The 55,443-nt window shown below is 66.9% G+C and carries 53 protein-coding genes and 1 other RNA gene (1 of these 54 running past the window's edge); 43 read left to right on the forward strand and 11 right to left on the reverse strand.

What is annotated here, in order from left to right; translation table 11 throughout:
* The 7 genes from mlaD to hisD form a co-directional block, all read left to right on the forward strand.
* Positions 1-340 carry the 3' portion of an outer membrane lipid asymmetry maintenance protein MlaD gene (mlaD, locus tag AC5W54_RS02735; RefSeq protein WP_495960531.1) on the forward strand. Its footprint begins 125 nt before the window's first position, so the window shows 340 of its 465 coding nt (coding positions 126-465); its start codon lies off the left edge, out of view; the stop codon is at positions 338-340.
* Between the two features lie 50 nt (positions 341-390).
* Complete coding sequence (locus AC5W54_RS02740; RefSeq protein ID WP_495960693.1) at positions 391-1,044, forward strand: MlaC/ttg2D family ABC transporter substrate-binding protein; 654 nt, start codon at positions 391-393, stop codon at positions 1,042-1,044.
* Positions 1,041-1,373, forward strand: coding sequence for an STAS domain-containing protein (locus AC5W54_RS02745; RefSeq protein WP_495960532.1), 333 nt, complete (start codon positions 1,041-1,043; stop codon positions 1,371-1,373). Before AC5W54_RS02740 ends, AC5W54_RS02745 begins: the two co-directional genes overlap by 4 nt.
* Positions 1,374-1,519: 146 nt before the next feature.
* Positions 1,520-1,774, forward strand: a complete 255-nt coding sequence (locus AC5W54_RS02750; protein ID WP_495960533.1) for a BolA family protein — start codon at positions 1,520-1,522, stop codon at positions 1,772-1,774.
* Between the two features lie 13 nt (positions 1,775-1,787).
* Complete coding sequence (gene murA / locus AC5W54_RS02755; protein ID WP_495960534.1) at positions 1,788-3,050, forward strand: UDP-N-acetylglucosamine 1-carboxyvinyltransferase; 1,263 nt, start codon at positions 1,788-1,790, stop codon at positions 3,048-3,050.
* Positions 3,051-3,084: 34 nt separating this feature from the next.
* A complete protein-coding gene (hisG, locus tag AC5W54_RS02760) occupies positions 3,085-3,747 on the forward strand; it encodes an ATP phosphoribosyltransferase (protein ID WP_495960535.1) in 663 nt (220 codons plus the stop codon).
* 17 nt (positions 3,748-3,764) lie between these two features.
* Positions 3,765-5,081: a histidinol dehydrogenase gene (gene hisD, locus AC5W54_RS02765; RefSeq protein WP_495960536.1), complete on the forward strand. Its 1,317-nt coding sequence runs from the start codon at positions 3,765-3,767 to the stop codon at positions 5,079-5,081.
* A 69-nt stretch (positions 5,082-5,150) separates the two neighbouring features.
* Here hisD and AC5W54_RS02770 read toward each other — a convergent pair whose 3' ends face one another.
* A complete protein-coding gene (locus AC5W54_RS02770; RefSeq protein WP_495960537.1) occupies positions 5,151-5,993 on the reverse strand; it encodes an IclR family transcriptional regulator in 843 nt (280 codons plus the stop codon).
* A gap of 221 nt (positions 5,994-6,214) precedes the next feature.
* Between AC5W54_RS02770 and AC5W54_RS02775 the strand changes: the two genes are divergently transcribed.
* The 4 genes from AC5W54_RS02775 to AC5W54_RS02790 all read left to right on the forward strand — a co-directional run bounded on the left by AC5W54_RS02775 (position 6,215) and on the right by AC5W54_RS02790 (position 12,124).
* Positions 6,215-7,600, forward strand: a complete 1,386-nt coding sequence (locus AC5W54_RS02775) for an FAD-dependent oxidoreductase (protein ID WP_495960538.1) — start codon at positions 6,215-6,217, stop codon at positions 7,598-7,600.
* 190 nt (positions 7,601-7,790) lie between these two features.
* Entirely contained in the window at positions 7,791-9,704 is a 1,914-nt protein-coding gene (locus tag AC5W54_RS02780; protein ID WP_495960539.1) for a TRAP transporter permease, read from the forward strand.
* A 35-nt stretch (positions 9,705-9,739) separates the two neighbouring features.
* On the forward strand, positions 9,740-10,759 hold the full coding sequence (locus AC5W54_RS02785; RefSeq protein WP_495960540.1) for a TAXI family TRAP transporter solute-binding subunit: 1,020 nt from the start codon (positions 9,740-9,742) through the stop codon (positions 10,757-10,759).
* Between the two features lie 81 nt (positions 10,760-10,840).
* Complete coding sequence (locus AC5W54_RS02790) at positions 10,841-12,124, forward strand: MFS transporter (protein WP_495960541.1); 1,284 nt, start codon at positions 10,841-10,843, stop codon at positions 12,122-12,124.
* Positions 12,125-12,199: 75 nt separating this feature from the next.
* Here AC5W54_RS02790 and AC5W54_RS02795 read toward each other — a convergent pair whose 3' ends face one another.
* On the reverse strand, positions 12,200-13,423 hold the full coding sequence (locus AC5W54_RS02795; RefSeq protein ID WP_495960542.1) for a Do family serine endopeptidase: 1,224 nt from the start codon (positions 13,421-13,423) through the stop codon (positions 12,200-12,202).
* Positions 13,424-13,525: 102 nt separating this feature from the next.
* On the opposite strand from AC5W54_RS02795, the gene AC5W54_RS02800 reads away from it, so the two are divergent.
* The gene (locus AC5W54_RS02800; RefSeq protein WP_495960543.1) at positions 13,526-14,284 is read left to right on the forward strand and encodes a Nif3-like dinuclear metal center hexameric protein; all 759 of its coding nucleotides are present in this window, start codon (positions 13,526-13,528) and stop codon (positions 14,282-14,284) included.
* A 46-nt stretch (positions 14,285-14,330) separates the two neighbouring features.
* On the opposite strand, the gene AC5W54_RS02805 is transcribed toward AC5W54_RS02800, so the two are convergent.
* Positions 14,331-14,771 (reverse strand): Z-ring associated ZapG family protein, encoded by a 441-nt coding sequence (locus AC5W54_RS02805; protein WP_495960544.1) that lies wholly within the window; start codon positions 14,769-14,771, stop codon positions 14,331-14,333.
* Between the two features lie 190 nt (positions 14,772-14,961).
* Here AC5W54_RS02805 and zapE point away from each other — a divergent pair, with 190 nt between their 5' ends.
* From zapE to AC5W54_RS02845, 8 genes are all read left to right on the forward strand, one after another.
* Complete coding sequence (gene zapE / locus AC5W54_RS02810; RefSeq protein ID WP_495960545.1) at positions 14,962-16,146, forward strand: cell division protein ZapE; 1,185 nt, start codon at positions 14,962-14,964, stop codon at positions 16,144-16,146.
* Positions 16,147-16,538: 392 nt separating this feature from the next.
* Complete coding sequence (gene rplM, locus AC5W54_RS02815) at positions 16,539-16,967, forward strand: 50S ribosomal protein L13 (protein WP_495960546.1); 429 nt, start codon at positions 16,539-16,541, stop codon at positions 16,965-16,967.
* A gap of 13 nt (positions 16,968-16,980) precedes the next feature.
* On the forward strand, positions 16,981-17,370 hold the full coding sequence (rpsI, locus tag AC5W54_RS02820; protein WP_495960547.1) for a 30S ribosomal protein S9: 390 nt from the start codon (positions 16,981-16,983) through the stop codon (positions 17,368-17,370).
* A 223-nt stretch (positions 17,371-17,593) separates the two neighbouring features.
* Entirely contained in the window at positions 17,594-18,184 is a 591-nt protein-coding gene (gene petA / locus AC5W54_RS02825; RefSeq protein ID WP_495960548.1) for a ubiquinol-cytochrome c reductase iron-sulfur subunit, read from the forward strand.
* Positions 18,184-19,443, forward strand: a complete 1,260-nt coding sequence (locus AC5W54_RS02830) for a cytochrome b (protein ID WP_495960549.1) — start codon at positions 18,184-18,186, stop codon at positions 19,441-19,443. The genes petA and AC5W54_RS02830 overlap by 1 nt, the downstream gene beginning before the upstream one ends.
* Positions 19,443-20,210, forward strand: coding sequence for a cytochrome c1 (locus AC5W54_RS02835; protein WP_495960550.1), 768 nt, complete (start codon positions 19,443-19,445; stop codon positions 20,208-20,210). Before AC5W54_RS02830 ends, AC5W54_RS02835 begins: the two co-directional genes overlap by 1 nt.
* A 145-nt stretch (positions 20,211-20,355) precedes the next feature.
* Entirely contained in the window at positions 20,356-20,982 is a 627-nt protein-coding gene (gene sspA / locus AC5W54_RS02840) for a stringent starvation protein SspA (RefSeq protein WP_495960551.1), read from the forward strand.
* A gap of 58 nt (positions 20,983-21,040) precedes the next feature.
* Positions 21,041-21,517, forward strand: a complete 477-nt coding sequence (locus AC5W54_RS02845; RefSeq protein ID WP_495960694.1) for a ClpXP protease specificity-enhancing factor — start codon at positions 21,041-21,043, stop codon at positions 21,515-21,517.
* Between the two features lie 111 nt (positions 21,518-21,628).
* Here AC5W54_RS02845 and AC5W54_RS02850 read toward each other — a convergent pair whose 3' ends face one another.
* Genes AC5W54_RS02850 through AC5W54_RS02865 form a run of 4 tightly spaced genes read right to left on the reverse strand, consistent with a single transcriptional unit; the run spans position 21,629 to position 25,052 of the window.
* Positions 21,629-22,207 (reverse strand): BON domain-containing protein, encoded by a 579-nt coding sequence (locus AC5W54_RS02850; RefSeq protein WP_495960552.1) that lies wholly within the window; start codon positions 22,205-22,207, stop codon positions 21,629-21,631.
* Positions 22,208-22,212: 5 nt separating this feature from the next.
* The gene (locus AC5W54_RS02855; protein ID WP_421417380.1) at positions 22,213-22,806 is read right to left on the reverse strand and encodes a phosphoheptose isomerase; all 594 of its coding nucleotides are present in this window, start codon (positions 22,804-22,806) and stop codon (positions 22,213-22,215) included.
* 54 nt (positions 22,807-22,860) lie between these two features.
* The gene (locus AC5W54_RS02860) at positions 22,861-23,229 is read right to left on the reverse strand and encodes a YraN family protein (protein WP_495960553.1); all 369 of its coding nucleotides are present in this window, start codon (positions 23,227-23,229) and stop codon (positions 22,861-22,863) included.
* On the reverse strand, positions 23,229-25,052 hold the full coding sequence (locus tag AC5W54_RS02865) for a penicillin-binding protein activator (RefSeq protein ID WP_495960554.1): 1,824 nt from the start codon (positions 25,050-25,052) through the stop codon (positions 23,229-23,231). The genes AC5W54_RS02860 and AC5W54_RS02865 overlap by 1 nt, the downstream gene beginning before the upstream one ends.
* 38 nt (positions 25,053-25,090) lie before the next feature.
* Between AC5W54_RS02865 and rsmI the strand changes: the two genes are divergently transcribed.
* From rsmI to lpxC, 17 genes are all read left to right on the forward strand, one after another.
* The gene (gene rsmI / locus AC5W54_RS02870; RefSeq protein WP_495960555.1) at positions 25,091-25,948 is read left to right on the forward strand and encodes a 16S rRNA (cytidine(1402)-2'-O)-methyltransferase; all 858 of its coding nucleotides are present in this window, start codon (positions 25,091-25,093) and stop codon (positions 25,946-25,948) included.
* Positions 25,949-25,980: 32 nt separating this feature from the next.
* Positions 25,981-26,346, forward strand: an RNA gene (rnpB, locus tag AC5W54_RS02875) — RNase P RNA component class A.
* Between the two features lie 51 nt (positions 26,347-26,397).
* Complete coding sequence (gene rsmH / locus AC5W54_RS02880; protein WP_495960556.1) at positions 26,398-27,354, forward strand: 16S rRNA (cytosine(1402)-N(4))-methyltransferase RsmH; 957 nt, start codon at positions 26,398-26,400, stop codon at positions 27,352-27,354.
* Between the two features lie 9 nt (positions 27,355-27,363).
* Positions 27,364-27,684, forward strand: coding sequence for a cell division protein FtsL (ftsL, locus tag AC5W54_RS02885; RefSeq protein WP_495960557.1), 321 nt, complete (start codon positions 27,364-27,366; stop codon positions 27,682-27,684).
* Positions 27,681-29,390 carry a peptidoglycan D,D-transpeptidase FtsI family protein gene (locus tag AC5W54_RS02890; RefSeq protein ID WP_495960558.1) on the forward strand — a complete coding sequence of 570 codons (1,710 nt, stop codon included), beginning with the start codon at positions 27,681-27,683 and terminating at the stop codon, positions 29,388-29,390. Before ftsL ends, AC5W54_RS02890 begins: the two co-directional genes overlap by 4 nt.
* Before the next feature lie 37 nt (positions 29,391-29,427).
* Positions 29,428-30,948 carry a UDP-N-acetylmuramoyl-L-alanyl-D-glutamate--2,6-diaminopimelate ligase gene (locus AC5W54_RS02895; protein WP_495960559.1) on the forward strand — a complete coding sequence of 507 codons (1,521 nt, stop codon included), beginning with the start codon at positions 29,428-29,430 and terminating at the stop codon, positions 30,946-30,948.
* A complete protein-coding gene (locus AC5W54_RS02900) occupies positions 30,945-32,324 on the forward strand; it encodes a UDP-N-acetylmuramoyl-tripeptide--D-alanyl-D-alanine ligase (protein WP_495960560.1) in 1,380 nt (459 codons plus the stop codon). Before AC5W54_RS02895 ends, AC5W54_RS02900 begins: the two co-directional genes overlap by 4 nt.
* 9 nt (positions 32,325-32,333) lie before the next feature.
* Positions 32,334-33,416 carry a phospho-N-acetylmuramoyl-pentapeptide-transferase gene (mraY, locus tag AC5W54_RS02905; RefSeq protein ID WP_495960561.1) on the forward strand — a complete coding sequence of 361 codons (1,083 nt, stop codon included), beginning with the start codon at positions 32,334-32,336 and terminating at the stop codon, positions 33,414-33,416.
* A gap of 57 nt (positions 33,417-33,473) precedes the next feature.
* On the forward strand, positions 33,474-34,850 hold the full coding sequence (murD, locus tag AC5W54_RS02910; protein ID WP_495960562.1) for a UDP-N-acetylmuramoyl-L-alanine--D-glutamate ligase: 1,377 nt from the start codon (positions 33,474-33,476) through the stop codon (positions 34,848-34,850).
* Positions 34,847-36,073, forward strand: coding sequence for a putative lipid II flippase FtsW (gene ftsW, locus AC5W54_RS02915; RefSeq protein ID WP_495960563.1), 1,227 nt, complete (start codon positions 34,847-34,849; stop codon positions 36,071-36,073). The genes murD and ftsW overlap by 4 nt, the downstream gene beginning before the upstream one ends.
* Positions 36,070-37,158, forward strand: coding sequence for an undecaprenyldiphospho-muramoylpentapeptide beta-N-acetylglucosaminyltransferase (murG, locus tag AC5W54_RS02920; protein ID WP_495960564.1), 1,089 nt, complete (start codon positions 36,070-36,072; stop codon positions 37,156-37,158). Before ftsW ends, murG begins: the two co-directional genes overlap by 4 nt.
* A gap of 58 nt (positions 37,159-37,216) precedes the next feature.
* On the forward strand, positions 37,217-38,629 hold the full coding sequence (murC, locus tag AC5W54_RS02925) for a UDP-N-acetylmuramate--L-alanine ligase (protein ID WP_495960565.1): 1,413 nt from the start codon (positions 37,217-37,219) through the stop codon (positions 38,627-38,629).
* Positions 38,626-39,555, forward strand: coding sequence for a D-alanine--D-alanine ligase (locus AC5W54_RS02930; protein WP_495960566.1), 930 nt, complete (start codon positions 38,626-38,628; stop codon positions 39,553-39,555). Before murC ends, AC5W54_RS02930 begins: the two co-directional genes overlap by 4 nt.
* A complete protein-coding gene (locus AC5W54_RS02935; RefSeq protein WP_495960567.1) occupies positions 39,552-40,277 on the forward strand; it encodes a cell division protein FtsQ/DivIB in 726 nt (241 codons plus the stop codon). The genes AC5W54_RS02930 and AC5W54_RS02935 overlap by 4 nt, the downstream gene beginning before the upstream one ends.
* A 198-nt stretch (positions 40,278-40,475) precedes the next feature.
* Entirely contained in the window at positions 40,476-41,765 is a 1,290-nt protein-coding gene (ftsA, locus tag AC5W54_RS02940) for a cell division protein FtsA (protein WP_495960568.1), read from the forward strand.
* A 34-nt stretch (positions 41,766-41,799) separates the two neighbouring features.
* Entirely contained in the window at positions 41,800-42,975 is a 1,176-nt protein-coding gene (gene ftsZ, locus AC5W54_RS02945) for a cell division protein FtsZ (RefSeq protein WP_495960569.1), read from the forward strand.
* A 111-nt stretch (positions 42,976-43,086) separates the two neighbouring features.
* Positions 43,087-43,998, forward strand: a complete 912-nt coding sequence (lpxC, locus tag AC5W54_RS02950) for a UDP-3-O-acyl-N-acetylglucosamine deacetylase (RefSeq protein ID WP_495960570.1) — start codon at positions 43,087-43,089, stop codon at positions 43,996-43,998.
* Between the two features lie 95 nt (positions 43,999-44,093).
* Here lpxC and AC5W54_RS02955 read toward each other — a convergent pair whose 3' ends face one another.
* A complete protein-coding gene (locus tag AC5W54_RS02955) occupies positions 44,094-44,552 on the reverse strand; it encodes a DUF721 domain-containing protein (RefSeq protein WP_495960571.1) in 459 nt (152 codons plus the stop codon).
* A 108-nt stretch (positions 44,553-44,660) separates the two neighbouring features.
* Between AC5W54_RS02955 and AC5W54_RS02960 the strand changes: the two genes are divergently transcribed.
* The 4 genes from AC5W54_RS02960 (at position 44,661) to AC5W54_RS02975 (ending at position 50,318) form a co-directional block, all read left to right on the forward strand.
* The gene (locus AC5W54_RS02960) at positions 44,661-45,029 is read left to right on the forward strand and encodes a hypothetical protein (protein WP_495960572.1); all 369 of its coding nucleotides are present in this window, start codon (positions 44,661-44,663) and stop codon (positions 45,027-45,029) included.
* Positions 45,030-45,096: 67 nt separating this feature from the next.
* Positions 45,097-47,838: a preprotein translocase subunit SecA gene (secA, locus tag AC5W54_RS02965; RefSeq protein WP_495960573.1), complete on the forward strand. Its 2,742-nt coding sequence runs from the start codon at positions 45,097-45,099 to the stop codon at positions 47,836-47,838.
* 215 nt (positions 47,839-48,053) lie between these two features.
* Positions 48,054-49,283, forward strand: coding sequence for a bifunctional glutamate N-acetyltransferase/amino-acid acetyltransferase ArgJ (gene argJ / locus AC5W54_RS02970; RefSeq protein WP_495960574.1), 1,230 nt, complete (start codon positions 48,054-48,056; stop codon positions 49,281-49,283).
* Positions 49,284-49,370: 87 nt separating this feature from the next.
* A complete protein-coding gene (locus tag AC5W54_RS02975) occupies positions 49,371-50,318 on the forward strand; it encodes a Nudix family hydrolase (protein ID WP_495960695.1) in 948 nt (315 codons plus the stop codon).
* Between the two features lie 276 nt (positions 50,319-50,594).
* Here AC5W54_RS02975 and AC5W54_RS02980 read toward each other — a convergent pair whose 3' ends face one another.
* Both AC5W54_RS02980 and AC5W54_RS02985 read right to left on the reverse strand, forming a co-directional pair.
* The gene (locus tag AC5W54_RS02980; RefSeq protein ID WP_495960575.1) at positions 50,595-51,497 is read right to left on the reverse strand and encodes a carbon-nitrogen hydrolase; all 903 of its coding nucleotides are present in this window, start codon (positions 51,495-51,497) and stop codon (positions 50,595-50,597) included.
* Positions 51,498-51,529: 32 nt separating this feature from the next.
* A complete protein-coding gene (locus tag AC5W54_RS02985; RefSeq protein ID WP_495960576.1) occupies positions 51,530-52,579 on the reverse strand; it encodes an agmatine deiminase family protein in 1,050 nt (349 codons plus the stop codon).
* Between the two features lie 151 nt (positions 52,580-52,730).
* On the opposite strand from AC5W54_RS02985, the gene AC5W54_RS02990 reads away from it, so the two are divergent.
* Both AC5W54_RS02990 and AC5W54_RS02995 read left to right on the forward strand, forming a co-directional pair.
* The gene (locus tag AC5W54_RS02990) at positions 52,731-53,972 is read left to right on the forward strand and encodes a lipoprotein-releasing ABC transporter permease subunit (RefSeq protein WP_495960577.1); all 1,242 of its coding nucleotides are present in this window, start codon (positions 52,731-52,733) and stop codon (positions 53,970-53,972) included.
* Between the two features lie 49 nt (positions 53,973-54,021).
* Positions 54,022-54,738: an ABC transporter ATP-binding protein gene (locus tag AC5W54_RS02995; RefSeq protein ID WP_495960578.1), complete on the forward strand. Its 717-nt coding sequence runs from the start codon at positions 54,022-54,024 to the stop codon at positions 54,736-54,738.
* A 58-nt stretch (positions 54,739-54,796) separates the two neighbouring features.
* On the opposite strand, the gene AC5W54_RS03000 is transcribed toward AC5W54_RS02995, so the two are convergent.
* Positions 54,797-55,339: a DUF2062 domain-containing protein gene (locus AC5W54_RS03000; protein ID WP_495960579.1), complete on the reverse strand. Its 543-nt coding sequence runs from the start codon at positions 55,337-55,339 to the stop codon at positions 54,797-54,799.
* Between the last annotated feature and the right edge of the window lie 104 nt (positions 55,340-55,443).

Here is a 55,443-nt window from a genome sequence, read left to right on the forward strand (position 1 = left end):
CCTCGAGGCCAATTTCGCCAATATCGGCAGCCTCAAGCCGCGGGCACGGGTCACCATGGCCGGGGTTACGGTGGGGCGGGTGGCGGCCATCCAGCTGGACACCGACTGGTACGATGCCCGGGTGGTCCTCGAGCTCGATGCCCAGTTGGAGGGGCGCCTGTCGCGGGACACCACGGCGGCGATCCTCACCTCCGGGCTGCTCGGCGAGCAGTACGTGGGGCTCTCGGTGGGCGGTGACCCCGAGACCCTGGCCGACGGCGACACCATTCGTGACACCCAGTCGGCGGTGGTGCTCGAAGAACTCATTCAGCAATTCGTGTCCAACATGGTCAGCGACTGAGCCGCGTCTGGCGCTGGTCGTTCACGGCATTCGTTCGAGGAGATGTAATGATGCCTTTCCTGCCTGTTTCCCTTCGCCTGGTGGTGCTCGGCTTCTGCCTGGCCCTCGTTTCCCTGTCGGCCCAGGCGGCACCCGAGCGCGCACCCGAACAGGTGATCCGCGACAGCATCGACGAGCTGATGGGACAGATCGAGGGGCGCCGCGACTATTTCGCCGACAATGTCGATGAGCTCAAGGCCCTGGTCGACGACAGCCTCGACGACATCGCCGACTTTCGCTATATCGGGGCAAGCGTCATGGGGCGCTACTTCCAGAATGCCAGTCCCCAGCAGCGTTCCCGCTTCGTCGGCACCTTCCGCCAGACACTGATCGACACCTACACCAGGGGGCTGGTGACCTTCGATTATCGGGAACTGCGGGTACTCAACGACCAGCGACCCCAGCGTCACGAGGACCAGGCCAGCGTGGCCATGGAGGTGGTGGCCGCCGACGGGACCGTCTACCCGGTCAGCTATTCGTTGCGCCTGAGCGACGGCCAGTGGAAGGTGGTCAACGTCATCGTCAATGGCATCAATCTCGGGCTGACCTTCCGCAACCAGTTCGATCAGGCCATGCGCGACCACGGCCGCGACTATGACGCCGTGATCGATAGCTGGGCACCGGAAATCGCTGTCGAGGAGCTCGAGGAGGGCGGTAGCGCATGAGCCTGCTGCTCGATCGCTCGGGCGTTCGCCTGGTCGCCGGCCCAGAGGGGCTGGCGGTGAGTGGCGAGGTAGGGTTCGATGTGGCCGCACTGCTGGCCGCCACGGGCAGTGACTGGCTCGCCGAACAGCCGGCCGGGACCCGGGTCGATTTCGACCTGTGTGGGGTGGCGGGCGTCAGCAGTGCGGCGCTCAGCGTGCTGCTGGAGTGGACCCGTCGCGCGCGCGGCGCCGGCCTAGAGGTGCGCGTCGTGAGGCTCTCGGCTGCGCTGACCCGCCTGACCCGTCTGGCCGGCCTCGATCGTCTGTTGCCGCTGGGCGAAGCCGCCTGAGCCTCGTGCCGTCGCCACCCGACGGGCGTAACCGGCATCGCCAAGTGCGGCACTTTTCTTTACCATGTCGGAATTCCCGATCCCTGCCACCGGTCGTCCCGCGACCGGTGGCCTCACATCTTCATGCATCACAGGAGTTCCCGTTCATGCAACCCAGTGAGGTCAAGGCACTGCTCGAGGCCCGCATCGACGACTGCGAGTTCCACATCCAGGGCGAAGGCTGCAACTTCCAGGTGGTAGCCGTGGGCGAGGTGTTCGACGGCCTGTCGCCAGTCAAGCGCCAGCAACTGATCTATGGCGCGCTCTCCGAGGAGATCGCCTCGGGTGAGCTGCATGCGGTGAGCATCAGGACCTATACGCCGGCGCAGTGGCAGAACGCGCCGGAAAACGCCAGCGCCTGACAGGCGAGCCTTCATGGACAAACTGATCATTACCGGCAATGGCCCTGCCGACGGCGAGGTCTGGGCCAGCGGTGCCAAGAATGCCGCCCTGCCGATCCTCTGCGCCACCCTGCTGGCCGACGAGCCGGTGACCATCGGCAACCTGCCACACCTGCAGGACATCACCACCACCCTGGAGCTGCTCGGCCACCTCGGCCTCGAGCCGGTGATGGGCGAGAAGATGACCATCCAGCTCGACGGTGCCCAGGTGCGTCACTGCGATGCACCCTACGAGCTGGTCAAGAAGATGCGCGCCTCGATCCTGGTGCTGGGACCGCTGCTGGCCCACTTCGGGCACGCCGATGTGTCCTTGCCCGGCGGTTGTGCCATCGGCTCGCGGCCGGTGGATCTGCACATCCGCGGCCTGGAGGCGATGGGTGCCGAGATCCGCGTCGAGGGTGGCTATATTCGCGCCCGGGTCGATGGTCGTCTCAAGGGCGCCACTGTCTTCTTCGACACCGTGACCGTGACCGGCACCGAGAACCTGCTGATGGCGGCAACCCTGGCCGAGGGCACCACGGTGCTGGAGAACGCCGCCCGGGAGCCGGAGGTGGTGGATCTGGCCGAGTGCCTGATCGCCATGGGCGCGAAGATTCGCGGCCACGGCAGCGACACCATCACCATCGAGGGGGTCGAGCGACTGCACGGCTGTTACCACGACGTCATGCCCGACAGGATCGAGACCGGCACCTTCCTGGTGGCCGCGGCGGTGACCCGCGGGCGGGTCAGGGTGCGCAAGACGCGTGCCGATATCCTCGAGGCGGTGCTGGCCAAGCTGGAGGAGGCGGGGGCCTCCATCACCAGCGGTGACGACTGGATCGAGGCGGACATGGGCGGGCGTCGGCCGCGGGCGGTGAACGTCCGCACCGCCCCCTATCCCGCCTTTCCCACCGACATGCAGGCGCAGTTCGTGGCGCTCAACGCGGTGGCCGAGGGGACGGGCCGGGTGGTGGAGACCATCTTCGAGAACCGCTTCATGCACGTCCAGGAGCTCAATCGCATGGGGGCGAAGATCGCCCTGGAGGGCAATACCGCGGTGATCACCGGGGTCGAGCGGCTCTCCGGCGCTCCCGTGATGGCCACCGACCTGCGTGCCTCCGCCTCGCTGGTGGTGGCGGCGATGATGGCCGACGGCGAGACCCTGGTCGATCGCATCTATCATATCGATCGCGGCTACGAGTGCATCGAAGAGAAGCTGCAGCTGCTGGGCGCCAATATCCGGCGGATTCCCGGCTAGTGACTCGACGCTGCTTCCCATTACAGGCGAGAGCATGAGCAAACAACTGATCCTGGCCCTCTCCAAGGGCCGCATTCTGGGCGAGACGCTGCCGCTGCTGGCCGACGCCGGCATCATGCCGGCCGAGGACCTGGGCGCCAGCCGCAAGCTGTTGTTCGATACCAACCTGGCCGACGTCAAGCTGGTGATCCTGCGCGCCACCGACGTCCCCACCTATGTGCAACTGGGGGCCGCCGACCTCGGCGTGGCGGGCAAGGATGTGCTGCTCGAGCATGGCGCCGAGGGGCTCTACGAGCCGCTCGACCTGGAGATCGCCCGGTGCCGGCTGATGACCGCCGGTCCCACCGGGGCCGAGCCGGCCAGGGCCCGCCGCCGGGTGGCCACCAAGTTCGTCAACGTCGCCCGCCGCTATTACGCCGAGCAGGGCATCCAGGCCGAGGTGATCAAGCTCTACGGCGCCATGGAGCTGGCACCGCTGATGAACCTGGCCGACGAGATCGTCGACATCGTCGACACCGGCAACACCCTGCGTGCCAACGGCATGGCCCCGCGCGAACTGATCGCCCCGATCAGCACCCGGCTGGTGGTCAACAAGGCCGCCATGACCATGAAGCACGCCCGGCTCAAGCCGTTGATCGAGCGCCTCGGCAACGCCGTGGCCACGCGTCGCGATAGCCGTACCGCCTCAACCCGATAGCCACGGGAGTCGCACCCATGACCAAGACCCTCGCCTCCGGCATCGCCCGCCTCGCCACCGGTGACGCCGACTTCGACGACCGCCTGGGCGCCCTGCTGGCCTGGGAGGGCGTTTCCGATGCCGGGGTGCAGCATCGCGTCGACGAGATCCTTGCCGCCGTTAAGGCCCGTGGAGACGCGGCGCTGGTCGAGGCCAGCAACCGTTTCGACCGCCTGTCGGTCGCCTCCATGGCCGAGCTGACCCTGGGGCCGGCGCGTCTCGAGCAGGCCTTCCATGGGCTGCCCGCCGAGCAGCGCGAGGCCCTGGCCGCCGCTGCCGAGCGCATCCGTCTCTACCACGAGCGCCAGAAGCCCGAGTCCTGGCACTACACCGAGGCCGACGGCACCGTGCTGGGTCAGCAGGTTTCCCCGCTGGATCGTGCCGGCATCTATGTGCCCGGCGGCAAGGCGGCCTACCCCTCCTCGGTGCTGATGAACGCGATCCCGGCCCACGTGGCCGGGGTGCGCGAGATCGTGATGGTGGTGCCGATGCCGGACGGCGTGCTCAACGAACTGGTGCTGGCGGCGGCCCACCTGGCCGGCGTCGACCATGTCTTCACCATCGGCGGAGCCCAGGCGGTGGCGGCGCTGGCCTACGGCACCGAGACGGTGCCACGGGTCGACAAGATCGTCGGGCCCGGCAATATCTATGTGGCCACGGCCAAGCGGGCGGTATTCGGCCAGGTGGGAATCGACATGATCGCCGGCCCCTCGGAGATCCTGGTGGTCTCCGACGCCGGCACCGCCCCCGATTGGCTGGCCATGGACCTGTTCTCCCAGGCCGAGCACGACGAGGACGCCCAGGCGATCCTGGTGAGCTGGGACGGCGCGCATCTCGATGCCGTCGAGGCAGCCATCGAGCGCTTGCTGCCCACCCTGGAGCGGGAAGCCATCGTGCGCGCGTCGCTGGCCGGTCGGGGGGCGCTGATCCAGTGCCGCGACCGGGCCGAGGCGGCCGAGTTGATCAATCGTATCGCCCCGGAGCACCTGGAGCTGTCGGTGGCCGATCCGGAAAGCTGGCTGCCCGAGGTGCGACATGCCGGTGCCATCTTCATGGGGCGCTATACCGCCGAGGCGCTGGGGGACTACTGCGCCGGGCCCAATCATGTCCTGCCCACCTCAGGCACGGCGCGCTTCTCCTCACCGCTGGGGGTCTACGACTTCCAGAAGCGCTCCTCGATCATTCACTGCTCGTCGCAGGGGGCCTCGGAGCTTGGCAGGGTTGCCTCGGTGCTGGCTCGGGGCGAGTCGCTGACCGCTCATGCGCGGTCGGCCGAGTACCGTATCAAGGGCTAGTGGCGCAGCATCGAGATGCAGGCAGACCTCGGCAGCCATGCTCCCGAGCGAGTCTCCACAATGGTGCGCCTAGCTACCACCCTCCACCCGAAGTCCCCGGGCAGTGCTTGCATGGCGCGGTGTCACGCTATGGCCAAGATAGCGGGAGATATCGGCGGCGGTGTTCAACACATTGTCCTTCAGCGTGCCGTGGAGGTCTGCCATGCACGGCAGCGATTCGTAATCCGAGACATTGATCGCGGCAATGGCGCGCCCGGATGCATCCCGTACCGGTGCCGCAACGCTGATGATGCCGTCACCGATGAATGATCCGGCGATATAGCCCCGTTGCCGTTCTTCTGCGAGACAGCGCTTCAATTCGTCCAGATCGCCAGGTCCATCCTGAGTCAAGGCATGGAAGTCGTAATTGGCATCATATAATTCGGCTAGTTCCTCATCCGACAGATCCAAGAGCATGGCCCTGCCGAGGGAAGAAAAATGGGCCGGGAGGCGGGAACCCACGCGGCGGTTGCTCGACAGGCGTTGGTGGGATGGAGCGCGATACACGTACAGGACATCGCATCCGTCCAGCAATCCCATATGGGTGCTGGCCCCCACCCTGTCTCTGAGGTCGTCGAGTAGCGGCCCCGCCACTTCGATCAGTTCCTGAGAGTGCAGGTAGTCGAAGCCCAGCGTCAACACCCGAGGGCCAAGGCTATAGGTCACCGAGTCTTTGCCACGCAGCAGGTAGCCTTCGGTCTCGAGGGTGTAAACCAGACGAAAGGCGGTTGCGCGGGGCAGGCCCAGTTCCCGGCCGATTTCCGCAACGCGCATGGTTGGCCGCGAGCGGCCGAATAGCCCTAGTACGGCGAGCCCCCGACGAAGCCCCGGCACGATGTAGTTCCGGTTGGCCCCGGCTGGCTTGTCATCCACGTTTGGTCTCTCCATCAGCATCTCGCTTCCAGCGCTAAGCATCGGGCAGCTGATCGCTTGAAGCAAGCACTGCCCAAAAGTGATCTGGTGTATTTGACAACTCCAGGATAGCCTACCATAGTTACGCATGAGAATCATCGTTACGTATATGAATCAAATGCTGAGCCTCGCTGGTCACGGTCAAGCCGTTGACGCCAGGGTCAGAACAGGAGAGCCAAGAGATGTCGAACAATCTGCCGAACATAACCGAACCCGCTCGCGAAATCCCGTGCCTGCTCGAGGCCGACATCGTCGTGGTCGGTGGGGGCACTACGGGCCCGATGGCTGCGCTGGCGGCAGCCAGACAAGGGCGTAGCGTGGTCCTGATCGAGCGTTTCGGTTCGCTTGGCGGCAACATGACTCTGGGGCTGAACACCAAGCCCTCGGGCGTCCTGTCGGGCGGTCTCCCCCTCGAGCTATGGAACCTGGCGCGTTCGGTCGGCGGCGTGGGTGCCGACTATGTCGCCACCACCAAGGTGAAAGACGTCAAGATCGCCTCGCCCTGTGATCCGGAAATCATGAAAATGCTGCTGACACGCCTGCTGCATGAAGCGGGGGTGCGGGTGCTCTTCGAGACAGTCGTGTCGGCGCCGGTCATGCAGGGGAGTGATGTTGCCGGCGTCATCATCGAAGGCAAGGGCGGTCGCCAGTATGTGGGCGCCAAGGTCGTGGTCGACTGTTCGGCAGATGCTGACGTGGCGGCTGCCGCCGGCGCACCCTACGTTCTTGGCGATGGGGACGCGCATGCTGTACAGCCCGTTTCTATGTATTTCACACTGTCTAACGTGAACGTCAAGCGCTTGGCGGAATGGGCCAAGGCCAACCCGGACGAGGTCCCGGCGCGAGCCTTACCCGAGAATGATGAGGATCTGGACTACGGTCTGTGGCTGACGGGTTTCAATAATCTCATCAGGGCCTATCAGGAAGAAAAGGGTGTCAAGCTACAACGCGATAACATCACCTTGAAGACCGCTAATGGCGTGCTCTATGTAAACGCCACGCGAGTTCTCGGCGTGGATGGCCTGTCACCATTGGAGATGAGCGACGCAATGCTCGAGATCTATCGTCAGATAGAGGCCTATACGGCCTTTCTAGTCGAGAAGATCCCGGGCTTCGAGAACGCGCACATCGGTCAGATCGCACCCGTGATCGGTGTGCGTGAAACCCGCCACATCCGCGGGGAGTACTTGCTGACGGGCCAGGATGTCATAGATTGCGTACCGTTCGAGGACACCATCGGCGCCGATAACTGCGCCATGGATGTTCATGACGTCAAGGGGTCTGATGTTGACTTCCAGGGCCTTGGGCCCTACGAGATTCCCTATCGCTGCTTGGTACCCCTTGAAGTGAATCAGCTGCTGGTGGCTGGGCGCTGCATCTCGGCCGACCATGTGGCGCATGGCCGTACACGTAACATGCCAGCCTGTATGGCCACGGGACAGGCTGCTGGTGTCGCCGCCGCAGTCGCGATCGCTTCGGGAACCAGCGTCAGGGATGTGGATGTGGCAAAAGTGCAGGAGATACTGCGCAAGATGGACATGCCATTGAAAGCGGCGGAAATCGCCTAGGCCGGTGTGGCGACGGCCTCGTTGTGAGTGGGTCGAGGCCGTCGTCACTATGTTACCAAGCCAATATGCCCCCGAACAGCAGCTTGCTCCGTAGAGAGGTTGAGAGGTGGCGATCTGCTGTTTGATAGAAGAGCCGCGAGTGCACAGCAGCTGTGGTGTTCGCCGATTACCACGAGGGGAGGATAACAAGATGTCGGTTGGCGTGCGAATCGTAACCGCAGTGATGCTGGTCGTTGCCATCTATCACTTCTACATTTCACTGACAGGCGTTCCCGAGCCGATGATGGTCCGGCCGATCCATGTCAGTGCACTCATTTTCCTGGGGTTTCTCCTTCTTCCCTTCAGGGCTCCCAAGAACGCCGCAGTGGACGATGGTGCAGAAGCACCGTCTCACGTACCTCACTGGTTCGACTGGGTTCTGGCGACTCTAGGGATCGTTTCAGCCGTGTATGTGCTGAACGACTACGAGCGTATCACTCAGCGCTTGGCCTATCTGGATCCACTGACCACGGGGGATTGGATCGTGGGGGTGGTTACCATTGCACTTATCATCGAACTGGCGAGACGGGTGGTGGGCCTGGTGCTCCCGGTCATCATCGTGGCATTCGGTGCCTTTACTCTCTTCGGCCCGTATTTGCCGGGTATTCTTCGCCACCAGGGAGCCGGTGCCGAAAAATTCCTCGATCATGTCTTTCTGACCTCGACGGGTGTCTACGGATCGCTCGCGTCGCTCTCACTGTCGATAGTTTTCATGTTCATCGCCTTTGGCGCCTTCCTGCAGGCAGCAGGGGGAGAGCGACTTCTTTCACAGATCATCATCTCCATGACTCGTGGTCGGAGAGGGGGGCCCGGCAAGGCCGCGGTGATTGCCAGCGTGATCTTCGGTGCGTTGACTGGAAGTGGGGCGGCCAATGTCTATGCGACGGGGGCGGTCACGATCCCGCTGATGAAGCGGGCCGGCTATCGTAGGGAGTTCGCGGCGGCCACGGAAGCCTGTGCCTCTCAACTGGGGCAGTTGTTGCCGCCGGTGATGGGGGCTGCCGCCTTCATTGTCGCCGAGTTCAGCCGTGTCAGTTATGCCTATGTCGCCGTGGCTGCACTGGTTCCCTCCTTCTTCTATGTCTTTGCGTTGTACTTTGCAGTTCATATCGAATCGAACAAGGCAGGTATTGGCGTGTATGAGCCAGAAGGGGAACAGATCAGTATCTGGACCGTGCTGTCACGCTACTGGCATCTGGCCCTGCCTCTGGTGATCCTGATCGCCCTTCTCGTCATGAGGTATACGCCATACTTCGCCGCGACGGTTGCGACTCTGTCCGTCATTCCCATCAGCTGGTTGCGTCGTGAAACGAGAATGGGGATTAGAGAATTGGTGGAGGCGACCGTTTCCACGATGAAACGTATCGTCTCGATTGGCATCGTGCTGGTCTGTGCCGGGATCGGCATTGCGATCCTGGAGATGACGGGCGTTCCCTATCAGATAACTGGACTCCTTGTTGACCTGAGTGGGGGGCATATGTTCCCGGCGTTACTGATTGTCGGAGCCATGACGATCGTGCTCGGCTTCGGGATGCCAGTGACTGGCGCTTTTCTCATCGCCTCCCTGTTCGGCGCGACTGCGCTCATGGAGTTCGGTATTGAACCCTTTGTCGCCTACATGATCATTTTCCTGTTTGCGTTGACCGCGAACATTACTCCACCTGTCTGCGTGGCAACATTCGCGGCAGCTTCGATCGCTGGTTGCAGCTTCACTCGTGCCGGCATGCGCGGCCTCCGGCTCGGCATGCCTGCGTATGTGATTCCGATCGTGATCGCATATAACCCAACGCTGCTGAATCTTGGGGAACATGGGTTATGGTTCGGTCTTCAGGTCTTCATCAGCACGACTGTTGCGGTCATCGGCCTCGTGGTGTTGATGTCCGATTGGTTCCTTCATCGACTGAATATGGTGCAGCGAGCACTCCTGGGTGCCTCGTTGTTGGCCATTGTCATGCCAACGCTATGGACGGATATGCTGGCAGCACTGGCTGTCGGACTGGTGCTGTCGTGGCAGTGGTATGACGAAAGGAAGGTGCATGGTTCATCCGTGAATGGTTCACCTTGATTTTTTGAAACAATTACAAATCGATTGGAGTCGTTATGAAAAACATGAAATACGCGTCAGCAGCAGCCGGGTTGTTGTTTGCGACCGGCATGGCAGGCACCGACCGGGTGATGGCCCAAGACATCGATATGACGGCATATGCCGGCTCCGTTGGCGGTCTTTATATGGAGGTCATGTCGGTGTGGATATCGGATTGGGAAAATACAATCGACGGCTTGAACATCTCGGCGGTTTCGGGAGGGGGTACGACCAATCCGTTCCATATATCGAGAGGGGCTCCGAACGAGGCGATCGGTATCACAGATACTATTACCACGGCGGATGCCATGGCGGGAACGGGAGATATCGGTGATCGGGCACCAGATGGCCTGACAAACCTGCGGGCGCTGGTGCGGTTCAATGCGCTTAGCCACTCCGCCTTCATGATCCGTGGTAGCGCCTTGCCCGACGGGGTAACGACGGTTGGCGAGCTGCTCGATGAAAAGCCGGCGCTGCGCTGGGCCTTTTTTCAGCGAGGCAACCCCGGTGAACTGACTGGTCGGCGGTTTCTGGAAGCGTATGGAGTTACCTTCGATGACTTGAAAGAGTGGGGCGGGAATGTCTCGTTCAACCCTCAGGCCGAGCACTCCTCGCTGATGATCGATGGACATGTCGATGTGTCGATGGTGATGACACGTGCGCCTGCAGCCTTCATGCTGGATATGGACGCATCTGTCAGGGATCTCACCTGGTTGAAAATCGAGGAGGAGGCCGTTGACAAGGTTATCGACAGTTACGGTGGGTATATCAAGGTCGACCATCCGGCCGAGTTCTACGACAGCCTGGAAGAGCCGTTCGTCACGGCATCGGTAGACCATGTGCTGTTCGTGCATGAGGACATGGATGAAGATCTGGCCTATCAATTGACAAAATCCGTGCTGGAGAACGCTTCCACTATGCGCAATGCGCTCAAATCCATGAGTGAATTCTACCCTGAGGAAGTCTGTCACGATACCGGAAGGTTTCCGTTGCATGAGGGCGCCGAGCGCGCCTGTGACGAACTCGGTTACCTGTGAAGCAGTGAGCGTAGTCAGCGGCGGCCGATGCGCGGTCGGTCGCCGCCGTCCAGGGGGAGACTCTGACGGGAGGAGGCCCAGTTGCAAAATCATGTACAGGCAGACTCGGCTATTCTGACGAATCGCTTTTCCCGGGTGTTCCTCCCTTTCGCTGCCGGCTATTTTCTCTCCTACCTGTTTCGTAACATCAATGCCGTAGTTGCCAGTGAGTTGGAATCTGATATTGGCTTGAGTGCTGATCAGCTTGGCTTGCTGACGGGGTTCTACTTTCTTGCCTTCGCGTGTTTTCAGTTGCCCCTGGGCTTGCTTCTGGATCGCTTTGGCCCGCGCCGTGTAGAGGCGTTTCTTCTGCTGGTCGCAGGAGTTGGAGCCCTGGTTTTCGCTATGGGGGAGGGACTGGCGACGCTGAGTGTTGGCCGGGCCTTGATCGGTCTGGGGGTTTCTGCCTGCTTGATGGCAGGCTTCAAGGCCTTTGCGCAGTGGTTCGATCCACAGCGACTACCCCTCGTCAATGGGTATATGCTGGCTTGCGGCGGGCTTGGTGCGATGGGGGCCACAGCTCCCGTGGAGGCCATACTTGGTGTGACCACCTGGCGCGTGCTGTTCGCGATGCTGGCGATTGTCTGTGTCGTGGTGGCTGCCGTGCTCTGGCGGGTGGTGCCGGAGAGAGCGGGCATAGCCAGGGCCGAGCCGTTGAATCAGCAGATCGCTGGCTTGTCCTGCATTCTTCGCAGCGCGGTGTTCTGGCGCTTCGCACCTGCCGCGATGGTGTTTCCTGCGGCTCCCATGGCAGTCCAGGGGCTCTGGGCCGGGCCGTGGTTGCGTGATGTTGCAGGGCTGGACCGTAATGCCGTCGCTCAACATCTGCTTCTGTTGGCATTCGCGGCCACCATCGGCTTCATCGCCTGGGGAGCTCTGGCAGAGAGGCTGGGACGGCTGGGGTTCCGTTCCATGACGGTGGCAGGCGTTGGCCTCGCGCTCTTTATGCTGTCAGTCATGGTACTGACTTGGCAGCCTGCAGGGAGTGTACTGCCTGCCTGGTTGATGTTCGGTTTATGTGGTTCTGCTGGCTCCTTGCTATATGCGGTCATTACCCCACGGTTCGAAGCCGAGTTGATGGGTAGGGTGATCACCGCATTGAATCTGATGGTTTTCCTCGGTGCCTTCTTATTGCAATGGGGCATCGGGATCGTGATCGAATTCTGGGGTGAAGGACCTGGGGTGGGGTATTCCTCCATGGGTTACCGCGTATGCTTGGGTTTGGTGGCGCTCTTGCAAGGGCTCGCTCTGACTTGGCTGCTCTGGCCGCGCTCAGAAAAAGGAAGGGGCAGGGACAGGCCAGGGCTCAATGCCCTCGGGCGGTAAGCAGACCCAAAGACAAGGTCTGCCGATAACGTCATGATTCTCCGGTGGGAGCTAATATGGTGGCAGGGTTCAGCATCATGGCTCCTGCCGGCGCGGTTCCGGTGTGGGGCGCTCACCCACCTCCAGGGTGACCTCCATCGACTCGCCGCCGCGGATCACCGTCAGCGGCAGCTCGCTGCCGGGCTCGATGGCGGCGATGTCGCTCATCGCCACCCGGGCGTCGAGGATCGGGCGTCCGTCCACCGCCAGCAGGATATCGCCGGGCTGCAGCCCGGCCAGGGCGGCGGGGCCGCCGGGGACCACGCCGGCGATCACCACGCCGCGGGGGGCCTGGAGGCCGAAGGAAGCGGCCAGTTCCTGGTTCAACTCCTGGGCCTCGATGCCCAGCCAGCCGCGGATCACCCGCCCCTGGGTCACCAGTTCCTCGAGGATGTTGCGGGCGAGGTTGGCGGGTATCGCGAAGCCGATGCCCTGGGAGCCGCCGGAACGCGAGAAGATCGCGGTGTTGATGCCCACCAGGGCGCCCTCGGCATTGACCAGGGCGCCGCCGGAGTTGCCGGGGTTGATCGCCGCGTCGGTCTGGATGAAGTCCTCGTAGGCATTCAGCCCCAGGTGGCTGCGTCCGGTGGCGCTGATGATGCCCATGGTCACGGTCTGGCCCACCCCGAAGGGGTTGCCGATGGCCAGCGAGACGTCGCCCACCGCCACGCCTGCGGAGTCGGCCAGCTCGATCACCGGCAGGCTCTCCAGGTCGATGCGTAGTACCGCCAGGTCGCTCTCCGGATCGGTGCCGATCACCTCGGCGAGGGTCTCGCGGCCATCCCGCAGGGCCACCTGGATCTGGTCGGCGCCACCGATGACATGATGGTTGGTGAGCACGTAGCCGTCGCCACTGACGATGACGCCGGAGCCCAGGCTCGAGAGCATGCGTTGCCGAGCGGGCATGTCGTCGCCGAAGAACTGGCGGAAGAAGGGGTCCGACATGAGCGGATGCTGCTCGCGCTCGACCACGCGCGAGGAGTAGATGTTGACCACCGCCGGTGCGGCACGCTCCACCGCTTCGGCGTAGCTGACCGGGCCCTGGTGGCGTGCCAGGGGGGCGGCCTGGCGCAGTTCGGGGGAGGGGCGTGATGTCTCCTCCGAGGGTGCGTCGACCGTGGTCGGCGAGACCGGGGGTTGCAGCGCGGTCGCCGGTGTCTCGGGACGTCCCAGCAACTGCGGGAAGGCATTGAGCAGCACGATGGCCAGCAGCACGCCGATGAGGACGGGCCAGACGTACGGCAGCAGATTGCGTCGCATGCGGGGTGATTCCTTACTCGCGGTGCGGTCGCGACTCGGGGCCGCGGCCGATACAATGGCGGTAGTGTAACATTGCCGATACGCCGATGCCCGGAGGTGCGAATGAACCGTGACGACCTGGTCGCCGCCTGCGACCATCTGCTCGATGCCGGCCGCTTCAGGGACTACACCGTCAATGGGCTGCAGGTGGCCGGTCGAGATCGGGTGAACCGGGTGATGACCGGCGTGACCGCTTGCCAGGCGTTGCTCGACGAAGCAGTGGCCTGGCGGGCCGACCTGCTGCTGGTCCACCATGGTTACTTCTGGAAGAACGAGCCGGTGGCCATCACCGGCATGAAGCAGCGCCGTATCCGCACCCTGCTGCTCAACGACATCAACCTGTTGGCCTACCACCTGCCGCTGGATGCCCATCCGGAACTGGGCAACAACGCCGTGTTGGCCAGGCGCCTGGACTTTCGCGTCGAGGGCTGTGCCGATGGCGAACCGGGTGAGGGGTTGCTATGGATGGGGGCGCCGCCGCCCGGCCTGGATGCCCCGGGGCTCGCCCGCCACGTGGGCGAGCGGTTGGCGCGCGAGCCGCTGCTGATCGAGGTGCCGGGAGGCGGCGAGATCCGTCGCATCGCCTGGTGCACCGGTGGCGCCCAGGACATGATCGCCGCCGCCTGCGAGGCCGGGGCCGACGCCTTCCTGTCTGGGGAGATCTCCGAGCGCACGACCCACCTGGCCCGGGAGCTGGGCATCCACTACCTGGCGGCGGGCCATCATGCGACCGAGCGCTACGGGGTCCAGGCCCTGGGGGAGTGGCTGGCGAGCGAGTTCGGCCTGGAGCATCGCTTCGTCGATATCGACAACCCGGCCTGAAGGCGCCGGGCGTGCTGTCTTGGGGGGAGGCGACGCGAGGCGGTGATCAGTAGCGGGGAGGCTGGGGGGTGGCCTCGTTGTTCTTGAGCCCGAAATCCTCGGAGAGGGTGCCGCGGGTGCCGTCGGCGTAGTCGCGAGGGACCGCATACTCCTCGTTGGCCGCCTGCTCCTCGGCCGCCAGGGTCATCTCCAGGCTGCGCGGGGCTCGCCCATGACCACCGAGGGTGGCGGTGTTCTCCTCGAGGCGGCGCGCCAGGGCGTCGCTGTCACGCTGGAGATTCTCGACCAGGCCGGTGATGGCGGAGAAGTGATCGTCGATACCGTCCTTGAGGGCAGCCAGCTCGCGGTCGCGCTCCGCGAGGCGCTGACGCAGCTTCTGCAGGTGCCCGGCGCCGGCATTGAGCAGGTGATAGCCCAGCGCGCCGATGCCGATGCCGGCCAGCAGGCTGGCGATCGCCAGCACCCAGTTGATGTTGCTTTCGTCCACGTGTCTCTCCCTGCGGCTGTCGGACGATCCGGTGCGCGAGCCGGATCGGTGTCGAGGGCGGGTTAGCCCGGTGGCCCATTATAGGGCCGAGGTCGCGCGCCGGGTCAACGCGGCGGCGGCGATGCGAAGCGCCGGCCAGGCGCGTATAATGCGATGCTCATCGAAGCCGCGAGCAGGCCACAGACTTCCCATGAGTGCATCGCCAACCCTGCCAGCATCCCGCGACGCGCGCCGTCCCGTCACGCCGCTGGCTCGCTACCGTGCCGACCTCGAGCGTGACGACTTCCACCATGACCCGGCCCAGGAGCGGGCCGTGGAACACCTGCAGCGGCTCTTCGACGAGCTGGTCGCCCGGCCGCGCACCCAGCCCCGGGCGGTGCTCGCCGGCAAGGGGCTGAAGTCGCGCATGGCGGGGTTGTTCGGCAAGCGCGAGGAGAAGGGCGAGCCCGCCTTGCCCGAAGTGTCTGGCCTCTACTTCTGGGGGGGCGTGGGGCGGGGCAAGACCTATCTGGTCGATACCTTCCACGACGCCTTGCCCTTCCCCGACAAGATGCGCACCCACTTCCACCGCTTCATGCAGCGGGTGCACAACGAGCTCGAGCACTACAAGGGCGAGAAAAATCCCCTGAGGCTGATCGCCGCCAAGTTCGCCGCCGAGGCCCGGGTGATCTGCTTCGACGAGTTCTTTGTCAAGGACATCACCGATGCCATGATCCTGGCCAACCTGCTCGAGGCGCTCTTCGAGCGCGGCGTGGTGCTGGTGGCGACCTCCAACATCGTGCCCGACGACCTCTACCGGGATGGTCTGCAGCGGGCCCGTTTCCTGCCGGCGATCGACCTGCTCAAGCGTCACTGCGAGGTGGTCAACGTCGATTCCGGCATCGACTATCGTCTGCGCGCCCTGGAGCGCGCCGAGATCTTCCACTCGCCGCTGGACGAGGCGGCCGAGACCGAGCTCGCCCGCAGCTTTCGCGAGATCGCCGGCCACGAGGGGGAGGCGGGCGTGTCCCTCGAGATCAATCACCGCGTGCTGCATGCCCGGCGCCTGCATGACGACGTGGTGTGGTTCGAGTTCAGGGAATTGTGTGATGGGCCGCGTAGCCAGAACGACTACATCGAGCTGGCCCGGGAGTTCCACACCGTGCTGGTCTCCAACGTGACCCGGATGCATGCCGCGACGGATGACCAGGCCAGGCGCTTTATCAACATGGTCGACGAGTTCTACGACCGCGGCGTCAAGCTGCTGATGTCCGCCGAGGCCCCGGCCGAGGGACTCTACGCCGACGGCCGCCTCGAGTTCGAGTTCCAGCGCACCCTCTCGCGCCTGCACGAGATGCAGTCGCACGAGTACCTGGCGCTGCCGCACAAGCCGTGACCCGAACGGGCTTCGAGCGGTGGGCAGCTGATTCGTAACAGCGAAGACTGCCCGCAGCCTAGGGCAATCGCAGTTGCCCATAGCGAGGGGCGCCGGGGACAAGCCGAAGAGGAGGTCCTACGCCAGGGATGGCGTCGGTAGCGTACAGGGAGGTATTCACAGCGCCTCCTCGCAGGCTTGTCGACGGAGCAGCTCCGAGCGATGCTGCTGCCTGCGATAGCCCTGGCCCGCAGCTCTTCCCTTGCCCACCGAGAGTCGTGTAGAATGCGCGCTCGCTCGACCGTTGTGCCGCCGATGCCTGAGGGCAGGCGGGGCAACCAAGAAGAATAGGGATGGTCCCATGCCGGGCGTTCCGGCGGCAGGACCCAATACATCGATCTGGTGATACCTCCATGAAGACGTTCACTGCCAAACCGCAGTCCGTCCAGCGCGACTGGTACGTCGTCGACGCCACGGACAAGACGCTCGGCCGTCTGGCCACCGAAATCGCTCGTCGCCTGCGCGGCAAGCACAAGCCGGAATTCACCCCGCATGTCGACACCGGCGACTACATCGTCGTCATCAATGCCGAGAAGGTGAAGGTCACCGGCAACAAGGCCAAGGCCAAGACCTACTATCGCCACACCGGCTACCCGGGTGGCCTGCGCTCCATGACCTTCGACAAGCTGGTCGAGTACGCGCCGGAGCGCATCATCGAGTCCGCCGTCAAGGGCATGCTGCCGAAGGGTCCCCTGGGTCGTGCCATGTATACCAAGCTCAAGGTCTATGCCGGCACCGAGCATCCGCATGCTGCCCAGCAGCCGCAAGAACTGAACATCTGAGGGAGTCTTCGCCATGACACAGCAGTATTACGGAACCGGGCGCCGCAAGACCTCTACCGCTCGCGTCTTCCTGAAGCCGGGCACCGGCAAGATCACCGTCAACAGCCGTGAGCTGGACCAGTACTTCGGTCGCGTCACCGGCCGCATGGTGGTTCGTCAGCCGCTGGAGCTGACCGACACCCTGAACCAGTTCGACGTCTTCGTCACCGTCAAGGGGGGTGGTGGTTCGGCCCAGGCCGGTGCCATCCGTCACGGTATCACCCGGGCCCTGATGGTGTACAACGAGGACTTCCGCGGCCAGCTGCGCGAAGCCGGCTATGTCACCCGTGACGCCCGCCAGGTCGAGCGCAAGAAGGTCGGCCTGCGCAAGGCGCGTCGCCGTCCGCAGTTCTCCAAGCGTTAAGCGGCAGCGACTGCGAAAAAACGCCCGGGCCCAGTGGCCTGGGCGTTTTTTTATTCCGATCAATAATTTGCCGTCGACCTTCCACCTTGGTCAAGGGAGCTTGTCCTTGTGCGGGGCGTCACGATTTTTTACCATAGTGCGCATTTGACATCCGTGGTCGCGGGACGCGCTACTGTCCGTACCGTGATGGAACGACGGTTCAGCTGATGGGAGAAACCTGAAAATGGCAGACAACGGCGTGAACAAGGGTCGGCGCCGTTTCCTCGTGGGTGCCACCACCGTTGTGGGTGCGGTGGGTGCCGTCGGGGTAGCGGTCCCCTTTGTGGCTTCCTGGCAGCCCAGTGCCAGGGCAAGGGCGGCGGGTGCGCCGGTGCGAGCGGATATCTCCAAGCTCGAACCGGGCCAGCGCATGACCGTCGAGTGGCGGGGGCGTCCGGTGTGGGTCATCAGCCGCACCCCCGAGATGATCGAGCGGACCGAGAACAGCGACCCGGCACGCTTTTCCGACCCGGAGTCCCGGGAGCCGCAGCAACCAGCCTACATCAGCGGGCCGTTGCGTTCCGTGCGTCCCGAGATCGGCGTGCTGATCGGTATCTGTACCCATCTGGGCTGCTCGCCGCTGTATCGACCGGAGCCGGATGCCGTCGACATGGATGACTGGCCGGGCGGCTTCTTCTGCCCCTGCCACGGCTCCTTCTTCGACCTGGCGGGGCGGGTGTTCCGCAATGTGCCGGCCCCGACCAACCTCGAGGTTCCGCCGTACCGCTTTGAAGACGATGACATCATCGTCGGTGAAGACGAGGAGACTGCCTGATGGGTAACCCGAATCGCGTCAAGGCGGAGCGTGGCTTCATGCGCTGGGTCGATGACCGCTTTCCCGCCACCCAGATGTGGCAGGACCACCTGTCCAAGTACTACGCACCGAAGAATTTCAATTTCTGGTACTTCTTCGGTTCCCTGGCGCTGCTGGTGCTGGTCAACCAGATCCTCACCGGCGTGTGGCTGACCATGAGCTACAACCCCTCGGCCGAGGGCGCCTTCGCCTCTGTCGAGTACATCATGCGCGACGTGGAGTACGGCTGGCTGATTCGCTATCTGCACTCCACCGGTGCGTCTGCCTTCTTCGTCGTCGTCTATCTGCACATGTTCCGCGGCCTGCTATACGGCTCCTACAAGGCGCCCCGTGAGCTGGTGTGGATCTTCGGCATGGCGATCTACCTGCTACTGATGGCCGAGGCCTTCATGGGCTACCTGCTGCCCTGGGGCCAGATGTCCTACTGGGGGGCGCAGGTGATCATCTCGCTGTTCTCGGCGATCCCGTTCATCGGCCCGGATCTGGCGCAGTGGGTGCGCGGTGACTTCCTGATCTCCGGCATCACCCTGAACCGTTTCTTCGCCCTGCACGTGGTGGCGCTGCCGATCGTGATCCTCGCGCTGGTGGTGCTGCATCTGATCGCCCTGCACGAGGTCGGTTCCAACAACCCCGACGGCATCGACATCAAGGCCAAGAAGGACGAGACCGGCAAGCCGCTGGACGGCATCCCGTTCCACCCCTACTACACGGTCAAGGACCTCGTCGGCGTGGCGGTCTTCCTGTTCGTCTTCGCGGTGGTGGTGTTCTACTTCCCCGAGGGGGGCGGCTACTTCCTCGAGCGACCCAACTTCGAGCCGGCCAACCCCATGGTGACGCCGGATCATATCGCCCCGGTGTGGTACTTCACGCCCTTCTACGCGATCCTGCGTGCCATCACCTTCGACCTCTTCGGGCTCGACGCCAAGTTCCTGGGCGTGCTGTTCATGGGCGGCGCCATCGCGGTGCTCTTCGTGCTGCCCTGGCTCGACCGCAGCCCGGTGCGCTCCATGCGCTACAAGGGCTGGATGTCGAAGGTCATGCTGGCGCTGTTCGCGGTCAGTTTCGTGATCCTGGGCATCCTCGGTGCGCTGCCGGCCACGCCGCTGCGCACCGCCGTGGCGCAGCTCTGCACTGCCCTGTACTTCGCCTTCTTCCTGCTGATGCCGCTCTATACCCGGCTGGAGAAGACCAAACCCGTTCCGGAGAGGGTGACTGGCTAATGAAAAAGCAACTGTTCGCACTGCTCTTCGCGCTGGTGCCCTTCGCGGCGATGGCCGCCCCGGCGGAAGACGTGCCTCATTCCATGACACCGGACCTGCGAGACGAGGCATCGCTGCAGCGTGGCATGCAACTCTTCGTGAACTACTGCATGGGCTGTCACTCCCTGGAGCACCAGCGCTTCGCACGTGCCGCCGAGGATTTCGGCATGCCGCAGGACCTGGTCGAGCAGAACCTGATCTTCTCGTCGGATCTGGCCTTCAACGACCAGATGCATACCGCCATGAGCCGTGCAGACGGGGGCAACTGGTTCGGTGCCGCGGCACCCGATCTGACCCTGCACGGTCGCCTGCGCGGCGGGGACTGGATCTACTCCTACCTGCTGGGCTTCTACAAGGACCCGAGCCGTCCGACCGGCGTCAACAACACCGTGTTCGACATGGTCGCCATGCCCAACGTGCTCGAGCCGCTGCAGGGCGTGCAGGAGAAGGTCTGTGCCGAGGTCGACCGTCCCATCGAGGGCGCCGAGCTCGATCCGCTGAGCGGCAAGTATCAGTCCTGCGAGGTATTGCAGGTGACCCGGCCTGGCGCGATGGAGCCCGACGAGTTCGAGGAAGCGGTCTACGATCTGACCAACTTCCTGGTCTATGTCGGCGAGCCGTCCAAGCTGCATGCCCAGACGCTGGCACCCAAGGTGCTGATCTTCATCTTCATCTTCGGTGTCATCGCCTACCTGCTCAAGCGCGAGTACTGGCGCGACATCCACTGATCCGTCGCCGACGGACATGACCGGGGGCGTGTGGCCGGAGGCCATGCGCCCCCTGTGGTTCATGCAAGGTGGTTCGTGCTCGGCCCCCTCAAGGCGGGGGCTGTCGTGTTATCATTCCGGTTCGAACTGATGCGAGGATTGTTTCATGGGTGTAGTGGCCAAGCGGTCGTCGATGATCTTCTACTCCGGGGGCGATGACCACTTCAGTCATCGTGTGCGCATCGTGCTCGCCGAGAAGGGCGTGGCCGTCGATATCGTCGAGGTCACCGACGAGCAGCACCCCGAGGAGCTCGCCGACCTCAACCCCTACAACAGCGTTCCCACGCTGCTTGACCGGGATCTGGTGCTCTATGAATCCAAGGTGATGATGGAGTACCTGGACGAGCGCTTCCCCCATCCGCCGCTGCTGCCGGTATACCCGGTGGCCAGGGCCCAGAGTCGGCTGTGGATGCATCGCATCGAGCGCGAATGGTGTCCGCTGGTCGACCAGATCCTCGGTGCCCCCAGGAAGGAGGCCGAGCGGGCGCGCAAGGAGCTGCGCGAGAGCCTGATCGGCATTTCGCCGATCTTCGAGGACATGCCGTTCTTCATGAGCGAGGAGTTCACCCTGGTCGACTGCTGTCTGGCCCCGATCCTCTGGCGCCTGCCGGTGCTGGGCATCGAGTTGCCGGAGCCGCAGATCAAGCCGCTGACCAGCTACATGGAGCGGCTGTTCGACCGTGAGGGCTTCAAGGCCGCGCTGAGCGAAAGCGAACGCGAAATGCGTCCCTGAACCCGAGTCCGGGCCCCAGGCAGAGGGCCGGGCTCCCTGAAGCCGGAGGGCAAAGATGATGCAATCGAGCCGCCCCTATCTCGCCAGAGCCCTGTATCAGTGGTTGCTGGACAACGAGCTCACCCCCTACATCGTCGTCGATGCCGAGCAGCCGGGCGTCGAGGTGCCGCGTCAGTTCGTGCAGAACGGCCAGATCGTGCTCAACATGGCGCCTACCGCGGTGCGGGATCTGTTCATGGAAAACGAGGCGCTGGGATTCAGTGCCCGTTTCGGTGGCCAGCCGATGCGTATCATGGTGCCGATCTCGGCACTGGTGGCGATCTATGCCCGCGAGAACGGCGTGGGCATGGTGTTCGGCCACGAGCCGGTGATGCCGGTGGCTGTGGAGCCGGCCGACGACGAGGGGCCTGCGCTTTCCGGCGTCCAGAGTGAGGCGTCGAGCAGCGACGAGGAGGCCGAGTCGCCGCCCCCGGAGGGGCGGGATGACGAGGCGCGTCCCCGCAAGGGGCGTCCTTCGCTGCGGGTCATCAAGTAGTCGGGCGCGCGAGCAGCGTGCGTGAGCATGAGCACAATGAGACGAGAGTGGTAAACGAAACGGCAGGCCTTCGGGCCTGCCGTTTCGCATTCCAGGGAGGGGGGAGCCGCCTCAGTCGAGGTAGTCGAACACCTTGACGATGCGCTGCACGCCGCCGATTCGCGACACCGCCTCGACGATGCGATCGGCCTCGGCGCGGCTGACGATACCCATCAGGTAGACGCTGGCGTTCTCGGTGATCACGCGGATGCGGCCCGAGTCGATCGACTCGTTGCCGGCCAGGTTGGCGCGGATGCGGGTATTGAGCCAGGTGTCGGAAAGGCGCTGGCTGGCCGGCAGGTTGGCGGCTACGGTCAGCTCGTTGTGCACTTCACGCACGTTGCGCACCTCGCCGGCGACCTCGGTTGCCTTGTTCTTCAGCTCTTCGCTCGGCACCTGGCCGGTCAGCAGCACCACGCCGTTGTAGGCGTCGACATTGATGCGAGCGTCGCCCAGGCGAGCATCGGTGCGCCGCAGGTTGTGACCGATCTTGGTCTCGATGCTTTCGTCCTCGACCTTGGTGCCGAGGGTGCGTTCGCGGTAGTTCTCGCCGATGGTGCCGGGGTTGGTGACACCGGTAACGGTGGTGCAGCCGGCGAACCCGAGCGCCAGGGTCAGCAGAAGGGGGGTGAGCTGGGACTTCTTGGTCATGGGAATTACTCGCTTGCGCCGAAGAGTTGTTCGTCGATCAGGTCGCATAGGCAGTGGATCACCAGCAGGTGAACCTCCTGAATGCGGGCGGTGGAGGTGGCCGGTACGCGGATCTCGCAGTCGTCCTGGCCGAGCAGCGATGCCATGTTACCGCCGTCGCGGCCAGTGAGCGCCACCACCGTCATGTCGCGGTCGTGGGCCGCCTGGATGGCCTGGATCACGTTGGCCGAGTTGCCGCTGGTGGAGATCGCCAGCAGGATGTCGCCGGGCTGTCCCAAGGCGCGTACCTGCTTGGAGAAGACCTCGTTGTAGCTGTAGTCGTTGGCGATGGAGGTCAGCGTCGAGGTATCGGTGGTCAGGGCCAGGGCGGGCAGGCTCGGGCGTTCGCGCTCGAAACGGTTGAGCAGTTCGGAAGAGAAGTGCTGGCTGTCGCCGGCGCTGCCGCCGTTGCCGCAGGCGAGGATCTTCCCTTCGTTGACCAGGCACTGCACCATCATCTGGCTGGCCACTTCGATGAAGGGGGGCAGCACTTCGCTGGCGTAGGTCTTGGTGTCGATGCTGGCGTTGAAGTGGCCGAGAATTCGCTGCTGGAAATCCATGCTGGGTTCCTGATCCTGGTTCTTTGGCCTGGAGGGGCAGTTTGGCTTGGCCGGTCAGAAGGCGTCGAAGGCGCCCTGCACCCACAGGAAGTCGAGGGCCGGGGCCTGGCCGGTCACGGCCAGCACGTCGAAACGGCAGGGACATGATAGCCCGTTGCGCTGGAGATAAAAACGCGCCGCCCGGATCAGGCGGCGCTGCTTGGAGGCGGTGACGGTCTCGAGCGGGTGGCCGTGGCGAGTATCGGCGCGGTGGCGAACCTCGATGAACACCAGCGCCTCGCCGTCGCGCATCACCAGGTCGATCTCACCGCCCTTGGCATGCTGGTTGCTTGCCTCGAGGACGAGACCCTGGTCGACCAGCCAGGCCGCGGCGAGGCGCTCGATGGCGCCGCCGCGGGCCCGGGCGTCACGGGCGCCGGCCATCAGTCGCCGTCACCGTCGCCGCGTGCGCCATCGCCCCGGTGGCCATTGTCCCGGGAGTCGAAGTCGAACAGCCCCGGGATCAGGATGGGGCGAGGCACGCCGTTCTCGAAGCGGGCCCAGGGCAACTGGCGCTGGATGCGGCCGTCGTCCCGCGAGCGCAGGGTGCCGGTGGCGCCGAACAGCTCGCTGTTCGGCACAGCCTGGAACTGCGGCAGGCGTCGGGCGAGTTCGTAGGCATCGACCCCCATGGCCATCAGCCGGAACAGCGCCGGGTCGGACTCCTCGCGCAGCTGGCGGTAGCTGGCCGTGAAGGGCAGGGCATCCTCGCCGCCCACCGCGGCATCGGGGATCTGCCAGGGAATGTCGATGAACAGGACCTCGTCGAGGTCGTGGTCCAGCCGCGGCTGCAGGCGCCCCTCGAAGAGGTGCGAGGTGGCGTAGATCGGCAGGCCGCTGGCGTAGTAGTAGTCCAGGGTAGGGGGGACCTGGCGAGCGTATTCGGGCAGTGCCAGCAGGAACAGCATGTCGATGTCGCGCAGCTGCGCGCGCTCGCCGCTCACGCGCAGCGCCGGGCGCACCGCATTGGCGACGCTGCTCTCCGGGTTGTAGCGCACGGCGTTGGTGACCTCGCCGCCACGCTCGCGCCACTCGCTCCAGAAGGCTTCGCCGACCCGGCGGCCCCAGTCGTTGTCCGGCACCATCAGCACCGCCCGGCGGTGACCGTCCTGCCAGGCACGGCGCGCCGACTGGCGGGCCTCGTCCTCGGCGGAGAGGCCGTACTGGAAGAGCCCCCGGGCCCGGTTGCGTTCGCCATGGCCATAGTTGAGCGCCAGGGTCGGCAGCGGCACGCTGTCGAGGTTCTCGAGCTCGGTCACCTGGTCCTTGTCGAGCGGGCCGACCACCACCTGGGCGCCGCGGTTCTGGGCCTCGCGATAGAGGGACTCGAGGCTGCCGCGGCTGGCGTCGAGGAAACTCAGGCGGGCGCTGCTGCCACCGTTCGCGGCGTTGAGGTGGTGAATGCGCATGCCCTCGCGGATGGCACCGGCGACGCCCGACAGCGGGCCCGATTCGGGCAGGAAGACGGCGATGTGATCGACCTCCAGCCCGCGCAGCTCGCGCAGGGCCAGCAGGTCGGCGGGCAGGCGTCGTGCGGCGGGGTGCTGCGGATGGCGCTCGCGCCAGTCGTCGAGGCGGCCGAACAGGCGCTCCAGGTCGTCGGCACTGCCGCGCGCCAGCTCGGCCAGGGACAGCCAGCCCAGGGTGAGATCGTCGGCACCGTCGCGCAGCGCCGCGAGTTCGCGACCATCGAGGCGCGAGAGGGCCTTCCAGATCGGGTCGTTGAGCGCCTCGCGGCCCGTGTCGGCCTGGGCGCGCAGCAGCGTCTCGGCGGCGGCCCGGGGCTCATCGAGCTCGAGCAGCGCCAGCCCCAGGCGCTGGCGCAGGGTGTCGGCCTGGTCGGGGGAGAGGTCGAGGGCGTCGAGGTCCTGGCCGGCCCGGATCACCGCCCAGGGATCGTCCAGTTCCTCGCCCAATGCCGAGAGCAGCAGCGCCCAGCGTGCCCTGGCCTGGTCGGGGAGCAGGCCGTCGTCGATGTCGCTGGCGATCTCGAGCGCCTGGGTGCGCTGCCTCTGGCGTGCTAGGATGTCGGCCGCCTCGAGCCGGGTCAGGGCAGCCTGTTCGGGCGCCTGCTGTTGGGCCTGCTCGAGCAGGCGGCCGGGATCGTCGTCGGGCATGCGCTCGACGATACCGGGTTGGTAGGCACAGCCGGCCAGCAGCAGTGCCAGGAGCGCGGCGGCCAGGGGGCCGCGGGGCAGTTTCCGCATGAATCCATCCTTGTCCTGAGGGCGCCAGGGGAGACGACATGTCTGACTCGAGTATTGGCACATTGTACGTGGTCGCCACGCCGATTGGGAATCTGGAGGACCTGAGTCCCCGGGCCGCCAGGGTGCTGGGGGAGGTGGCGCTGATCGCCGCCGAGGACACCCGTCACAGTGGCCGGTTGCTGCGCCACCTCGGGCTCTCGGTGCCGATGCTCTCGCTGCACGAGCACAACGAGGCGGCCCGGGTCGAGGCGCTCGACGCGCGGCTCGCCGCGGGTGACTCGATCGCCCTGGTCAGCGATGCCGGCACGCCGCTGATCAGCGATCCCGGGTTCGTGCTGGTGCGTGAGCTGCGTGCCCGGGGCCGGCGTATCGTGCCGCTACCCGGCCCCTGCGCCCTGGTCGCGGCCCTCTGTGCGGCGGGCCTGCCCACCGACCGCTTCCTGTTCAGTGGCTTCCTGCCGGCGAAGGGGGGTGGCCGTCGCAGCCGCCTGGAGGCGCTGGCGAGGCGCGAGGAGACCCTGGTCTTCTACGAGTCCCCCCATCGCATTCGCGATACCCTGGCCGACCTCGATGCCTGCCTGGGCGGTCGTCGGCTGGTGCTGGCGCGTGAGCTGACCAAGACCTTCGAGACCTTCCTCGACGGCACGGCGGCCGAACTGCTCGAGCGCCTGGCCGTCGACCCCGACCAGGCCCGCGGCGAGTTCGTGATCATGGTGGCCGGTGCCGCGCCCCGCGACGACGGCGACACCGCCGCGGTGGACGCCGACGCCCTGCTCGGGGCGATGCTGGCCGAGGGGGTGGGGGTCAAGCAGGTCGCGGCGGTGGCCGCCCGGGTGCTGGGGGGCGGCAAGAAGACCTGGTACGCCAGGGCGCAAGCGCTCAAGGACGGGGATTGAGGGGGGGGCGAGGCGCTGGTATGCTTGCCGCGGGAGTTGGCCAGGCAGTCGCCGCTGGTCCCGGTTCTCGGATCGGGCCAGGGGAGGAAAGTCCGGGCTCCACAGGGCAGAGTGCCAGGTAATGCCTGGGCGGCGTGAGCCGACGGAAAGTGCAGCAGAGAGCAGACCGCCTACGTCTCCTTCGGGAGGCCGGCAAGGGTGAAAGGGTGCGGTAAGAGCGCACCGCGCGCCTGGCAACAGTGCGTGGCAAGGTAAACCCCACTCGGAGCAAGACCAAATAGGAACCCCATGGCGTGGCCCGCGTCGGGTTCGGGTAGGTTGCTCGAGGGCCGTGGTGACGCGGCCCCTAGATGAATGACTGTCCACGACAGAACCCGGCTTATCGGCCGACTCCCACTCCTGAACCCTTGCGGCGCGTCCGCCCCTCCAGCTTGCCGATCGAGAAGCGCATGCCGTCACCCGCTCCTGAACACGCCACCTGCGGTTTCCGCCATGCCAGCGTACTGCTCGACGGCGCCGTCGAGGCCCTGGTGCACGATCCGGGTGGCGCCTATCTGGACGGTACCTTCGGGCGCGGCGGCCACTCTCGTGCCATCCTGAGTCGGCTGGCCCCGGAAGGGCGCCTGCTGGCCATCGACCGCGACCCCCAGGCGATCGCCGAGGCGGCCGGTATCGAGGACCCGCGCTTCACCATCGAGCAGGACGAGTTCGCCCGCCTCGGCATGGTCGCCGGCCGTCACGGCCTGCAGGGGCGGCTGGCCGGTATCCTGCTCGATGTCGGCGTCTCTTCGCCCCAGCTAGACGATCCCGAACGCGGCTTCAGCTTCCTGCGCGACGGCCCGCTGGACATGCGCATGGACCCGACCCGCGGCGAGAGCGCCGCCGACTGGCTGGCCCGGGCGAAGGAGGCCGAGATCGCCCGGGTCTTCAAGACCTACGGCGAGGAGCGCTACGCCCGGCGCCTGGCCCGGGCCATCGTCGCGCGTCGCGCCGAGCGCGCCTTCACCCGCACGGTGGATCTCGCCGAGGTGGTCAAGACCGCCCACCCCGCCTGGGAGAAGGGCAAGCATCCCGCGACCCGCGTCTTCCAGGCGCTGCGCATCCAGGTCAACGGCGAGCTCGAGCAGCTCGATGCGGCGCTGGAGGCGGCGCTCGAGGCGCTCGCCCCGGGCGGCCACCTGGTGGTGATCAGCTTCCACTCGCTGGAGGATCGCCGGGTCAAGCGCTTCATTCGCCATCATGTGCGTGGCGATACCCATCTGCCGCGCGGCGTGCCGGTCCGCGACGACCAGCTCGAGCGGCGCCTGGAGGCCCTGGGCAAGGCGCAGCGCCCGACGGCCGCCGAGGTCGAGGACAACCCCCGTGCCCGCAGTGCGGTGATGCGCGTGGCACGCAAGCGGCACTGAGGAGGCGTCATGGTCCAGGGACGACCCGCGACGGCATCCGCGTTCGGCCGGCTGAGGCTCGGGTCGGGCCTGCTGCTGGCCGTTATCCTGCTGGTGGTGGCCTGTCTGGTCAGCGCCCTGGCGGTGATCACCGCCAGCCACCTGACCCGCGAGCAGTATGGCCGTTTGCAGCAGCTCGAGCGTGAGCAGAACCAGTTGCAGACCGAGTGGGGCCAGCTGCTGCTCGAGGAGAGCGCCTGGTCGTCGCCGGCCCGCATCGAGCGCCTCGCCGTGGAGCGTCTGGAGATGCGTCTGCCCGACATCGACGAGGTCGAGGTGATCCGCCCATGAGCACCGAGGTACGCAGCGGCGTGACGCCGCGCCGGCCGCCGCCCATGGCCCCGCTGGGCGGGCTGCGTTACGGCCTGGTGCTGCTGCTGGTGGTGGTCGGTCTCGGCCTGCTGGGGGGGCGCATCGTCACCCTGCACGTGGTCGATCGTCCCTTCCTGCTGGGGCAGGGCGATGCCCGTACCCTGCGCACCGACACCATTCCTGCCCACCGCGGCATGATCACCGACCGTAACGGCGAGCCACTGGCCATCTCCACGCCGGTGGTGACGCTCTGGGCCAACCCCCAGGAGCTGCCCGCGGACAGTATCCAGCGGCTGATGCTGGCCCGCGCCCTGGAGACCGATCTCGATAGCCTCGAGGCGCGCCTGGCGCGTTTCAGCGAACGCGAGTTCATGTACCTGCGCCGCCAGATGACGCCGGAGGCGGCCCAGCGGGTACTGGGCCTGCGGATTCCCGGCGTCTATGCCCAGAACGAGTACAAGCGCTACTACCCGGCTGGCGAGGTCACCGCCCAGTTGCTGGGGGTGACCAACGTCGACGATGCCGGCCAGGAGGGCCTCGAGCTCGCCTACCAGCCGCATCTCGCCGGGACCCCCGGGCAGCGGCGGGTGCTCAAGGACCGGCGTGGTCGCCTGGTGCGCGACCTGCAGTTGCTGCGCGAGGCACGCCCCGGCGGCGACCTCACCCTCTCGATCGATCAGCGCCTGCAGTACATGGCCTATCGTGAGCTCAAGGCCGCGGTGGCCGAGCATGAGGCCGATGGCGGCGTGGTGGTGATGATGGATGCTCGCAGCGGCGAGGTGCTGGCCATGGCCAACCAGCCCTCCTACAATCCCAACAACCGTGCCGGCCTCGACCCCAGGGGGTTGCGCAACCAGGCCATCGTCGACGTCTTCGAGCCGGGTTCGGTGATGAAGCCCCTGGCCATGGCGGCGATCATGGAGAGTGGCCGGTTCGATCGTGACACCGTCGTCGACACCTCGCCCGGCTGGATGCGCATCGACCGCTTCACCATCCGCGACATCCGCAACTACGGCGAACTGACCCTGGCCGGGATCCTCGAGAAGTCCTCCAACATCGGCATGTCGAAGCTGGTGCTCGAGCTCGATGACCCCGTGGTGCCGGAGCTCTATCGGCGGCTCGGCTTCGGCCAGAGTCCGGAGACCGGCTTCCCCGGCGAGTCCACCGGCAGCCTGCCGGCGCCGGTCCGCTGGTCGCGCAGCCAGTGGGCGGCGATCTCCTACGGCTATGGTCTCTCCGTTTCGGCCTTGCAACTGGCCAGCGCCTATACCGCCATCGCCAGCGGCGGCGTCAGGATGCCCCCCTCGCTGCTCAAGCTGTCGACGCCGCCATCGGGCCTGTCGGCGATCGAGCCCGACGTGGCCCACGACCTGCTGGGGATCATGGAGGAGTCGGTTCAGCCGGGTACCGGCGGTCGTCGTGCCGGCGTTCCCGGTTATCGCGTGGCCGGCAAGTCCGGCACGGTGCGCAAGACCGCGGCCAGTGGTTACCAGCAGAACGTCTATCGCAGCCTGTTCGCGGGCATCGCGCCGGTGTCGGATCCGCGCATCGTCACCGTGGTGATGATCGATCACCCCCGGGGCGAGGAGTACTACGGTGGCGCCGTGGCGGCGCCGGTGTTCTCGCGGGTCACCGGCGCCGCCCTGCGGCTGCTCGACGTGCCGCCCGACCAGCGGGCCCGCTGAGGTCGACCATGTATCCGAGCGAGGGGAGGGGAAGTTCATGCAGGTGAATGCAGCGCGGTTGGTCGCGACCCTGAGGCAGGGGTGGCCCGGGGTCGAGCTGCCCCGGCTGGGCGAGCGTCCGCTCCGCCTGTCCATGGACAGCCGTGGCCTGGCCACCGGCGATGTCTTCGTCGCCGTGCCCGGTGTGGCGAGCGATGGCCGCGACTTCGTCGCCGCGGCCCTCGAGGCCGGCGCCGCCCTGGTGCTCGCCCATCGGGAGGCCGGTGAGCCGCCGGCCGTGCCGGCCGACCCGCGGGTGGTGTCGCTCGATGGGCTGCGCGGTCGCCTCGGCGAGCTGGGGCGCGAGCTCTTCGTCGTGCCCGCCGACCTGGAGCTGGTCGGCGTGACCGGTACCAATGGCAAGAGCTCGGTGACCCATTACCTGGCCGAGCTGAGCCGGGCCCTCGGTGTCGATACCGGCCTGGTGGGCACCCTGGGCCACGGCCGTCCTGGCGCGCTGCGCGAGGGCGCCCTGACCACGCCGGGGCCGCTGGCCCTGCAGGCGTCGCTCGGCGAACTCGCCGCGAGCGGGGTCCGGCGCGTGGCCATGGAGGTCTCCTCCCATGCCCTGGAGCAGGGGCGCCTGGAGGGCTGCCGGATCACCGCGGCGCTCTTCACCAACCTGACCCGCGACCATCTCGACTACCACGGCAGCATGGCCGCCTATGCCGCGGCCAAGGCACGGCTCTTCCGCCGGCCCGAGCTCGAACTCGCCGTGGTCAATGCCGGCGACCCGCTGGCCCGGCTGATGCTGGCGGGCCTTGGCACCGGCGTCCGGGTGCTGGCCATCGGCGAGGACGAGGCGGTGACCCTGAGGGTCGTGGACTGGCAGCCCCACGACGCCGGACAGCGGGCGCTGGTCGCCACGCCGGAGGGCGAGCGGATTCTCGAGCTGCCGCTGCTGGGGCGCTTCAACCTCGACAACGTCCTGCTCGCCATCGCGGCACTCTACGGACTCGGCCACGAGCTGGAGGCGTTGTTCGCCGCCGCCGGCGAGCTGACACCGGTGCCGGGGCGCATGCAGGCGCTCGTCCGTCCGGGTGCCCCCACGGTGGTGATCGATTACGCCCATACCCCGGATGCCCTGGAGAGCGCCCTCGCGGCACTGGCGGCGCACCTGCCGGGCGACGGCCGGCTGTGGTGCCTGTTCGGCTGCGGCGGCGATCGCGACGCCGGCAAGCGCCCGCTGATGGCGGCCGCCGCCGAGCGCCATGCCGATCGCCTGGTGGTCACCGACGACAATCCGCGCGGCGAGGAGCCCGCGACGATCCGCGGCCAGATGCTCGCCGGACTGTCGGATGCGGCGCGCACACGCGCCTGGGAGCTGGGGGGGCGAGCCGAGGCGATCGCCCGCGTGCTGGCCGAGGCCGGTGCCGACGACGTGGTGCTGATCGCCGGCAAGGGGCACGAGACCTACCAGGAGATCACGGGGGTGCGTCACCCCTTCTCCGACCTCGACGCGGCCGAGCGGGCCCTGGTGGCCCGCGCGGGGCAGGCTGGCGAGGAGGGAGTGCCATGAGCCAGGCCGGCCTGTCTACCCTGGCCGCGGTGGCGGACGCCCTGGGGCTGCCGGCACCGGCCGAGGACCTCGCGATCACTGCCATCGTCACCGATACCCGTCGGCTGGTGCGCGGTTGCCTCTTCGTGGCGCTCAAGGGCGAGCGCTTCGATGCCCACGACTTCCTCGACCAGGCCCGGGAGGGCGGCGCCGTGGCGGCCGTGGTCGAGAGAGAGGTGGAGCGATCGGTGAATGACCCGCTGCCGCAGCTGGTGGTGGCGGACACCCGGCTGGCCCTGGGGCTGCTCGGCCGGGCACGGCGTCGTGCCTGGGGTGGCCCGCTGGTGGCGGTGACCGGCAACAGCGGCAAGACCACGGTGAAGGAGCTGCTCGCGGCGCTGCTGTCCCGCCGCGGGCCGACGCTGGCGACCCGCGGCAATCTCAATAACGACATCGGTGCCCCGCTGACCCTGCTAGAACTCGCGCACGGTCATCGCCAGGCGGTGGTGGAGCTGGGGGCCAACCACCTCGGCGAGATCGCCTGGACCGCGGTGCTGGCCGAGCCACGGGTGGCGGTGATCACCAATGTCACCGGCGCCCATGTGGGCGAGTTCGGCGGTACCGGCCGCATCGCCCAGGCCAAGGCGGAGATCCTCGTCGGGCTCGCTGCCGATGGGGTGGCGGTGCTCAATCGCGACGACGCCTATTTTGCCACCTGGGCGCGGCTGGCCGCGCCCAGGGAGGTGCTCGACTTCGGCCTGGAGGGGCGGGCCCGGGTCACGGCCTCCGCGCTGGCCTGCGACGCTCTCGGGCGCTATGCTTTCACGCTTGTCGTGGATGGGCGTGACCTCGGCCGCGTGCAGCTCGCCCTGCTGGGGCGCCACAACGTGGCGAACGCCCTGGCCGCGGCCGCGGCCGCGCTGGCCATGGGCCTCGACGAGGCCGATGTGCTCGTCGGCCTCGCCGCGGTGGCGCCGATGCCCGGGCGGCTCTCCGTGATGGAGGGGATCAACGCCACACGACTGCTGGATGATACGTATAATGCCAACCCCGGCGCGGTGAGGGCGGCGCTCGAGCTGCTGGTGGCGCTGCCCGGGCCGCGCTGGTGCCTGCTGGGCGCCATGGGCGAACTGGGGGAGGCGTCCGACCGGCTGCACGCCGAGATCGGACGCCATGCGCGGGAACTGGGGATCGACTTCCTCGGCACCTACGGCGAAGCGGCGCGGCCGGCGAGCCACGCCTTCGGCGAGGGTGGGTGCCACTTCGACGATCGGGAGGCGCTGACGCGCCACGTCCTCAACCATCTGCCGCCAGGGGCCAGCGTGCTGGTCAAGGGGTCGCGCAGTGCCGGCATGGAAAGGGTGGTTGCCGCACTGCGCGCGGATGCATCAAGGTGAACGCGATACATGCTGCTTTATCTGGCCAATCTACTGGCGCAATTCTTCAGCGCCTTCAATGTCTTCAACTATCTGACCCTGCGCATGATCCTGGGGACCCTCACCGCCCTGGTGCTCTGCCTGTGGCTCGGGCCGGTAATGATCCGCCGCCTGGTGGAGCGCCAGATCGGCCAGGCGGTGCGTGACGACGGCCCCCAGTCGCACCTCTCCAAGGCCGGCACCCCGACCATGGGGGGCGCGATGATCCTGATGGCCATCGCCGTCAGCACCCTGCTGTGGGGGGACCTCGCCAACCACTATGTGTGGATCGTGCTGGCGGTGACCCTGGGCTTCGGGGCCATCGGCTGGGTCGACGACTACCGCAAGGTGGTGGAGAAGAACCCGCGCGGCCTGCCGGCACGCTGGAAGTACTTCTGGCAGTCGGTGATCGGCCTGGCGGCCGCCGCCGTGCTCTACGTCACCGCGGTCGAGCCGGCGGAGACCAGCCTGATCGTGCCGCTGTTCAAGGACATCGTGCTGCCGCTCGGGGTGTTCTATCTGGTGCTCACCTACCTGGTGATCGTCGGTAGCTCCAACGCGGTCAACCTCACCGACGGCCTCGACGGGTTGGCGATCATGCCCACCGTGCTGGTGGCCATGGGGCTGGCGGTCTTCGCCTACGCCAGCGGCAACGCGGTGTTCGCCAATTACCTGCAGATCCCCAACATCGCCGGTGCCGGCGAGCTGGCGGTGTTCTGCGCCACCATCGCCGGGGCCGGGCTGGGGTTCCTGTGGTTCAACACCTACCCGGCCCAGGTGTTCATGGGCGACGTCGGGGCACTCGCCCTGGGCGCGGCGCTGGGCGTGGTGGCGGTGATCGTGCGTCAGGAGATAGTGCTGTTCATCATGGGCGGTATCTTCGTCATGGAGACCGTCTCGGTGATCCTCCAGGTGGGCTCCTACAAGCTCACCGGGCGGCGGATCTTCCGCATGGCGCCACTGCATCACCACTACGAGCTCAAGGGCTGGCCGGAGCCGCGGGTCATCGTGCGCTTCTGGATCATCACCGTGGTCCTGGTGCTGATCGGCCTGGCCACGCTGAAGGTTCGCTGAACGGATTCGCAGTGCCCCGCGGGGGGTGATCGTCAACGCCTTACGCAGGAGCCAACCATGGTCAAGGTGCCGAAGGGAGTCACGCTGGTGGTCGGGCTCGGGATCTCGGGTCGCGCCATCTGTCGCCATCTGGCGCGTCAGGGCACGCCCTTCATGGTCGCCGACACCCGGGCGTCGCCGCCCGGGCTGGATGACTTTCGTGCCGCCCATCCGGGGGTCGAGATCCACTGCGGGCCGCTGAGTGCCCTCGACCTCTCCGCGGCCGAGGAGGTGGTGCTCAGCCCGGGGGTCGATCCGCGTACCCCGGGACTGGCCGAGCTCGCTGAGCGTACCCGCGAGGCCACCGGCGAGCCGCTGCTGGTGGGCGAGATCGCGCTCTTCGTGCGCGCCTGTCGCACGCCGATCGTCGCTATCACCGGCTCGAATGCCAAGTCCACCGTCACCACCCTGATCGGCGAGATGGCCCGGGAAGCCGGCCGCCGGGTGGCGGTGGGGGGCAACCTGGGGATCCCGGCCCTGGACCTGCTCCACGACGCGCCCCACGCCGATTGCTACGTGCTCGAGCTCTCGAGCTTCCAGCTCGAGCTCACACCGTGGCTCGGGGCCGAGAGCGCCGTCTTCCTGAACCTTTCCGAGGATCACCTCGACCGCCACCGCGACATGGTCGGCTACCGTGCCGCCAAGCTCAGGATCTTTCGTGGCGCTCGCCATGGGGTGATCAACGCCGAGGATCCCATGACCTGGCCCGAGACCCGTCTGCCGGCGCAGGATCGCTTCACCACCCGCGCCCCCGAGGCCGGCGACTGGGGCATCGGCCGCCGTGAGGGGCGCGACTGGCTGATGCGCGGCGACGAGCCGCTGATGCCCGCCGGCGAGGTGTGCCTGCCGGGGCGCCATAACCAGGCCAATGCCCTGGCGGCGCTGGCCGTGGGTCGCCACCTCGCGCTGCCGGTCGACGCCATGTGCCGCGTGCTGCGCCGCTTCCCCGGTCTGCCGCACCGCGGCGAACTGGTGGCCGAGGTCCGCGGGGTGCGCTGGATCAACGACTCCAAGGGCACCAATGTGGGGGCCACCCTGGCCGCCATTGCGGGGCTTGGCCCGACCCTCGAGGGGCGGCTCGTGCTACTCGCCGGCGGGGTGGGCAAGGGCGCCGACTTCCGGCCGCTGGCCGAGCCTTTGGCCCGCTACGGCCGCGCGGCGGTCCTCTTCGGACGGGACGCCGAGCACCTGGCGCGAGCGCTGCGCGGCCGAGTGCCGGTGATCCGGGTGGAGAACCTGGAAGCCGCCGTGGCGCGAAGCGCCGAACTCGCCGAACCCGGCGACTGCGTGCTGCTCTCGCCGGCCTGTGCCAGCCTCGATCAGTTCGCCGACTATCAGGAGCGGGGCGAAGCGTTCCGTCGCTGGGTACAGCGCCTGGCGGGGAGTGGGCGATGAAACGCCTGGCCCGCTGGCGCGAGCGCCTCTCCACCCACGACCAGCCCTTCGATGGCTGGTTGCTGTTGGCGGCCCTGTCGCTGATGCTGATCGGCTGGGTGATGGTCACCTCGGCGTCCACCGGGGTCGCCTCGAGCCTGACCGGCAACGCCTACTACTTCAGTATCCGTCACGGTGCCTTCCTGCTGCTGGCGCTGCTGGCCGCGGCGCTGGTGCTGCGGGTGCCGCTGCTGTGGTGGAAGGCCAACGGCCCGCTGCTGCTGCTGGTGGGGATCGCCCTGCTGGTGCTGGTGCTGCTGGTGGGGCGCGAGATCAACGGCAGCAAGCGCTGGCTGTCGCTTCCCGGGGTGCCCTTCAACCTGCAGGCCTCGGAGGTCGCCAAGCTCTGCCTGATCGTCTACATGGCCGGTTACCTGGAGCGTTTCCTGCCCCAGGTGAGGCAGCAGTGGGGGGCCTTCCTGCGCCCGCTACTGGTGATGGCGCTGGTCGCCTTGCTGCTGATCCTCGAGCCCGATTACGGTGCCGTGGTGGTGATGACCGGTTGCGTGATGGGCATGCTGTTGCTGGCCGGGGCGCCCTGGGGGCGTTTCGTGTTGCTGCTGGGCCTGGTGGGGGTGGCGGGCTTCTACGTGGCGATTGCCGAACCCTATCGCCTGGCTCGCCTGACCAGCTTCGCCGACCCCTGGGCGGACCAGTTCGCCAGCGGCTACCAGTTGACCCAGGCCCTGATCGCCTTCGGGCGAGGCCACTGGCTGGGCATGGGGCTCGGCAACAGCGTGCAGAAGCTCTTCTACTTGCCCGAGGCCCATACCGACTTCGTCTTCGCCGTGCTGGCCGAGGAGCTCGGCCTGTTCGGCGCCATCGGTGTGGTCGGGCTCTTTGCCCTGCTGATCTGGCGCGCCATGGCAGTAGGCCGGCGTGCCGAGCTGGCCAGGCTGCCCTTCGCCGCCTACCTGAGCTATGGCATCGCCCTGGTGATCGGCGCCCAGGCCTTCATCAACATCGCGGTGAGCACCGGCATGCTGCCCACCAAGGGGTTGACCCTGCCGCTGCTCAGCTATGGCGGTTCGAGCCTGCTGGTCAGCGCCGTGATGATGGCGCTGTTGCTGCGGGCCGACATCGAGACCCGCCAGGCGGCGCGCCGGTCGAAACCGACCGCGCCGCGAGAGGGGCCCGGCCCGCACCGCAAATCCCGTCTCGACCAGCGAGGAGCGGTCCAGTGAGCAAGCGTCCGGGGCGTCGTGCCCTGATCATGGCCGGGGGCACTGGTGGCCATGTGATTCCGGCCCTGTCGCTGGCCCGGGGGTTAGCGGCCGAGGGGATCGAGGTCGAGTGGCTGGGCAGCCCGCGGGGGATCGAGAATCGCCTGGTCCCCGAGGCCGGCATTCCCCTGCACCGCATCGCGGTGGCGGGCCTGCGGGGCAACGGCGCCGCCGGCTGGCTGCTCGCGCCGTTCAACCTGACCCGGGCCATCTGGCAGGCCTGGCGCATCATCCGCGCCTATGACCCCCAGCTGGTGGTGGGCCTGGGAGGGTTCGCCAGCGGGCCCGGTGGGCTCGCGGCCTGGCTATCGCGCCGGCCGTTGGTGATCCATGAGCAGAACGCGGTAGCCGGCCTGACCAACAAGGCCCTGGCGCGACTGGCCCGGCGCGTCTACGCCGCCTTTCCCCAGGCCTTCCTCGGACGCGGTGAGGTGATTGGCAACCCGGTGCGCGACGAGATCGCCGCGCTGGGCGAGCGGCCGAGGCGTGCCGGCGAGATGATGGACAGGCCCTTGCGCCTGCTGGTGGTGGGCGGTTCGTTGGGGGCCCGGGCACTCAACGACACCCTGCCCGAGGCGCTGTCCACCCTGCCCGCGGCGCGTCGTCCCGCGGTGCGCCATCAGGCCGGTCGCGACAAGGAGGCGGCGACCCGGGAGGCCTATGCCGCTTGCGGTGTGGAGGCCGAGGTCACGGCCTTCATCGACGACATGGCCGGGGCCTACGACTGGGCCGACCTGGTGGTCTGCCGCGCCGGGGCGCTCACCGTGGCCGAACTGGCAGCGGCGGCCAAGCCGGCGCTCTTCGTTCCCTTTCCCTATGCGGTGGACGACCACCAGACCGCCAACGCCCGGGCATTGGTAACCCACGGGGCCGCCGAGCTGCTGCCCCAGTCCGAACTGACGGCGTCGTCGCTGGCCGAGTGCCTGGCGACGTTGCTGAACCCCGAGACCCTTGCCACCATGGGCGCGCACGCGCGAGCCTGTGCGCACCTCGACGCCGTCGAGCGCCTGGTGGCCGGCTGCATGGAGACAGGTTTTGAGCGATAGCACACCCGGGCCGGTAGCCGGCCCGTCCGTCCCCCCGAGCCACGGCCGGGGATTGGGAATGCGCCGTATTCGGCACATCCATTTCGTCGGCATCGGCGGTGCCGGCATGTGCGGCATCGCCGAGGTGCTGGCCAATGAGGGGTACCACGTCAGCGGTAGCGACCTGAACGCCTCGCCGGTGGTGGTGCGACTGCGCCACTGCGGCATCCACGTGGCCATCGGCCATGGCGCCGACAATGTCGCCGGCGCCGACGTGGTGGTGGTCTCCTCCGCGGTGGACGAGGCCAATCCCGAGATTCGCTGGGCCCACGACCACCGGGTGCCGGTGGTCAGGCGCGCCGAGATGCTCGCCGAGCTGATGCGCTTTCGCCACGGCATTGCCGTGGCCGGCACCCACGGCAAGACCACCACGACGAGCCTGACCGCCACTCTGCTCGGCGAAGGCGGGCTCGACCCCACCTTCGTCATCGGCGGCCGACTGACCAGCGCCGGTACCAATGCGCGGCTGGGGGCGGGCGACTACCTGGTCGCCGAGGCCGACGAGTCCGACGCCTCCTTCCTGCACCTGCAGCCGATGGTCTCGATCGTCACCAATATCGATGCCGATCACATGGCCACCTACGGCGGCGACTTCGAGAAGCTCAAGGGCACCTTCATCGAGTTCCTGCACAACCTGCCGTTCTATGGCCTCGCCGTGCTCTGCATCGACGACGCCAATGTGCGCGGCCTGCTCGACCGGGTGCATCGCCAGTTCGTCACCTACGGCTTCAGCGAGGATGCCGACTACCGCATCGAGGACTTCGAACAGCGCGCCGGTGAGGTGCATTTCATCGCTCGCCGGCCCGGTGGCCTGGCTCCTCTCACGGTGCGGCTGGCCATGCCCGGGCGCCACAATGCCCTCAATGCCATGGCGGCGATCGTGGTGGCCACCGACGCCGGGGTCGCCGACGAGGCCATCCTGGGAGGGCTGGCCGGATTCGCCGGCGTCGGGCGGCGCTTCCAGGTCCACGGCCACTTCCCGGCGCCGGAAGGCGGCGGCGAGGTGATGCTGGTCGACGACTACGGCCACCACCCCCGCGAGGTGGAGATGGTGATCCGGGCGGTGCGGGCCGGCTGGCCCGAGCGGCGCCTGGTGATGGTCTACCAGCCCCACCGCTATTCGCGTACCCGTGACCTCTACGAGGACTTCGTGCGCGTGCTGGCGGAGGTCGATATCCTGCTGCTGCTGGATGTCTACAGCGCCGGCGAGGCATCGATTCCCGGTGCCGACGGGCGCACCCTGGCCGGGTCGATCCGCCAGCGCGGCGAGGTCGACCCGATCTTCGTCCAGGAGAAGGGCGAGTTGCCCGGCCTGCTGGCCAGGGTGCTGCGTCCCGGCGATATCCTGATCACCCAGGGGGCGGGCGACGTGGGTGGCATCGCCCTGCGCCTGGCCGAGAAGCAGCTGAATTTCGATGAGGTCGAGCTATGAGGGCGGGCAGCAGCGATCCGGGGCGCGTGGTGGTGCTCTACGGCGGCGATTCCGCCGAGCGTGAGGTGTCGCTGAAGAGCGGTGCCGCGGTGCTGGCGGCCCTGCAGCACGCCGGGGTAGATGCCACCGGCTATGATCCCGCCGAGGGGGGGCTGGTGGGGCTCGCAGCCTTGAAGCCCGACAGGGTCTTTATCGCCCTGCACGGCCGCGGCGGCGAGGACGGTACCCTGCAGGGGGCGCTGGAACTGCTCGGCATTCCCTACACCGGTAGCGGCGTGCTGGCCTCGGCTCTGGGCATGGACAAGCAACGCACCAAGCTGGTCTGGCAGGCGCTGGGTCTGCCCACCCCGGCGTCGGTGATGCTCGGTCCCGAGGCCGACTGGGCGGCGGTGGTCGAGCAGCTCGGCCTGCCATTGATCGTCAAGCCGGTGCACGAAGGCTCGACGCTGGGCATCAGCATCGTCGACGGCCCCGCGGCGCTGGAGGCGGCCTATCGGGAAGCGGCGCGCTTCGACGCCCGGGTGATGGCCGAACGCTTCGTGCAGGGCGACGAATACACGGTATCGCTGCTCGACGGCGAGGTGTTGCCGGCGATCCGCGTCGAGGTCCCCGGCGGCTTCTACGACTACGACGCCAAGTACCTCTCCAACGATACCCTCTACCACCTGCCCTGTGGCCTCTCCCGCGAGGAGGAGGACGAACTCGCCGGGCTCTGCCGCGAGGCCTTCGAGGCGATCGGCGGCAAGGGCTGGGGACGGGTCGACGTGATGCGCGACGGCGAGGGGCGTTTCTGGCTGATCGAGGTCAACACCTCGCCGGGAATGACCGACCACAGCCTGGTGCCTCAGGCGGCGGCCCATGCCGGCATCGACTTCGAGGCGCTGGTACTGCGCATTCTCGCCAGTGCAGGGTGCGACCGGGCATGACCCGCCGGGGTGGGATGGTCGGCGTGATGCTGCTGGTGCTGCTGCTCGGCGCCGGCGGTCGTGCGTTGTGGCTGTGGCTCGACCGTCCCATCGAACGGGTCTCGATCCGCGGTGAACTCCACCATGTCAGTGCCGACTACCTACGCAGCGAACTGGCGCCGCTGATCCAGGGCCAGACCTGGCTCTCGGTAAGCCTCGGTGATCTGCGTGATCGTGCCCTGGCGATCGACTGGCTGGCCGAGGTCCGCGTCAGTCGCGAATGGCCCAATGCCTTGACCTTCGAGCTCATCGAACAGGTGCCGGTGGCGCGCTGGAACGACGACTACCTGCTTAATCCCGAGGGAGAGCCCTTCGCCTTCGGGCCGGTGTCGCCGCCCGGCGACTTGCCCGATCTGGCGGGTCCGGCGGGCAGTGGGGCCGAGGTACTCGCCTACCATCGGCGCCTGGCGTCGCGCTTCACCGACCTGGAACTCGAGATGACCCAACTGCGCCTCGAACCGCGAGGGGCCTGGCGTTTCCAGCTCGACGATGGGGTCTGGGTGATGCTGGGGCGCAACGATCGCGAGGCGCGTCTGGCGCGTCTGGCTGCCGCCTGGCAGCGACAGCTCGGTTCCCAGGCGTCGCATATCCGCTACATCGACCTGCGATATCCCAATGGTGTCGCCGTGGCCTGGCATGGAGAAACCGAGCCTGTCGGGGAGAGCGAAGACGAGGGGAGTTGAGATCTTTTTTCCCGAGGATGCGCGCGCCGCAAGGGAGCAAGGTGTTTCTTTTACGGCAAAATCGCCGTATCGTGAAGTTTGATTTTCGTAATGGGCTGGTGGATCAACCCGAGTTGTTCCTATAATTGCTCCAGACTTGTTTTTCAGGATTAAACGCCCTCTTATTTGTGGGCCAGGTACGAGGAGACTCCCCGACTCATGGCAGGTCCATCCAATGCGTCCAATATGGTAGTCGGGCTGGATATCGGAACGTCCAAGGTCGTGGCGATCGTCGGCCAACCCACCGATGATGGCGGAATCGAGATCGCCGGTATCGGCTCACACCCCTCCCGGGGCATGAAGAAGGGCGTGGTGATCAACATCGAGTCCACGGTGCAGTCGATCCAGCGTGCCGTGGAGGAGGCCGAGCTGATGGCCGGCTGCGATATCCATTCCGTCTATGTCGGGGTGGCCGGCAGCCATATCAGCTCAATGAATTCCGATGGCGTGGTGGCGATCAAGGAGCGCGAGGTGACACCCTCCGATATCGACCGTGTCATCGACTCGGCCCGCGCCCGCGCGATTTCCGAAGGCCAGCGGGTGCTGCACGTACTGCCCCAGGAGTTCTCCATCGACACCCAGGGCGGCATCCGCGAGCCGCTGGGCATGTCGGGGGTGCGGCTCGAGGCGCGCGTGCATCTGGTCACGGCCGCCCTCAATGCGGTCCAGAACATCGAGAAGTGCGTGAGGCGCTGCGGCCTGGAGGTCGATGCCATCATCCTCGAGCAACTGGCCTCGAGCCATGCGGTACTCACCGAGGATGAGCGTGAACTGGGCGTCTGCATGGTCGATATCGGCGGCGGTACCACGGATATCGCGGTCTTCACCGAGGGCGCCATCCGCCACACGTCGGTGATCCCCATCGCCGGCGACCAGGTCACCAACGACATCGCCATGGCGCTGCGTACGCCGACCCAATATGCCGAAGAGATCAAGGTCAAGTATGCCTGCGCCTTGACCCAACTGGCGGCCAGCGACGAGATGATCAAGGTGCCGAGTGTCGGCGATCGTCCGGCGCGGGATCTCTCCCGCCAGTCCCTGGCCGAGGTGGTCGAGCCGCGCTACGAGGAGCTCTTCACGCTGATTCGTGACGAGCTGCGGCGCAGCGGCTACGAGGACCTGGTGGCGGCCGGCGTGGTGCTGACCGGTGGTACCTCGCGCATGGAGGGTGTGGTGGAACTGGCGGAAGAAATCTTCCACATGCCGGTGCGTATCGCCTGCCCTCAGAACGTGCGGGGGCTTGCCGACGTGGTGCGCAACCCGATTTATTCGACCGGGGTCGGTTTGCTACATTACGCTTTGCGGGAGGCCCGGCAGGGGCTGAGTCGACAGACACAAGGTGGCGTGATCCCGGTGCAGCCGAGGCGTGAAGACGCCTCCCGACGGGGATTCAAGGAAGGGATTCCGGCGCTGGAAAGGCTGAAGGGCTGGTTGAAAGGAAATTTCTGACAGGGCCGCCGACGCGGTCCAGGAGACGGGGCATATGTTCGAACTGGTAGATAGCGCACCCTCAAGCAGTGCGGTCATCAAGGTGATCGGTGTCGGCGGTGGTGGCGGCAATGCCGTGAACCACATGGTCGAGAGCAACATCGAGGGCGTGGAGTTCATCTGCGCCAACACCGACGCCCAGGCCCTGAAGCGGGTCGCGGCCAAGACCGTACTCCAGCTCGGCAGCGAGATCACCAAGGGGCTCGGCGCCGGGGCCAACCCCGATGTCGGCCGCCAGGCCGCCATGGAGGACCGAGAGCGCATCGCCGAACTGCTTGGCGGTGCCGACATGGTATTCATCACCGCCGGAATGGGCGGCGGTACCGGCACCGGTGGGGCCCCGGTGGTGGCCCAGGTGGCCAAGGAACTCGGTATCCTGACCGTGGCCGTGGTGACCCGCCCCTTTCCCTTCGAGGGCCCCAAGCGCATGCGCGCCGCCGAGGAGGGCATGAAGGAGCTCTCCGAGCATGTCGACTCCCTGATCACCATCCCCAACGAGAAGCTGCTCTCGGTGCTGGGCAAGAGCGCCAGCCTTCTCACCGCCTTCAGTGCCGCCAACGACGTGCTGCTCGGCGCGGTGCAGGGCATCGCCGAGCTGATCACCAGCCCGGGAATCATCAACGTCGATTTCGCCGACGTGCGCACCGTGATGTCCGAGATGGGCATGGCGATGATGGGCACCGGTGGCGCCACCGGCGAGAACCGTGCCCGCGAGGCTGCCGAGAAGGCGATCAGGAGCCCGCTACTCGAGGACATCGACCTCCACGGCGCCCGCGGTATCCTGGTCAACATCACCGCCGGCCCGGACCTCTCCATCGGCGAGTTCAACGACGTGGGGGCCACCGTGCAGGAGTTCGCCTCCCAGGACGCCACCATCGTGGTCGGTACCTCCATCGACATGGAGATGACCGACGAGCTGCGGGTCACCGTGGTGGCCGCGGGCCTCGAAGGTCGGCAGCAGCAGAAGGCCGCTCCGGCCCGCGAGACCGTGCGGCGTGCCGAGGGGGGTGACTATCGCCAGCGCCAGCAGCCGGCGGCGATGCGCCAGCAGGCCACCGCCAGGGTGGCCGAACCCGAGGAGGCCGCCAAGCCCCGCCCCGAGAAGCGCAAGTCTCAGGAGCTCGATGATTACCTCGACATTCCGGCCTTCCTGCGTCGTCAGGCCGATTGAGGTGCGCTATCGACGGCATCGGCAGGGTCGGGTGATGTTTTTTTGTTGAAACACTCGTTCGGTGTTATAGTGAACGGTGTTTGATAATCAACAACTGCCTGGCCACTGCCCATGATCAGACAACGTACCCTGAAGAATGTCATCCGCGCCACCGGCGTCGGCCTGCACTCCGGCAAGAAGGTCTACCTGACCCTGCGGCCGGCTCCGGTCGATACCGGCGTCGTATTCGTGCGCACCGACCTGGACCCCGAGGTGCGAATTCCGGCCCGTGCCGAGAACGTCACCGATACCACCCTGTGCACCGCCCTCTCCGCGGGAGGCGCCAAGGTCGCCACCGTCGAACACCTGATGTCGGCGCTGGCCGGCCTCGGCATCGATAATGCCTACGTGGACGTCAGTGCCCCCGAGGTGCCGATCATGGACGGCAGTGCCGGTCCCTTCGTCTTCCTGATCCAGTCGGCGGGCATCGCCGAGCAGAACGCGCCCAAGAAGTTCATCCGCATCAAACGCGAGATCGCGGTGCGCGAGGATGACAAGGAGGCGATCTTCCTGCCCCACCGGGGGTTCAAGGTCTCCTTCGCCATCGACTTCGACCACCCGGTCTTCGAGGACCAGAAGCAGACCGCCATGGTCGACTTCTCCACCACCTCCTTCGTCAAGGAGGTCTCCCGGGCGCGCACCTTCGGCTTCATGCGCGACCTCGAGTACCTGCGCTCCAACAACCTCGCGCTGGGCGGCAGCCTCGACAACGCCATCGTGGTCGACGACTACCGCATCGTGAACGAAGGCGGCCTGCGCTACGACGACGAGTTCGTCAAGCACAAGGTGCTCGACGCCATCGGCGACCTCTACCAGCTGGGCTATAGCCTGATCGGCGAGTTCCGCGGTATCAAGTCGGGCCACGCCCTCAACAATCATCTCTGCCGGGCGCTACTGGCCCAGCCCGATGCCTATGAGCTGGTTACCTTCGAGGACGAGGCCGAGATCGCCCCGATCTCCTACTCGGCACCGGCCATGGCCTGATCCGCGTTCGCTGTCCCCGCAGCCAGGCAAGACAGGGCGCCGCCACCCGATCGGGTGGCGGCGTCGTCGTGTTCCGGTGGTCGTCGACGTCCGGATCAGGGTTTCTCGGCGTGGGAGGCCAGGCGCTCCAGCGCGCGCTTGAGGCGCGGGTTCTCGACGTCGGCGGCGCAACTGGAGAGCTCGTCGGCGGCGCGGGCGGGGAGCTGGCGGACCTGGCGAAGCGGTGCGCTGGCCGGTCGCACCGGGCGTACCTTGAACTGGAAGCCGGTCACCGCCTCGAAGCCGGGCAACTGATGCAACAGTGCCAGCAGGCGGCGCTGCTCGTAGCGCAGCCAGGTCAACCAGACGGCACGGTCGGTGATCAGGGTGAGGCGCCCCTCGCGATAGCCGCCCACATGGAGGTGGTCGCGGACCTTCCCGGGCAGGTGGTCGCGCAGATGGCGCTGGGCGCGCTCGATCAGGCGTGCCGTGCGCATCAGCGAGCCGAGTTCGCCACTGCCGTCCAGTAGCCGGGACATGGGCTGTGCTCTGGGGCGCTTAACCTTTATACTCATGGGCTTGTTTCTCGGGATCTTCCCCTGATTCTCCGTATCCGGCCGCACCACTGGGGCGGCGACCGGTCAACAGCGAGAGCCTAGCACGCTCGGGAGTTCGTCGACAGCATGCCCTCCGTCCAGTCCACCCCTCGCCACGCCGCCCGCGGCCGCCGCCCCGCGGTGGTGCGCCGCCCGGCCCGCTGGTGGCTGGCCGGCCTGCTGGTGGGTTGCCTGCTGCCGGCCGGGTTGGCGCAGGTCGAGAGCCTGCGTCACGTCGAGCGGATCGCTCAGATCAGCATCCTGGCGCCGGCCCTGATCCGCGCCAGCTCGCGGCTCAAGGCTCGCCGCGCCCTGACGCGCTGGCCCTCTGGCGCCGGTCGCCTCCCGCCGCTGCCTCGCGGCGGGAGGCACCGTATATCGCCGGTCCCGCGTCGCCTCACCGCCGGCCATGACGTCCTGACGCGCCGAGGCCCGCCCGCTGCGTGGGCAAGCTGAAACCCGATTGAATGGCCGGCCGCTGCGGGGGCCGGCACGATGCCACACGCAGATTATTGGACCCTTCATGATCAATTCCCTGTTACGCAAGGTCGTCGGCTCGAAGAACGACCGCGAAGTCAAGCGCATGTCCCGGCAGGTCGCGCAGATCACCGCGCTGGAGCCGGAATTCGAAGCGCTGGACGATGCAGCACTCAAGGCGCGTACCGACGAGTTCCGTCAGCGCCTGGAGGCCGGCGAGAGCCTCGACGACCTGCTGACCGAAGCCTTCGCCGTGGTGCGCGAGGCGAGCAAGCGGGTGATGGGCATGCGCCACTTCGATGTGCAGATGATCGGCGGCATGACCCTGCATCGCGGCCGCATCGCCGAGATGAAGACCGGCGAGGGCAAGACCCTGGTGGCGACCCTGGCCGTCTATCTCAATGCCCTGCCGGCCCGGGGTGTGCACGTGGTCACGGTCAACGACTACCTGGCCCGTCGCGACGCCGAGTGGATGCGTCCGCTCTACGAGTTCCTGGGGTTGTCGGTGGGCACGATCTACGCCGGCCAGACCGCCGAAGAGAAGCGTGCCGTCTACGCCTGCGACATCACCTACGGCACCAATAACGAGTTCGGCTTCGACTATCTGCGCGACAACATGGCCTTCTCTCTCGAGGACAAGGTGCAGCGGGAGCTCCATTACGCCATCGTCGACGAGGTGGACTCGATCCTGATCGACGAGGCGCGCACGCCACTGATCATCTCCGGAGCGGTGGACGAGAACACCGAGCTCTACCAGGTGGTCGACCGCCTGGCGTTGAACCTGGTCAAGGGCGAGGTCTCGGAGGATCCGGATGCGCCGCCCAGCGGTGACTTCCTGCTCGACGAGAAGCAGAAACAGGTGGAGGTCACCGAGGAGGGGCACAACAATATCGAGGAGCTGATGCGGGCCGAAGGACTGCTCGGCGCCGAGGACTCCCTCTATGCGGCCCAGAACCTCAACCTGCTGCAGCACATGCATTCGGCGCTGCGGGCGCGTCATCTCTACCACCGTGACGTCGACTACATCGTCAAGGATGGCCAGGTGGTGATCGTCGACGAGCACACCGGCCGCACCATGCCGGGCCGGCGCTGGTCCGAGGGTCTGCACCAGGCGGTGGAGGCCAAGGAGGGCGTGGCCGTGCAGCGCGAGAGTCAGACACTCGCCTCCACCACCTTCCAGAACTACTTCCGGCTCTACGACAAGCTGGCCGGCATGACCGGCACCGCCGATACCGAGGCCTTCGAGTTCCGCCAGATCTACGGCCTGGACGTCGTGGTGATCCCCACCAACCGACCGCTGGTGCGCCAGGACCTCAACGATCTGGTCTACCTCAGTGCCGAGGAGAAGTTCGAGGCGATCATCGAGGACGTCAGGGTGCAAACGGAGGCCGGACGCCCGGTGCTGGTGGGTACCGCCTCGATCGAGACCTCGGAATACCTGGCCGGCCTGATGAAGCAGGCGGGACTCGCGTTCAACGTGCTCAACGCCAAGCAACACCAGAGTGAGGCGGAGATCATCGCCCAGGCGGGTCGCCCCGGGGCCATCACCATCGCCACCAACATGGCCGGCCGCGGTACCGATATCGTGCTCGGCGGCAACTGGGAGGCCGAGGCGGCCAGGCTGGAGAACCCGAGCAAGGAGCAGATCGAGACGCTCAAGGCCGAGTGGCAGGCGCGACACGAGGCGGTGCTGGCCGCCGGTGGCCTGCACGTGGTCGGTTCCGAGCGTCACGAGTCGCGGCGCATCGACAACCAGCTGCGTGGCCGTTCCGGCCGTCAGGGCGACCCGGGCTCCACACGCTTCTTCCTGTCACTCGAAGACAACCTGATGCGTCTGTTCGGCTCCGACCGAGTACAGCGCATGATGAAGGCCCTGGGACTCGAGCATGGCGAGGCGATCGAGCACAAGATGGTCTCCAATGCCGTGGAGCGGGCCCAGAAGAAGGTCGAGAGCCGCAACTTCGACATCCGCAAGCAGCTGCTCGAGTACGATGACGTGGCCAACGACCAGCGTCGGGTGATCTACGAACAGCGCAACGAGATCCTCGCCTCCGACGATGTCTCCGACGCCGTCAGCGGTATCCGCGAGGAGGTGCTGGATCTCGCCATCAGCGAGTTCGTGCCACCGCAGAGCCTGCCCGAACAGTGGGACCTGCCGGGACTCGAGGCGCATCTGCGCAGCGAGTTCAATCTCGAGGCGCCGGTGGTCGAGTGGTCCGAGAAGGACGAGCGCTTCCACGAGGAACAGCTGCGCGAGCGACTCCAGACCATGCACCGCGACGCCTACCAGGGCAAGGTCGAGGAGGCCGGTGTCGAGCTGATGCGGCGCTTCGAGAAGCAGGTCATGCTGCAGGTGCTCGATACCCGCTGGAAGGAGCACCTGCAGTCGATGGATCACCTGCGGCGGGGCATCCACCTGCGGGGCTATGCACAGAAGAACCCCAAGCAGGAGTACAAGCGCGAGTCCTTCGAGCTGTTCCAGTCCCTGCTGACCAACATCAAGGCCGACGTGACGCGTATTCTCAGCCATGTGAAGGTGCGTCGTCCCGAGGAGGTCGAGGAACTGGAACGCCAGCGCCGTGCGGCCCTGGAGCGGGAGAAGGCGTCCGCCGACAGCCGTCACGATGCACCCGAGGTCGCCGGCAGCGAAGCGGGTGCAGGTGCCGCCGTGCCGCCGGGTGCCGATGGCCGGCCGCTGCGCCGGGCAGGGCCCAAGGTCGGCCGCAACGACCCCTGTCCCTGCGGTTCGGGAAAGAAGTACAAGCAGTGCTGCGGCAAGCTGAGCTGACGGGCCACGGGCCACGGGCCACGGGCCAAGTGTTGCGAGACTCGAGTCAGAGGACACCATGCTGCTCGAAGCTCGAAGCTCGAAGCTCGAAGCTCGAAGCTCGAAGCTCGAAGCTCGAAGCTCGAAGCTCGAAGCTCGAAGCTCGAAGCTCGAAGCTCGAAGCTCGAAGCTCGAAGCTCGAAGCTCGAAGCGGATTCCAGACAGGAGAGAAGACCATGGCAGTGGGGGAAGCGCGTTTCCCGGCGATGCCGGCGATCGAGGGCCTGCGCCTGGGAACGACCATGGCGGGCATCAAGAAGCCCGGCCGTCGTGACCTGGTGGTGATCGAGATTCCCGAAGGGGCCAGGGTCGCAGGCTCCTTCACCCGCAACGCCTTCTGTGCCGCCCCGGTGACCGTGGCCAGGGAACATCTGGCGGCCTGTGTCGCACGCGATGAAGGGCCGCGCTATCTGGTGATCAATACCGGCAACGCCAACGCCGGCACCGGCGAGACCGGCCTGCGCGATGCCCGCGCCAGCTGCGCCGAGCTGGCGCAGCTGGGGAACGTGGTCGCGGAGCGCGTGCTGCCGTTCTCCACCGGGGTGATCGGCGAGCCGCTGCCGATGGAGCGGCTGCTCGGCGGTCTACCGGGCGCGCTCGAGGCGCTCGATGAGGGAGGCGCGGCCTGGCGCGCGGCGGGTGAGGGCATCCTGACCACCGATACCCGCGCCAAGGGCGCCAGCGTGACCCTGGCACTGGGCGACAGCCGCGTGACCATCAACGGCATCAGCAAGGGGTCGGGGATGATCCAGCCCAACATGGCCACCATGCTCGCCTTCGTGGCCACCGACGCCGCCATCGAGCAGCCGCTGCTGGAGTCGTTGCTGCGCGAGACCGTGGATCGCTCCTTCAACTGCATCACCGTGGATGGCGACACCTCCACCAACGATGCTTGCATGCTGATCGCCACCGGACGGGGGGCCGCCGTGGCCAGCGAGGAGCAGATTGCGGTGTTCCGCAATGGCCTGCAGCGGGTGATGACCGAACTGGCTCAGGCGATCATCCGCGACGGCGAAGGGGCAACCAAGTTCGTCACCCTGCAGGTCAGTTCGGCGACTAGCCGCCGGGAGGCCCTGGACGTGGCCTTCACCGTGGCCCATTCGCCACTGGTCAAGACCGCCCTCTATGCCTCAGACGCCAACTGGGGGCGCATCCTCGCCGCGGTGGGGCGTGCCCCGGTCACCGACTTCGACGTGTCGCGGGTGACCATCGACCTGGGCGAGGTGCGGCTGGTGGAGAACGGCGGCCGTGCCGGCGGCTATACCGAGGAGGCGGGCAGTGCCGTGATGGCGCGGGAGGAGATCGTCATCCGCATCGACCTGGGACGCGGCGAGGAGGCGGCCACGGTGTGGACCTCCGACCTCTCCCACGAGTATGTGAGCATCAACGCCGACTATCGCAGCTGACGGGCGGCGATGGCGGCCAATAGCCAGACAGAGACTCCGCGCAGTGCCCCGGCCCGCGCGAACCAGTTGGAAGGGTGAATGAACGCAATGGTGAAGAGAAGGGTGCATGTGGCGGCCGCCGCCATCATCAGTGCCGACGGGCGGGAGGTATTGCTCGCCCGTCGGCCGTCCAACGTCGATCATGGCGGCCTGTGGGAGTTTCCTGGCGGCAAGCTGGCGCCCTACGAAACCGGGCTCGAGGGGCTCAAGCGCGAGCTGCACGAGGAGTTGGGGGTGGAGATCCAGCGCGCCCAACCGCTGATACGCATCCACCACGAGTACTCCGACAAGCACATCCTGCTGGACGTATGGCAGGTGCATGAGTTCTCCGGCGAACCCTTCGGTCGCGAGGGGCAGGCGGTGCGCTGGGTGCCCATGGCGGAGCTGGTCAACTACCCGTTCCCGGCGGCCAACCTGCCGATCCTGCGGGCGGTGATGCTGCCCACCGAATACCTGATCACCGCCGAGGAGGACGACGAGGGGCTCTTCCTCGAGCGACTGGAGCGGGCGCTGGTCGAGGATGGGGTGCGCCTGGTGCAGTTGAGGGCCAAGATCCTGGGCGAGGCGGCCTATCTGGGGCGCGCCGAACAGGCGCTGGCGCTGTGTCGCCGTTTCGGGGCGCGTCTGCTGCTCAACGCCGAGCCGCAACTGCTGGAGCGCCTCGACGCCGACGGCATTCATCTCACCAGCGAGCGGTTGATGTCGCTGGAGCGCCGCCCCATCGCCGAGGGCAAGTGGCTTTCCGCCTCCACCCACGATCGCGCCCAGCTGGCCCAGGCCGCCCGCCTGGGCTGCGACTTCGTGACCCTCTCGCCGCTGCGCACCACGCCGTCGCACCCGGAAGTGGCGCCCATGGGCTGGCACGACTTCCAGCAGCTGGTCGAGCGCGCCGCCATGCCGGTCTTCGCGCTGGGTGGCATGACCCGCTTCGACGCCAATCACGCCCGTGCCGTGGGCGCCCAGGGCATCGCCTCGATTCGCGATTTCTGGAAATAGAGCTTGAAGCTGGAAGCTTGAAGAAGAACCCCCGTCGGCCGGCGGGGGTTCTTCACAAGCATTGATGAGAAATCAGCTGGTTGGGTCGACTCCGTGGCGGGCAGCCAGCGCTGGGAGGCCCTATGGGGTCAGACCCCGGCGGCGTCGAATCTGCTCGCAAGGTGCACTATGACAGGTCAGGTAACTCGGCCGGGGTTGACCCCATAGGGCGGCCTCGGCGTCGTTCTCGGCGAACGTACTGCCACTGTCGAGCTACTACTCGTGGGGCCCGACCGCTCAGTCTCGGTAGCGTCGCGTCAGGTCGCCATAGGCATCGATCCGGCGGTCGCGCAGGTACGGCCAGATGCGCCGCACTTCTTCGCAGCGAGTCATGTCGAGGGTCTCCAGCAGCCGCTCGGCCTGGACCCCGGCGTGGGCCAGCAGTTCGCCCTGGGGGCCGCAGATGAAGCTGCCTCCCCAGAAGTCGATGCCCGGGCTCACGCCCGAATGGTCCGGCTCGTGGCCGACCCGATTGGCGACGATCACCGGCACCCCGTTGGCCACGCCGTGGCTGCGCTGGACCAGCGTCCAGGCCTCCTTCTGACGCTTCTTCTCGGCGTCGTCGTCGGGCGGATGCCAGCCGATGGCGGTGGGGTAGAGCAGCAGCTCCGCACCGGCGAGTGCCATCAGGCGTGCCGCCTCCGGATACCACTGGTCCCAGCACACCAGCAGGCCGAGCCGACCCACCGAGGTGTCGATGGGCTCGAAGCCCTGGCCACGAGCGACATCGATGTCACCGGGGGTGAAATAGAACTTCTCGAAGAAGCCCGGGTCGTCGGGAATATGCATCTTGCGGTAGTGGCCCACGGCACCAAGCTGGCGGTCGTAGACCACCGCGGTGTTGTGGTAGAGCCCGGGGGCGCGGCGCTCGAACAGCGAGCCCACCAGCACGATGTCGAGCTCCGCGGCCAGCGCCGCCAGGCGGGTGCCGGTGGGGCCGTCCAGGGGCTCGGCCAGGTCGAACAGTTCGGTGTCCTCGTACTGGCAGAAGTAGTGGGTGGCATGCAGCTCCTGCAGCATCACCAGCTCGGCCCCGGCGGCGGCCAACTCACGCACGCCGGCCTCGCTCTCGGCCAGGCTGCGGGCCTTGTCGGGCCAGGCGGGCTGCTGCACCAAGCCAACCTTCAGGTGTCGGGTCATAAGGGCTCTCCTCGGGTCTGAGACCCTGGGTGTCAGGGTACGTTCGCTCGGGCGAGGCTGCCGGCGGGCAGCTGCATGGTCAGGCAGTGCAGGCTGCCGTGCTGGCGGAGCACGCTCAGGCAGTCGATGGGCACGATGTCGCGATCGGGGAAGGCGCCCGCCAGCGCGGTCAGGGCCCGGGTGTCGGCGGCGTCACCGTAGACCGGCACCAGCACGGCGCCATTGATGATCAGGAAGTTGGCGTAGGTGGCCGGGAGCCGGTGGCCGTCCACCGGATCGAAACAGGGGCGCGGCCAGGGCAGCGGGATCAGCCGGTAGGGCTCACCGTCGATGCGGCGCAGGGCCTCGAGTTCGGCTTCCATGGCGGCCAGCGCCGGATGGTGGGGGTCGGCCTCGTCGTCGCAGCGCACGTAGGCGATGGTGCCGGGGTCGCAGAAGCGCGCCAGGGTGTCCACATGGCTGTCGGTGTCGTCGCCCTCGAGGTGGCCGTTGGCCAGCCACACTACCCGCGTGATGCCGAGGTCGGCGTGCAGTCGTGCCTCCATGGCGGCGCGGTCGAATGTCGGGTTGCGGTTGGGGTTGAGCAGGCAGGCCTCGGTAGTGAGCAGGGTGCCCTGACCGTCGGTATCGATGGCCCCGCCCTCGAGCACCAGGTCCCGGGCCGTCACCGGGCAGGCGAAGACCCCGGCCTCGGCCAGGCGCGTCGTCAGGGTGTTGTCCCGAGATGCCGCGAACTTGCCGCCCCAGCCGGTGAAGACGTAATCGTACAGCCCGACCCGGCCGTCGCGCTCCACGGCGATGGGGCCGTGGTCACGGGCCCAGGTGTCATCTGCCGCCGCCACCACCAGGTGCAGGCGTGCGGCATCGACGCCCAGGCAGGCAAGTCGCCGCCGGAGATGGGTTCGGGTGGCGCCGTCGGGGACGCTGATCAGCACGTCCTGGTAGCGGGCGATGGCGACCACCATGGCCTCGAGGGTGGCCTCGATGCGCTCGAGCATCGGGGCCCAGTCGCTGTCGGCGCCGGGCCAGGTCAGTTGCACGGCATCCTGGGGATGCCATTCGGGAAGCAGGCGATCGGCCATGGGGCTGAGTCTCGTCGAGTGGAACATCGTGGCCGGCGAAATGTAGGGCCAGCACGGCAATGTTGCAAGCACCGGGGAATCCGCACCGCCGACCGATGCAGTCTCGTGCAAAAAAACGTACCATGAGCCCCCGCTGACAAGGAACGACACCATGCTCGACCGCCTGCCTTTCCTGATCGGGTTGCGCTATGTCCGCGCCAAGCGCCGCAACCACTTCATCTCCTTCATCTCGCTGACCTCCATGCTGGGCCTGATGCTGGGCGTGGCGGTGCTGATCCTGGTGCTGTCCGTGATGAACGGCTTCGACCATGAATTGCGCACCCGGATCCTCGGCATGGTGCCGCATACCAAGATCGAATCGCCCGCCGGGCTTACCGAGTGGCGATCGCTGGCCGACCGGCTGATGGAACGCGAACGGGTGATCGGTGCCGCGCCCTACGTGGAGCAGCAGGGCATGTTCTCGGTGGGCGGTCGCAACGAGGGGGCCATGGTCAATGGCATCGATCCCGAGTGGGAGGATCGCGTCTCGATCATCGGCCATCACATGCGCCAGGGCAGCCTGGCGGATCTTGAACCCGGCGAGTGGAACATCGTGCTCGGCTCGATCCTGGCCCGGCGCCTGGGTGTCGGTGTGGGCGACCGGGTGACCCTGCTGGTGCCCGAGGCCTCGATCACCCCGGCCGGGGTCTTCCCCCGCCTCAAGCGCTTCAACGTGAGCGGCATCTTCAATGTCGGTGCCGACCTCGATGCGAGCCTGGCCTATGCCAACATCGAGGACATGCAGACGCTGGCCCGCCTGGGCGATGCCGTGGGGGGGCTGCGCCTGGAACTCGATGACCTCTTCCTGGCCGGCAGCGAGACCCGGGCGATCATCGACGAACTCGGCCCGAACTACCGCGGCATCGACTGGACCTTCTCCCACGGCAACCTCTTCCAGGCGATTCAGATGGAGAAGCGCATGATCGCGCTGCTGCTCACGGTGATCATCGCCGTGGCGGCCTTCAACATCGTCTCGACCCTGGTGATGGTGGTCACCGACAAGCACGCCGACATCGCCATCCTGCGCACCATCGGCGCCACGCCGCGCTCGATCATGGGCATCTTCATCGTCCAGGGCCTGGCCATCGGCACGATCGGGATTCTCGTCGGGGTGGGCCTCGGCGTGCTGCTGGCGTTGACCATCGCGGATCTCATCGGTTGGGTGGAGTCGGCGCTGGGCATCCAGTTCCTCGATGCTGGCGTCTACTTCATCAGTGACCTGCCGTCCCGGCTCCACTGGGCCGATGTGCGCGACATCGTCGCCGCCGCCCTGGTCCTGACCTTCCTGTCGACCCTCTATCCCGCCTGGCGCGCGGCGCGGGTCCGGCCGGCCGAGGTGCTGCGCTATGAATGAGTCGAGCCTCCACCCGCGTACCCATCAGGACCCGCACAAGGAGACGCCGATGTCCGCCGCGCCAAGTGCTGCCACCGCCCAGCCGATGCTGGAGTGTCACGATCTGACCCGGGTCTACCGGGAGGGGCCCCAGGATGTCACCGTGCTCGATGGCCTGGAGCTGCGGGTCCATGCCGGCGAGCGGGTGGCCATCGTCGGCAGTTCCGGTTCCGGCAAGACCACGCTGCTCAACCTGCTGGGGGGGCTCGACAGCCCCAGCCGGGGCGAGGTGCGCATCGCCGGGGAGTCGCTGCATGATCTGGGCGATGCCGCCCTGGGGCGCTTCCGCAATCGCCGCATCGGTTTCGTCTACCAGTTTCACCACCTGCTGGCGGAGTTCACCGCCCTGGAGAACGCCGCCCTGCCGCTGATCGTACGCGGTCAACGCAAGAAGGCCGCCGAGGCCCGGGCCCGGGAGCTGCTGGTCAGGGTGGGCATGGCGGAGCGCGCCGACCACAAGCCCGGCGAGCTGTCCGGCGGCGAGCGCCAGCGGGTCGCCATCGCCCGGGCCCTGGTCACCGATCCCAGCCTGGTGCTGATGGACGAGCCCACCGGCAATCTGGATCAGCACACCGCGGCCAGCATCCTGGCGCTGATGGACGAGCTGGCGCGTGACTCCGCCTGTGCCTTCGTGGTGGTGACCCATGATCCGGCCCTGGCCGCGCATCAGGACCGGGTGTTGCGTCTCGACGAAGGGCGGCTCACCCAGCAGGACGCCGCGTCCTGACCCACGCGTCATCCGGCGTGGCCGGCCCGAGGGACCGGCCACCGTCGTAGGAGCCCGGTCAGTCTTCCCGGGTATCGCGGCGTCGCTGGCGCCGGCGCCGGGCGCGCTGCTTCCAGCTGCGCGAGACTTGCCAGCGCCAGATGAGACGGATCATCACGTTGCCGAGGATCGCGATGACGACCGCCGTGGCCACCGAGCCCACGGCCAGCGCCGGCAGGATGTCGGTCATCTGCTCGGCGATCCAACGTGTCGACAACCGGCTCGGCGCCTCCCGGGCCGGGGTATCCATCAACCAGGCGCCGAGCCGATAGTTGCCGTAGAAGATCAGCGGCATGGTCAGAGGATTGGTGATCCACACCAGACCCACCGACAGCGGCAGGTTGCAGCGCAGCAGCCAGGCGCCGAAGGCGGCCACCACCATCTGGAAGGGAATCGGCAGCATGGCGCTGAATAGTCCCACGGAGAAGGCGTTGGCCACGCTGCGCCGCGACAGTACCCAGAGCGAGGGGTTGCCGATCAGGTGGCCCATGAAACGCAGCGAGCGCTGGCGCCGAAGGGTGTCGGGGTGGGGCATGTAGCGCTGCAGGAATCTGCGCGGCATGTCGTCGGCTCGCTGCTTCGGGACCCAGGCTATTATCCATACAAGCCATGAGTCTCGCCATGTCAGCCCCCCAACGTTCGGCTGGCAGGGCAGAGCCGTCATCC

Source organism: Halomonas sp. LMYGS-3 (assembly GCF_059509875.1).

What these genes read in the sequence shown, in the direction of transcription:
- AC5W54_RS02740 (WP_495960693.1), top strand. Translation starts at nt 391, where the DNA reads ATGCCTTTCCTGCCTGTTTCCCTTCGCCTGGTGGTGCTCGGCTTCTGC.
- AC5W54_RS02745 (WP_495960532.1), top strand. Translation starts at nt 1,041, where the DNA reads ATGAGCCTGCTGCTCGATCGCTCGGGCGTTCGCCTGGTCGCCGGCCCA.
- AC5W54_RS02750 (WP_495960533.1), top strand. Translation starts at nt 1,520, where the DNA reads ATGCAACCCAGTGAGGTCAAGGCACTGCTCGAGGCCCGCATCGACGAC.
- murA (WP_495960534.1), top strand. Translation starts at nt 1,788, where the DNA reads ATGGACAAACTGATCATTACCGGCAATGGCCCTGCCGACGGCGAGGTC.
- hisG (WP_495960535.1), top strand. Translation starts at nt 3,085, where the DNA reads ATGAGCAAACAACTGATCCTGGCCCTCTCCAAGGGCCGCATTCTGGGC.
- hisD (WP_495960536.1), top strand. Translation starts at nt 3,765, where the DNA reads ATGACCAAGACCCTCGCCTCCGGCATCGCCCGCCTCGCCACCGGTGAC.
- AC5W54_RS02775 (WP_495960538.1), top strand. Translation starts at nt 6,215, where the DNA reads ATGTCGAACAATCTGCCGAACATAACCGAACCCGCTCGCGAAATCCCG.
- AC5W54_RS02780 (WP_495960539.1), top strand. Translation starts at nt 7,791, where the DNA reads ATGTCGGTTGGCGTGCGAATCGTAACCGCAGTGATGCTGGTCGTTGCC.
- AC5W54_RS02785 (WP_495960540.1), top strand. Translation starts at nt 9,740, where the DNA reads ATGAAAAACATGAAATACGCGTCAGCAGCAGCCGGGTTGTTGTTTGCG.
- AC5W54_RS02795 (WP_495960542.1), bottom strand. Translation starts at nt 13,423, where the DNA reads ATGCGACGCAATCTGCTGCCGTACGTCTGGCCCGTCCTCATCGGCGTG.
- AC5W54_RS02800 (WP_495960543.1), top strand. Translation starts at nt 13,526, where the DNA reads ATGAACCGTGACGACCTGGTCGCCGCCTGCGACCATCTGCTCGATGCC.
- zapE (WP_495960545.1), top strand. Translation starts at nt 14,962, where the DNA reads ATGAGTGCATCGCCAACCCTGCCAGCATCCCGCGACGCGCGCCGTCCC.
- rplM (WP_495960546.1), top strand. Translation starts at nt 16,539, where the DNA reads ATGAAGACGTTCACTGCCAAACCGCAGTCCGTCCAGCGCGACTGGTAC.
- rpsI (WP_495960547.1), top strand. Translation starts at nt 16,981, where the DNA reads ATGACACAGCAGTATTACGGAACCGGGCGCCGCAAGACCTCTACCGCT.
- petA (WP_495960548.1), top strand. Translation starts at nt 17,594, where the DNA reads ATGGCAGACAACGGCGTGAACAAGGGTCGGCGCCGTTTCCTCGTGGGT.
- AC5W54_RS02830 (WP_495960549.1), top strand. Translation starts at nt 18,184, where the DNA reads ATGGGTAACCCGAATCGCGTCAAGGCGGAGCGTGGCTTCATGCGCTGG.
- AC5W54_RS02835 (WP_495960550.1), top strand. Translation starts at nt 19,443, where the DNA reads ATGAAAAAGCAACTGTTCGCACTGCTCTTCGCGCTGGTGCCCTTCGCG.
- sspA (WP_495960551.1), top strand. Translation starts at nt 20,356, where the DNA reads ATGGGTGTAGTGGCCAAGCGGTCGTCGATGATCTTCTACTCCGGGGGC.
- AC5W54_RS02845 (WP_495960694.1), top strand. Translation starts at nt 21,041, where the DNA reads ATGCAATCGAGCCGCCCCTATCTCGCCAGAGCCCTGTATCAGTGGTTG.
- AC5W54_RS02850 (WP_495960552.1), bottom strand. Translation starts at nt 22,207, where the DNA reads ATGACCAAGAAGTCCCAGCTCACCCCCCTTCTGCTGACCCTGGCGCTC.
- AC5W54_RS02855 (WP_421417380.1), bottom strand. Translation starts at nt 22,806, where the DNA reads ATGGATTTCCAGCAGCGAATTCTCGGCCACTTCAACGCCAGCATCGAC.
- AC5W54_RS02860 (WP_495960553.1), bottom strand. Translation starts at nt 23,229, where the DNA reads ATGGCCGGCGCCCGTGACGCCCGGGCCCGCGGCGGCGCCATCGAGCGC.
- AC5W54_RS02865 (WP_495960554.1), bottom strand. Translation starts at nt 25,052, where the DNA reads ATGCGGAAACTGCCCCGCGGCCCCCTGGCCGCCGCGCTCCTGGCACTG.
- rsmI (WP_495960555.1), top strand. Translation starts at nt 25,091, where the DNA reads ATGTCTGACTCGAGTATTGGCACATTGTACGTGGTCGCCACGCCGATT.
- rsmH (WP_495960556.1), top strand. Translation starts at nt 26,398, where the DNA reads ATGCCGTCACCCGCTCCTGAACACGCCACCTGCGGTTTCCGCCATGCC.
- ftsL (WP_495960557.1), top strand. Translation starts at nt 27,364, where the DNA reads ATGGTCCAGGGACGACCCGCGACGGCATCCGCGTTCGGCCGGCTGAGG.
- AC5W54_RS02890 (WP_495960558.1), top strand. Translation starts at nt 27,681, where the DNA reads ATGAGCACCGAGGTACGCAGCGGCGTGACGCCGCGCCGGCCGCCGCCC.
- AC5W54_RS02895 (WP_495960559.1), top strand. Translation starts at nt 29,428, where the DNA reads ATGCAGGTGAATGCAGCGCGGTTGGTCGCGACCCTGAGGCAGGGGTGG.
- AC5W54_RS02900 (WP_495960560.1), top strand. Translation starts at nt 30,945, where the DNA reads ATGAGCCAGGCCGGCCTGTCTACCCTGGCCGCGGTGGCGGACGCCCTG.
- mraY (WP_495960561.1), top strand. Translation starts at nt 32,334, where the DNA reads ATGCTGCTTTATCTGGCCAATCTACTGGCGCAATTCTTCAGCGCCTTC.
- murD (WP_495960562.1), top strand. Translation starts at nt 33,474, where the DNA reads ATGGTCAAGGTGCCGAAGGGAGTCACGCTGGTGGTCGGGCTCGGGATC.
- ftsW (WP_495960563.1), top strand. Translation starts at nt 34,847, where the DNA reads ATGAAACGCCTGGCCCGCTGGCGCGAGCGCCTCTCCACCCACGACCAG.
- murC (WP_495960565.1), top strand. Translation starts at nt 37,217, where the DNA reads ATGCGCCGTATTCGGCACATCCATTTCGTCGGCATCGGCGGTGCCGGC.
- AC5W54_RS02930 (WP_495960566.1), top strand. Translation starts at nt 38,626, where the DNA reads ATGAGGGCGGGCAGCAGCGATCCGGGGCGCGTGGTGGTGCTCTACGGC.
- AC5W54_RS02935 (WP_495960567.1), top strand. Translation starts at nt 39,552, where the DNA reads ATGACCCGCCGGGGTGGGATGGTCGGCGTGATGCTGCTGGTGCTGCTG.
- ftsA (WP_495960568.1), top strand. Translation starts at nt 40,476, where the DNA reads ATGGCAGGTCCATCCAATGCGTCCAATATGGTAGTCGGGCTGGATATC.
- ftsZ (WP_495960569.1), top strand. Translation starts at nt 41,800, where the DNA reads ATGTTCGAACTGGTAGATAGCGCACCCTCAAGCAGTGCGGTCATCAAG.
- lpxC (WP_495960570.1), top strand. Translation starts at nt 43,087, where the DNA reads ATGATCAGACAACGTACCCTGAAGAATGTCATCCGCGCCACCGGCGTC.
- AC5W54_RS02955 (WP_495960571.1), bottom strand. Translation starts at nt 44,552, where the DNA reads ATGAGTATAAAGGTTAAGCGCCCCAGAGCACAGCCCATGTCCCGGCTA.
- AC5W54_RS02960 (WP_495960572.1), top strand. Translation starts at nt 44,661, where the DNA reads ATGCCCTCCGTCCAGTCCACCCCTCGCCACGCCGCCCGCGGCCGCCGC.
- secA (WP_495960573.1), top strand. Translation starts at nt 45,097, where the DNA reads ATGATCAATTCCCTGTTACGCAAGGTCGTCGGCTCGAAGAACGACCGC.
- argJ (WP_495960574.1), top strand. Translation starts at nt 48,054, where the DNA reads ATGGCAGTGGGGGAAGCGCGTTTCCCGGCGATGCCGGCGATCGAGGGC.
- AC5W54_RS02975 (WP_495960695.1), top strand. Translation starts at nt 49,371, where the DNA reads ATGGTGAAGAGAAGGGTGCATGTGGCGGCCGCCGCCATCATCAGTGCC.
- AC5W54_RS02980 (WP_495960575.1), bottom strand. Translation starts at nt 51,497, where the DNA reads ATGACCCGACACCTGAAGGTTGGCTTGGTGCAGCAGCCCGCCTGGCCC.
- AC5W54_RS02985 (WP_495960576.1), bottom strand. Translation starts at nt 52,579, where the DNA reads ATGGCCGATCGCCTGCTTCCCGAATGGCATCCCCAGGATGCCGTGCAA.
- AC5W54_RS02990 (WP_495960577.1), top strand. Translation starts at nt 52,731, where the DNA reads ATGCTCGACCGCCTGCCTTTCCTGATCGGGTTGCGCTATGTCCGCGCC.
- AC5W54_RS02995 (WP_495960578.1), top strand. Translation starts at nt 54,022, where the DNA reads ATGTCCGCCGCGCCAAGTGCTGCCACCGCCCAGCCGATGCTGGAGTGT.
- AC5W54_RS03000 (WP_495960579.1), bottom strand. Translation starts at nt 55,339, where the DNA reads ATGCCGCGCAGATTCCTGCAGCGCTACATGCCCCACCCCGACACCCTT.